This is a genomic window from Massilia sp. DWR3-1-1 (assembly GCF_049898325.1).
GTDB lineage: Bacteria > Pseudomonadota > Gammaproteobacteria > Burkholderiales > Burkholderiaceae_D > JAFCUW01.
In genome coordinates this window covers 1-56,375 of the sequence record NZ_JAFCXL010000023.1, presented here as the reverse complement: position 1 = coordinate 56,375, position 56,375 = coordinate 1, and the positions used below count along the sequence as shown (strand labels likewise).

Below are 56,375 nucleotides of genomic sequence, written 5' to 3'. Positions count from 1 at the left end.
TACCGACGAGGCGACCGTGCATGCCAGCGGCACCATCAACCTGGCCGACGAACAACTGGCCCTGACCCTGCAGCCGCAAACGAAGAGCTTCCGCATCTTTTCGCTGCGCGCCCCCTTGCACGTCGATGGCCCGTTCAGCAAGCCGCGCGTGGGCGTCGACAAGAGCGTGGTGGCGATGAAGGCGGGCGGCGCGGCCGCGCTGGCCACGCTGGCCGCGCCGGTGGCCGCCCTGCTGCCCCTGATCAATACGGGGCCCGGTGAAAGCAGCCCGTGCGGGCAGTTGCTGGCCAATGCGCGTGTCAAGCCGGTGGCGCCGCCGCCCGGTAAAACCATGCGCGCAACAGCGCCGACCCAGGCCGCGCCCGTCGCACAGCGCGCACCCGCCAGCCCCGCCGCACCGGCGCCTGCCCGCACGGGCGAGCGCGCCATCCCGAACAGCCGTTGAAGGCAAGCAGGGGCGCTGGCACACAGTGTGAGCAAGTTTGTAACAAAGTGTGTGCTAAGCAACCCTGTGTGCGTTGGCGAACAGACCATCCTGGCAGGGTCGACTATTCTTAACTTCATCGGCGGCTCCTTGCAATCTGATTGCCCGCGACAGCCGCCGCAAGAACAAGAATCGCTTCATCACCAAGGACACCTTATGAAAAACGTAAAATTCGCCACGACCCTGATTGCCGCCCTGATGCTGACCACCGTTGTCGGCTGCGCATCGACCGCCGGCGACAAGCATGAGACCGCCGGCCAGTACATCGATGATGCTGCCGTGACCACCAGCGTCAAGGCGGCCATCGTCAAGGAACCCAGCTTGAAAGTCGCAGAAATTAACGTCGAAACCTACAAAGGCGTCGTCCAGTTGAGCGGTTTCGTCAGCTCGGCGGAAAACATCGCCACCGCAACCACGGTAGCGCGTTCCGTGAACGGCGTGAAATCGGTCAAAAACGACCTGCGTCTGAAGTAAGCCTCAAGTCACATCCCACCCCCACACCAGGAGATTTCTCATGCAAACCATTAAACAAATCGTTGTCAGCGCTTCCCTTATCGTTGTTGCTCTGGGCGTCAGCGGCTGCGCCGGCATGTCCAACCAGGATCGCAACACGGCCGTTGGCGCTGGTGTTGGCGCCGTTGCCGGCAGCGTTCTGACCGGCGGCAGCCCGGTCGGCGCCATCGGCGGCGCAGCCGTCGGCGGCGTGATCGGCAACCAGGTCAAAACCACCAAGTAATTCTTTACTTGTTGGCACAGCAAAACGCCCCGCATGCGGGGCGTTTTGTCGTTCTGCGCCAGGTTTTTCTTGAGAGAAAACCCGAGCTCGTGCGGCTACACGCGCTTACACGAAGGCCGTCGAGCGGGCCGCTTCGCCCGCTGTCTTGACAATTTCGTAGCACTGGCACGACGCCGCCGCCAGGCCCTCGATGTCGAGAATTTCGATGTTGCCGCGGCTATAGATGATCAAACCCTGCTGCTGCAAGGCACTGGCGGCCTTGGTCACGCCCACCCGGCGCACGCCCAGCGCGTGGGCGAGGAACTCGTGGGTCAGGTGAAATTTGTCCGATTGCAGGCGATCACGGGTGACCAGCAGCGAACGCGCCAGCCGTGCCTCGAGCACGTGGAAGCGGCTGCACACGGCGATCTGGATGGCCTGCGCCAGCAAGGTGTCGGTGTATCGGTAGAGCACCCGTTGCAGCGCGGGGTTGCCGGCGAATTCGGCGCGAAAACTGGCGCTGTCCATCCGGCTGGCGGTGCCGGCCCGCTGCACCACCGCGCGCACCTGCGCCACCTCGTGCCCCAGTGCCACCGTCGCGCCCAGCATGCCTTCGCGGCCCACCAGGCCCACCTCGAGCGTCATGCGGCCTTCGGCCACGCCCAGCAAGGAAATCAAACTGTCATGGGGAAAATAAATGGCGCGCACCGGGTCGCGCGGTTCGTACAGCACATCGCCCACCGCCACCCTTACCGTTTCCAGCATGGGCAGCAGGCGCTCGAGGTCGGCTGGCGGCAGGGCCGCCAGCAATTGATTGGTCACCGTTTCCGCCCTTGTTATGGGCGACGCAGAAGCCATCGGCCCCGCATGACCGGTCCGCTGGCGGTCCAGATGGGTAAGTTGAGGCATGTGACTCGCCGGTTTTCCTGCATTGGGGGAACCATTTATTAAATGGGGGAACTTACATTTACAAACACTTTAAAACAGCTTACGGCGTCGATTAGTGAAAGTATGTACGGTGACGCACGGAGCAGCGCCTTGTTACGCGAGAGAATCAATGCCAAGCAAGATACTCTGCGCGGCCATCGTGGCCGCCCAAGTCGCCAGGCCGTTCGCAGCGTCGAACCCGGCCCGAAACCACCCAAAGGACTACTATGGAATCTCCCCTCAACCACAACGCACAAGCGCGTTCGGCCCAGCATCCCCTGATGATCCTGGCCGCGATCGCCGTCGTCCTGTTCTGTGCGGTCGGCATCGCCGCCATCATGGGCTGGATCCCCACCTCGGTCGGCGCTGGCAGCGCGCAGGCGAGTGCCGCCCCACGCGGCGATCTGAGCGAAGCGGACCGGGCCGTGCTGACCGCCAAGATGGGCAGCGCCAACCTGGCGTCCCAGCCGGCGCCGGCCATGCTGGCCGCCAATCTGAGCCCGGCCCCGGCGCCGTCGAACTACATCGAACCGGAGCGCCAGCAGGCAGCACCGGTACGCGAGGCGGCTTACCGTCCCGAGCAGGTGGCGGCGGCGGCACCGGCAAAAAACTGGTGCAACCATTGCGGCAACGTGGAGTCGGTGCGTGAAATCACCACCCGCGCCCAGGGCAGCGGCGTCGGTGCGGCCGGTGGCGCCATCCTCGGCGGCTTGCTGGGCAACCAGGTCGGCGGCGGAACGGGCCGTCAGCTGGCCACCGTTGCCGGCGCGGTCGGCGGCGCCGTGGTCGGCAACCAGGTCGAAGGCAACATGAAAGCGAACCACAGCTACGAAATCCGCGTCCGCATGGACGATGGCGGCACCCGCACCTTCCACCAGCAGAACGCCCCAGGCTGGCGCGAAGGCAACCGCGTCAAGGTGGTCAACGGTTCGCTGCGCTCGGTACGTTAATCCGGTTCCGTCCGCGCTGCGGCGCGACGACCAGCATGCCACGGGCCTCACCCCGTGGCATTTTTTTTGGTGCTTTCACCGCAGGCTGTGATTCCCGCCGCCCGCTCGCCCAATTAAACAACAGTCACCATGCTGTTTCGTCCATCAAAAGTTTTTCTTATTTACAACGTGCGCCAGCGCACGGATTGCCTGTCGAGCAGGCAGCAGAATTGCTTCATGCCCATCTCAGGGCGCTGTTCAACCGGGAGACACCATGAATAAACTGTATTGGGTCGGCATCATCGTCTGGGGCTTGTTCGTGACCGGCTGTGGTTTGACCAGTGCCGGAGCGGGCGAGGTACAACAGCCCCAGGACGTGGTGTTTCTGCTGGCGGGCGGTCTGTTGACGAGCCTGGTCGGACTGGTCGGTTTGTGCGGCTTCATGGGATGGATGGGACGTTCTCAGGCGGCGCAAAAAAGTTATCTTTAACGTACGCCAGCGAACGGAACAAATTCGCCTGACGGGCGACACTGATTTCACGACGAAACAGTCGCCAACCAACTAACAAGGATGTCATCATGCTTTATACCATTGCACTTATTCTTCTGATCCTGTGGGTTTTGGGCCTGGTCACTTCGTACACGGTCGGCGGCTTCCTGCACATCCTGCTGGTCGTTGCAGTGATCATGATTCTGGTCAAACTGATCAGCGGTCGCGGCATCTAGGTTTAGACTAAACTCAAGGCAGGGGCATCTCGCTGATGCCAGCCCGATCCGTTTCGCGGTCATGTTCCACAGTGGTGGACGTGACGGCGAAACGGATTTTTCCATTGCGGAGACCATCATGCAAAATATCAATTTCTTAAGGAAATCCACGGCAGTGGCGCTGGCCCTGGCCCTGGCTGGCTGTGCCGACATGTCGCCCACCGAGCGTGGCACCGCGACCGGGGCCGGCATCGGCGCCGGTCTCGGCGCCATCATCGGCAGCGCCACCGGCGGTGGCGGTGGCAACCGGGCGGCCGGCGGCGCCGTGCTGGGCGCAGCCGCGGGCGGCCTGATCGGCAATGTCTGGTCGCAGCGCATGGAGCGCCAAAAACAGGCGATGGAGCAGGCGACGCGGGGTACCGGCGTGCAAGTGTCGCAAACCCAGGACAACCGCCTGAAACTCGATATCCCCAGCGATATTTCCTTCGATACGGGCCGGGCCGACATCAAGCCGAACTTCCGCCCCGTGCTCGAGCAGTTTGCCGGCACCCTCAACGTCAACCCGGGCACCACCGTGACCATCATCGGCCACACCGACTCGACCGGCTCGCCCGCCATCAACGATCCGCTCTCGCTCGAGCGCGCCGCCCACACGCGCGACTATCTGACCATGCGCGGCGTACAGCCCAACCGCATCGTCGTCGATGGCCGCGGTGCGCGCGAGCCGGTGGCCGCCAACGACGACCCGGCCGGCCGCGCGCGCAACCGCCGCGTTGAAATTTACGTGGCCGAGCGAGATTCGCGCGGCTGAGCGGCGTCGCGCAGCGTCCGGCTACAGCCAGCCTTTTTCGCGGGCGATCCGGAAAGCGTCGACGCGGTTGCCGGCCTCGAACTTGCTGATCGCTTCCGACAAATAATTGCGGATCGTCCCCTCCGACAGGTGAATCTGGCGCGCGATCTCGGCGCTGCTCTTGCCCGCGCCGGCCAGGCGCAGCACCTGCCGTTCGCGCTCGGTCAGCGGATCGGTCTGGCCGCGCAACCCTTCGAGCGCCAGCTCGGGCGCAATCGCCCGGCCGCCACCGTGCACCGTGCGAATGGCCGCGGCCAGCGCATCGGCGGGCCCATCTTTGAGCAGGTAGCCGCGCACCCCTGCCGCCAGCGCCCGCTGCAGGTAGCCGCTGCGGGCGAAGGTGGTGACGATGATGACGCGGGCGGCGCCACCCTGCTCTTTCAGCGCGGCGGCCAGTTCCAGGCCCGTCATCAGGGGCATTTCGATGTCGGTCAGCACGACGTCCGGGGCCAGCGCCCGGCACAAGGCCAGCGCTTCGCGGCCATTGGCGGCGCGTCCCACCACTTCGAGATCGGCTTCGAGTCCCAGCAGGGCCGACAGCGCGCCCAGCACCAGGGCCTGGTCTTCGGCAATCAGGATGCGAATGGGGGCGCTCATGCGACCCTCACGCGCGCACCGGCACGGCGCCCGGCAGGCGCAATTCCAGCGCCACGCCCCGCTCGACCCGCAAGGCCAGTTGCCCGCCCAGCGCCGCCACCCGTTCGCGCATGCCGGCCAGGCCGTTGCCCTGCTCGATGTGGGCGCCACCGGCGAGGCGCTGGCCGTTGTCGGCGATGCGCAGCACCAGCACGCCCTGCACTTCCGACAAGCTCAACTGGCATTCGCTGGCGCCCGCGTGGCGCACGATATTCGTCACCGCTTCGCGCAGCGCCAGCGACATGACGTTTTCGGCCGCCGCCGGCAAGCTGATGGCGGCCACGTCCGCGTGCAGCAGCACGCTGGCGGCGGCCAGGCTGGTGCGCGCATTGTCGAGCTCCTGCGCAAAACCCGACTGGCGATAGCCGCTGACGGCGCTCCTCACCTCGGACAGGGCGGCGCGGGCGCTGCGTTCGATGTCACCGATTTCTCGTCGGCAAGCGTCCGGATCGCGCTCGAACAACTTGCCGGCCAACTCCGCTTTCAGCGTAATCAAGGACAAGGTGTGTCCCAATAAATCGTGCAGATCGCGCGAGATGCGTTCGCGTTCGGCAATCGTGGCCATTTGCTCGACCTCTTCCTGCTTTCTCAGCAACAAGGTGCGCGAGCGCGCCAGGCGCGCTTCCGTGATGCTGGCCAGTCCCACCAGGGTACCGATCAGCAAGACGGGGACCAGGAATTGCACGCGCTGCTGCCCGGCCATCAACAGGCCGGTCGCCAGCGCCGCCCCGATCACCGCCGCCAGGCCCGCGTACGCCAGGCGCAGCGAAACGATGCCGGCACACATGCCGCAGGCAAAAATGAAGAAGGTCGAAGCGCCCAGGTTCTGCGTCGACCAGGCGGCGCCAAACGCACAGGTCAGGCCAATCACCAGCGCCCGCCGGTGGCCGCGGCACCAGTAACTGTAGAAATACAGGGGCAGAAAGCCCAGCACCGTGACCGCCAGCAAGACCATTTCGATGGCGTTCGGGGGCACCGACCAGTATTTCAGCAACACAAATGCGAGCATCAGCACCCACACGTAAGGGGCCTGCCCCCGCGCCGGCGGCACCCAGGGCAGGCGCGCCAGCCGGCGCAGGCGGGAAAATGGCGTCGTCGACAGTGTCATGGGAAGGTTCGGGTGGTCATTGTTCCAAGTATGCGTACTGGACCACGATTACGCCAGTGACAAACGTCAGGTCTGCCTTGTCGCCGATGCAACGGGCGACAGCGCGGCCGCCTTTCCGCTATGCTGGCCCCATTCATCGACTGCGGAGCTCCCCCCATGAAACCAGTGTCCATCCTCATCATGTCGCTTGCCAGCGCCTGCGCCGCCCTGCCGTGCCTGCCGGCCGGCGCCGCCGAACCCCTGTTCAAACCGGGCTTGTGGGAGATCAGGAACAAGCCGTCCGGTGCCGGCGGCTCACAAATGCAAGCGATGCTGGCGGCGGCGCAGCAACAAATGGGCAGCATGGACCCGGGCCAGCGCAAGCAGATCGAGGCGATGATGGCGCGCAACGGCGTGGTCATGGACAACGGCGGCATCAGCGCCAAGGTCTGCATCACCGCGGCCATGGCGGCGCGTCAGCAGTTTCCCGTGCAACAGAAAGGCAATTGCAACTACCGCTACACCCCCGTGGGCAGCAACAGCCTCGACTATTCCTTCAGCTGCAGCAAGCCGGTCGCCAGCGGCGAAGGCAGCGCCATCTTCAGCAGCCCCACCAGCTACACGGCCACCACCCGCGCCAGCGGCGGCCCAGGTGGCGAGCACAGCATGACAATCGCGACCGAGGGCCGCTGGCTGGGCGCTGCCTGCGGCGCCATCGCGCCAGCCGACCAGGCCGGCCAGTAAGCCAGCCGAAGTGCGGCGGCCGGCCAGGCGCTGATTGTGCAGTGCGGCAAAGTCTGTCGGCCTTCGTACGCTAGCGTACACAGTTGATCGCCTGTCGGCACGTATACTGCAGTTTTGCACAGCACCAGGCCCTTACCCATGCTTCCACTTCTCGAGCGCATCGCCGCACTGTCGCGCCCTGATCTGTTCGGGTCCGGCCCCAACAGCGCGGCGCTGGTCATCGACACCCGGGCCTTCAACGCCACCGAGGTGGCCAGCGCCCTGGCCGAGGTCAACACCATCATCCTGCTGACCGAACTGGTGGCAGCCTTGCGGCCACATCATCCCAGCCAGGCCGAGATCGCCGCCACCAATGTGCGCACCCTGTCGGCCCTGCTACGGGGCGAGCCGCACCTTGCCGCCGGCCTGGGCAACGCCATATGCACCGTGCTCGAGCAGCGCCGCCATGCCAGCCTGTACACCGACATCGGCATCCTGTCGAACGACGGCTTTGTCGCCGAACTCAAGCGCCGGATCGCCTACCGCGTCCTGCCGCCCGCCCTTGAACACAGCTACCTGGCCGACGCCATCGACGAGGTGCTGTACGTCGACACCGATTTCCGCTGGATTCAATCGGTGCCGGCGGCCGACTGGATGGAACTGTTCGACATCATTGTCGGCGCCACCCCGGCCGCCCCCTTGCGCAGCGCCCGCGCCACGGTGCTGGCCGGCTTGCTCGACGCCATCCGCACCCTGTCCTGCCGCGTGTGCGCGCTGGGACTGGAGCCGCGACTGGTGCGCAGCAATCCCGACATCGAAACCTTCGCCTCGCCGTTCATGATGCAAAACATCGAGGTCAACGCCTACCTCGAGGGCTACCGCAACATGCTCGAGGCGGACGGGCCGCCGCCGGAAGATGCCCGCCACCTGCTGGTCATGCTCGACCAGTGCGCCGCGCTGATCGGCAAGATTCGCAAGACCGCCGCCAGCCAGGGCACCAGCGTGGCCCTCACCTATGTGCTGCTGGCCTTGAGCCAGAGCATCGACCGCCTGCACAAACTGCTGTTCCTGGTCGACGTCAGCGGCGCCCTGCCCAGCGCGCCCACGGTGGACGTGCACGCGCTGGCCCAGGACGCCAGTCCCGCCCAGGCGCCGCCCGTGAGCCTGCGCTGCGCCGGCGCGATCGCCCTGGCGCAGGAACTGGTCGAGGCGCACAACACCAAGTACGAAGTGCGGCGCCTGTTTGCCGCCAATATCGACTTGCTGGCCAAGAACGTGACGGAAAACGCCAGTCGCACGGGCGAACACTATATTGCCGAATCGCGCGCCGAACTGCGCCACATGTTCGCCTCCTCGGCCGGGGCCGGCGTAGTGGTGGGCTTCATGGCGCTGTTCAAGATTTTGCTCAGCTACCTGCGCAGCGCGCCGCTGGTCGAAGCGTTTTTGTTCAGCATGAATTACTCGCTGGGCTTCATCTTCATCCACCTGCTGCATTTTACGATCGCCACCAAGCAGCCGGCCATGACCGCCTCGCGCATCGCCGCCGCCCTGTCGAGCCGCGATGGCCGCCATATCGACCTCGATACCATGGCCACCCTGATCAACAAGGTGTTTCGCACCCAGTGCGTGGCCGTGCTGGGCAACCTGGCCACGGCGCTGCCGGTGGCCTGGCTGATCGCCATGCTGTGGCACAAGACCACCGGCACCCACCTGGTCACGCCCGACAAGGCCATGCACCTGCTGCACGACATCGATCCCTTCCACAGCCTGGCCCTGATGTATGCGGCGGTGGCCGGGGTCTGCCTGTTCGTGGCCGGCTTGATTTCCGGCTATTACGACAACAAGGCCCTGTACACGCGCATGGCGCAACGGGTACGCCAGTTGCGCACGCTGGGCCGCTGGGTCGGCCAGCAGCGCCTGGCGCGGCTGGCCGAGTACCTGGAAAACAACCTCGGTGGTCTGATGGGAAACCTGTTTTTCGGCATCCTGCTGGGCGTCACGGGCACCCTGGGGTACCTACTGGGCCTGCCGTTGGATATTCGCCATGTGACATTTTCAGCAGCAAATTTCTCCACGGCGCTGGTTGCCCTCGATCATCATGTAAGCTGGCAACTAACGGCGACATCCGTTGCGGGCTTCCTGGGAATCGGCGCGGTCAACCTGCTGGTGAGCTTTTCGCTCGCACTCTGGGTGGCCCTGCGCGCGCGCAAGATTCGCTTCAACCACGGCATTCGCCTGCTCAAGGCGCTGGGGCGGCGCTTCCTGGCGGCGCCCATCGATTTTTTTGTCGGACCACGGGACCCCACTCCCCTACCTTGAAACGAGCAGAGGCATTCAATGAACCATACTTCCACGGCAAGCCGTCGGGCGCGCGTCACCTTGACCTTGTCGCTGTGCGCGAGCCTGCTGCTGCCGGCCTGCGCCAGCCTGCCCGCGGTCGAGCGCAGCGCTGGCGCCAGGGCCACCCCGGCCGTGGCCAACGCCGGCGGTCCCGTGCAAAGCAGGCAGGCGGCGGCGCTGCTGGCGCGGCGCTGGGCGCGCGCCACCCCGGACATGAAGGCGCTGGCGATCCAGGAAGAAGCCGCCACCGGCGTGCCCTTAATTGCCGGCAATAAAGTCACGCTGCTGATCGACGGCCCCGCCACCATGAAGGAAATGATGGCGGCCGTGCGCGAGGCGAAAAGTACGGTCAACCTGGAAACCTATATCTTCGACCAGGACGAACTGGGCCTGCAGTTTGCCGACCTGCTCATCGAAAAGCGCCGCCAGGGCCTCACCGTCAATGTGATGTATGACAGCGTGGGCACCCTCAGCGTGCCGCAAGCGTTTTTCGAACGCATGAAGGCGGGCGGCGTCAATCTGCTGGCCTTCAATCCCGTCAATCCCGTCGCCCGCGTGGGCAAGTGGGAAGTGAACAACCGCGACCACCGCAAGCTGCTGGTGGTGGACGGGATCACGGCATTTACGGGTGGCATCAACATCAGCAGCGACTACGCCAACAGCTCCTTCTTCGGCGCAAGCCGCCGCCCCACCGAACTGGGCAACCGGAAAATCGGCTGGCGCGACACCCACGTGAAAGTCGAAGGACCGGCCGTGGCCGCGTTTCAATATTCCTTCGTCAACAACTGGGTGCACCAGGATGCCGGCGAGCTGCCCGAGGCAAATTACTTCCCCCCCTTGAGCGCGCTGGGCGACAAGGTGGTGCGGGTGCTGGCGACCGACCCCGACAAGGGCTATGAAATCTACAAGTCGCTGGTGCTGGCGATCGGGGAATCGAAAAAAACCGTCCACATCACCAGCGCCTATTTTGTGCCGGACCAGCAGATCGTCGATGCCCTGATCGCCGCCGCGCGCCGCGGCGTCGACGTGCGCCTGGTGCTGCCCGGGGTGACCGACCACGGCCTGGTGCTGCACGCGGGGCGCGCGTTCTACGACGAACTGCTCGCCGGCGGCGTCAGGATCCACCAGTTGCAAGTGGCGGTGCTGCACGCGAAAACCGCCGTCATCGACGGCACCTGGTCGACGGTCGGCTCGGCCAATATCGACCGCCGCAGTTTTATCCATAATTACGAACTGAACCTGATCGTGCTCGATCCCGCCTTCGGCCAGGAAATGGAACGCACCTTCAGCGAAGATCTGCGTGACTCGAAAGAAGTCAGCCGCGAGCAATGGAGCCGGCGCCCCATGTCAGACCGCATCAAGGAGTGGGCCTCGCGCCTGACCGCCTACTGGATCTGAGCGGCCTGCCGCCTCACAACCCGGCCGCCAGCATGCCCGTGTTGTGGGCCGACCAGACACTGGCGCTGCGCATGAAGGTTTCGGTTTGCAGCCGGGAAAACTGCTTGCCCAGGATATCCCAGCCGTAGCGGTCCACCTCGATGCGGGGGCCGTCGATGCGGATGACATTGAATGAATTGACTTCGCCACGCCCGCGGGTCGAGGTGGCGGTGCCGGCCTGCACCACCAGGGCGGCGAAATCGCTGATCTGGTAGCGCTCGGCCGTATTGCCCGCGTGGCTCAGGTGATAGTGTCCCGCCAGCAGCACGTCCACCCCCACTTCGGCAAACGCCTGCATCGCCAGCGGCGCGCGCTCGACCAGGTCGTCGTCGCCCTGCTTGCAGGGCAGGTCGAAGGGATGGTGGGTCACCACCACCCGCGTGATGGCCGGATCGAGACCGGCAAAGGCGGCGCGCATGCTGGCGAGTTGCTCGTGGTTGACGCGGCCGTCCTTGAACGTCAGCGAGCGTGCCGTATTGATGCCGAGCACGGCGATTTCATCGTCGATGTGGATCGGCTCGAGGTCGTCCGTGATGAAACGCTTGTAGCGCGTCAGCGGCTGCACGAAGCGGCGGAACACGTTATAGAGCGAGATGTCGTGATTGCCCGGCACGATGATCTGCGGCCCCGGCAAGCTGTCCAGGTAAGCGCGCGCCGCCTCGAATTCCACGCTCTTGGCGCGCTGGGTCAGGTCACCCGAGACCACCACCACGTCGGGCGCGATGGTCTCGATCAGGGTGCGCAGGGGCGCCAGCAAGTCGTCATCGACTTTGCCGAAATGCAGATCGGATAAATGCACGAGGGTACGCATGGCTTCCTTGTTGTTGTTCTTGTGCCTGCCGAGGGCGGTGGCGGCGATTTATTTAGCGACCGGCACAATCACGCGCAGGGCGGCCGGGCGAATCTTGTAGCGCAGCGGCGTTCGCATCATCGTCACTTCGCCGTCGGTGGCCACGCGCAGGCGCTTGTGGTGGGTGGTGATGTCGAACTGGTCGCACAGCATGGCGTCGAAATCGGCTTCGGCGGCCAGTTTGCCGAATAGCGCACGCCAGCCAAAGCGCAGCAGGCCCAGCCGGCCCGGCCGCTGCGCCACGTAGACACTGAGCAAACCGTCCTGCAGGCTGGCGCGCTCGCCGATGGTGAGGCCGCTCATGCTGTACTGGTTATTGCCGATGAACACAAACGGTGTCGCACGCAGGTGATTGTGGCCCTTGATGCACAGGGTTAATTTGAGGAAGGGATAGCGGCGCAGCGCCGCCACCGTGGCCCACGCGGCCGCCAGCCATTTGCCCCGTCCCAGCCGCGATTGCTGCTTTTCGCGGTCGTGGACGATGTCCGGGTACAGGCCCAGGCCCGAATTGTTCAGGAAAATGCGGCCATTGACTTCGCCCACATCGACCGCGATGAGCATGCCTTCGGCCACATTGCGCACCGCCGCCTCGAGCGCCAGCGGCACGCCGATGTCCTTGGCGAAATGGTTCAGGGTGCCCAGAGGCAGCACGCCGAAGGGCATGCCGCTGCCCGCCACCACCGAGCCGACGGCGTTGATGGTGCCGTCGCCGCCACCGGCCACGATGGCGTCGACGCCATCGGCGAGGGCCTGGCGCGCACTGGCCATCATGTCCTCGCCGCTCTTGGCCAGGGTGATGCTGGCGTGGCAGCCCACGGCGGCAAATTGCCTCTGCAAGGCCTGCGCGGCGTGCTCGTCGTGACCGGCGCCGGCGCCGCCATTGATGATCACGGCGATCTTGCTTCTTTTCGCCGCGCCCGGCGTCAGCGCTTGCGGCTTGTTCAAATCGTCCAGGTTCTACTCCTCATTGGGGGGCGGGCCGGATCAGTCCGGCCGGCCCAGGCGGCGTCGGCGCAAGGTCGACACGGTGGTGATGCAGATGGCCAGCCAGATACAGCCTTCGGCGGTCGCCGCCAGCACATCGGACAGGTAATGCACGCCCAGGTACATGCGGCTCAAGCCCACCAGCGCCACCATTGCGCCTGCCGCGAGCACCACCGCGGCGCGCGCGGCGGCACCGCGCAGGTGCGCCACCAGCACGCAGGCCAGCAAGCCATAAAACATGGCGGCAAAGGCCGTGTGACCACTGGGAAAACTGTAGGTGGTCAGGGTCAGCAACGGTGCGTCGAAGGTGGGCCGCGCGCGCTGAAAACTATACTTTATCAGCACATTGAGCAAGGTGCCGCCCGGCAGGATGATCATTCCGGCAAGTAGCCACCAGCGCAGCTTGCGCACATAGAACACCACAAGCAAGGACAGCGCCAACAGGGCGCCGGCAATTCCGCCGTGAAAGAACGACACCCCCAGCATGAACGCCGTCATGGCCGGGGTGGCGCGCACGTGCAACCAGTTGGCCACGGCGACGTCCAGCCGCACCAGTTCTGCGCCGGAGACGACATCGTCGGCGATCAGGCCGAACGCCAGGGTACCGAGAAAGAGCATGACGACACCGAGTGTCAGGTGGGCGCCGGCCACCCCTTCGGGCGACAGGCGAGCGGCGGTGAAACGCTGAAAACGTGTCCATAAAGACATTGGTGGGGAAACCTTTGCGTAAAAACGACAATATCAAAATTAACTGGGTATTTGTACAGTAGCTGTGGATTTATACAGTGGTTATGCTATTCTTGGATCACTGGACAACACATCAGCCCCCACTCCAAAAGGACGCCATCATGACCACCTTGAACAACGCTTTCGGCAAGCAATACGCTCCCAGTTCCTTCACCTTGCGCTTCGGCCGCCGTGAAGTGCTGGTGACCCGCGACTTCCGCAAGCGCTTCTATGCGGTCAATCCTGTCATCGAGTGTGACACCGGCGTCGAGCCTGGCCATCTGGAAGTGCTGTTGCTGCGCCGCTGGTTGCTGATTTTATCGAAAGCGCACTAAGCACCTGTTCTTGCAGCGCGCGGCGGGCGACTGCGGACGGTGGCATCACCGAGCGCAGCGCACCTTCGCACGGCGGGCGCGGCCCGTCAATCACCGTCGGATGGCAGCACGCACCAGCTGCCTGTTTCACTAGGCACCAAAAAACACATATCTTCACTTGATTTCCTTCGTTCCCTTCCAGGCAAGCTATGCGTACGCTGGCGTTTCCCTAGTCACGAAAGATTTCGACCATGCTGCTCAAAAAAATAAGTCAAACAGTCCTCGCGGTCTTGCTTGTATCACAGGCAGCGATGGCGGCCGATATCACCCTGCTCAACGTGTCCTACGATCCGACCCGTGAGTTGTACCAGGATTTCAACAGCGCTTTCGCCCGCCAATGGAAAGCCAAGACGGGCGATACCGTCACCGTCAAGCAATCGCACGGCGGTTCCGGCAAACAGGCCCGCTCCGTCATCGACGGCCTCGATGCCGATGTGGTCACGCTGGCGCTGGCCAGCGACGTGGACGCCATCAGCGAGCGCGGCTACATCATCCCCGCCTGGCAAAAACGCCTGCCGCACAACAGCGCGCCTTACACCTCGACCATCGTGTTCCTGGTTCGCAAGGGCAATCCAAAAGGCATCAAGGACTGGAACGACCTGATCAAACCGGGCATTTCCGTCATCACGCCCAACCCGAAAACCTCGGGCGGCGCCCGCTGGAATCACCTCGCTGCCTGGGGTTACGCCCTGCGTCAACCGGGTGCTTCGGAAGCGAGCGCGCGCGACTTCATCGGCAAGCTGTATCGCAACGTGCCCGTGCTCGACTCCGGCGCACGGGGCGCCACCACCACGTTTGTCGAACGCGGCATCGGCGACGTCCTGATCGCCTGGGAAAACGAAGCGCTGCTGGCCATCAAGGAACTGGGCCCGGACAAGGTGGAAATTGTCGCCCCGTCCGTGAGCATCCTGGCCGAGCCGCCCGTCTCCGTGGTCGACAAGGTGGTCGACAAGCGCGGCACCCGCAAGGTGGCCGAGGCCTACCTGCAATATCTGTACAGCGACGAAGGCCAGGAAATCGCCGCCAAGCATTATTACCGTCCGGTGGTGGAAAAATTCGCCACCAAGTACGCGGCCCAGTTCCCGAAAGTCAAACTGTTCAACATTGAGGAAGTAGCCGGCGGCTGGCCGAAGGCACAAAAGGCCCACTTCGCCGATGGCGGCATTTTTGACCAGATCTATCAGCCGGGCAAAAAATAAGCGAGCCTGGCCCTGCGCAGGCTGTCCTGCGCAGGCTGTCCTGCTTTGCTTGCCTTGCTTTTGTTGTCCCGCTTTGCTTGTCCCGATTTCGTTGTCCCGCTTTTATTGTCCCGCTTTTGTTGTCCCGCTTTTGTTGTCCCGCTTTTGTCGTCCTGTTTTTGTCGTCCTGCCCTGATCCTTACCCCGCCTCTCTCCTCGATGGTGTTAGCGCAGTCCCGCCCCGGCGGGCTGCGTTTTTTTATGGGCGGGGGAGCCGCCGCCGGCCCCGGCACGGGGTGCGCAGCGTCTGATCGGGTCCGTCCGCAATCGCCGGGACGCGCGCGCGCGCGCCGTTCAGCCCCGCTGCATGGCGCCGCCAACCTGTGTATGATCTTGCCAATACGCCCATAGCAGGCGCCGACCATGCCACCCCCAGGAGACTTGCCCGATGACCCGACTCACTGCCAGCGACTTTGATCCGGAAGTGCTGAAACTGTTCGACCAATACGTGCACGGCCAGCTCGACCGTCGTGGATTTCTGGCCCAGGCTGGCCGCTACGCCGTCGGTGGCGCCACCGCGGCATCGCTGCTGACGGCCCTGTCGCCCAGTTTCGCGGCGCAAATGGTCGCACCGAACGACGCCCGCATCAAGGCCAGCTTCGTCGAATTTCCATCGCCGAGCGGTTACGGCAAGCTGCGCGGCTACCTGGTCGAACCGGCCAAGGCGGCCGGCAAGCTGCCCGTGGTCCTGGTGGTGCATGAAAACCGCGGTCTCAATCCCCACATCGAAGACATCGCGCGCCGGGTCGCCCTCGACGGTTTCATCGCCTTCGCCCCCGACGCCCTGTTTCCGCTGGGCGGCTACCCCGGCGACGAAGACAAGGCACGTGAACTGTTCGCCAAGCTGGACCAGACCAAGACGCGCGCCGACTTTGTCGAAGCGAGCAGCATCGCCGCCACTTTGCCCAATGCCAGCGGCAAAGTGGGCGTGGTCGGCTTTTGCTACGGCGGCGGCATCGCCAATTACCTGCCCACCGTCACGCCGAAAATCGGCGCTGCCGTGGCCTTTTATGGTCAGCAAGCACCGGCGAGCGAAGTGCCGAAAATCCGCGTGCCCCTGATGATTCACGATGCCGAAAAAGACGAACGCATCCGCGCCGGCTGGCCCGCCTACGAGGCAGCCCTGAAGGCGGCCAAGGTCGACTATCAATACTTCGTCTATCCGGCCACCGAGCACGGCTTTAATAACGACACCACGCCCCGCTACGATCCGGCCGCCGCCAAGCTGGCCTGGCAGCGCACCATGGATTTCTTCAAGGCCAAGCTGGCCTGATCCCTGTACCAATCAAAAACGGCCGCGCAAGTTCGCTTGCGTGGCCGTTTTTTTTCGCGCATTCACTGTTGGCTGTGGGTCCCGCCGTTTCAGCCAACGATGACAGCGCTTTTTTCTCGGGTCGTCGGATCAGTCCGGCTTGGTCTTCATGAACGCCAGATCGTCGTCCGTCAGCGGCAGGTCGTCGATCGATTCGATCGAATCGGTACCGATGTCGGCGCCGTCGCGCACGTTGCCGTCGCGTCCGGCAGCGGCGCGTTCGCCCGTGCCGCCCGCATCGGTATCACTGTCGAGATCGGCGTCGCCCATGTCGGCGCCGGCGGTGTCACTGCCATGGCCGAAGGAATAATCTTCGTTGGTGCCCCGCTCCAGTCCGGGAAACAGGTCTTCGTCGATGCCGACGGCAAAACCGGGGCCGCCGGTGACGTCGCTGCCCGAATCGGAATTGTCGCTCGGCCCCAGCGACTCGGTCCCATGGCCCTTGCCCAGACTGCGGTCTGGCATTTCCGGAAAATTATCCGGGTCTAGTGTGCTGATGCCGCTCATGTCAACTCCCGATCACGATCAATAGTGAGCAGAGTCTAACGAACTTCGGGAAAATCCCGCGCACAAGCAGCACGCCTCAAAATGCGTGGCGCATGCCGACATTGACCGCCGACGACCCACCGCCCGGGGCCGAGGCGTTACCGACCGTGTAAGCGGCGCCGGCGCGGTTGTTGATGCGCGAGTAGGCGGCGTAGAAATCGGTGCGCCGCGACAACGCGTAGGTGGCGCCCAGCGCCACCTGCCTGGCGTCCTGGTTGGCCGCATCGCGGTCGTTCTTGCGGATGAACGAGGCGAGCAAGGTGGCGCCGCCGCAGGGCACGGCCAGGCCAACGAGCATGTCGCGGCTGTCCGTCGACGGCGTCGAGGCGATCGCCGCGCTGTAGGGATTGTCGGGATTCCACAAGGGCGAGCTGGCGGCGCCCCGGCTGACGCTGTAGGCGGCGTAGGCGGTGCCGAAGCCCATCCGCATGTTCGCCGCCAGCACGGAATTTTTGGCGTCCAGGCTGTTGTTGCCCATCTGGGTGGACGGTGCCACGCCGGCCACACTGCGGTTCTGGTGCGCTGCCCGCAACACCAGTGCGCCCGCCGCGACGCCCACCGACAGGCCCCAGCTACGGTTGCCCGCCATCGCCAGCGGCTTGCCGGCCGCTGGCGTGGCCGGCTCGTCACGCGCATACGAGGCGGCCGCCGAGACGCCGTGCACGGCGCCGCTGGTGTAATGGATGCTGTTGTCTTCGCGGCGCCCGGCAGTGCCGATCAGGTTGGTGGCGCTGCCGGCGGTGCCGCCCTTGAACGGGTCGCCCACTTCCGTGACCGCGCTGTACTGGAGGTTTTGCTGGCGGCCCACGGAGAGCGTACCCGCCGCGCCCTGGATGCCGACATAGGCCTGGCGGCCGAACAGGCGGCCGCCCTGGTCGGCGTGGCCGCTGTCGAGCTGGACGCCCGCTTCGAGACCGTAGACCACGGCCAGATTGCCGTCGATGGCTTCGCTGCCGCGCACGCCCACGCGCGAGGCGGACGCCATGCCGCTGTCGACGCGCACGCTGCAATTGCTGGCGCAGCCCCGTTCGCTGACGACGCCCGCATCGAGCACACCGTAGACGGTCGCTGCATGTTGTGCCGCTGCACTGCCAACGCTTGCGCCAAGCAGGGCGAACACCAGGGCAGTTAATTTCATGAGCAACACTCCAGACCAGGCACGGGGCCTGCACCAGGACAGCATGGCCAATTGCCGCCGAAACTTCTGTCGCCTGGGCCACATAAGCGCCTCAAGCTTTCCCGCCTGTTTGTCGGTCGGATCCGACACGGCGCTGTCCTGCTTCTTGCGATCAAGCATAGCAGCCCCGAATACATACAGGGGTGTCAGGAAAAGTTTGTTGTTAAGGCTCAACAGACACGGCGCGCAAAAACCACGACCGTCGACACGGGCGAGATCGATGGGACAGGCGGTTAGATAGCGAACAGACCGCGTCCTACCGTGGCATCATGCTAAGAAACCAACCATCACGGAGCTGCCATGACCACCGATTACACCGCCCCCGCCGCCACTGAGGCCACTGAGGCCAGCCTCGACCACTCGCACCTGACGACGACGCAAGCGAAGGAAACGTCGCGCGACGACAACGACCCACAGTTGCGGCATTTTATTGCCGCGCTGGGCATGCGCCGCCCCGTCGACACCGCCAAGGTGGCCCGCCTGCTCGAGCACGTCATCAAGGAAGCGATGTCGGCCAACATCGACTGGCTGGAAGGCCAGATGCGCGCCGACGGCTGGGAAGCGGCGCTGTCGGACGGCGAATCGCTGGGCGTGCTGGCGACCCGGGCCAACGCCTACCTCGAGTCGCCCGAGGGACTCGAACTATTCAATCTGTTCACCCGCACCTTCGCCCGCACCACCGGGGAAATGTTCGACTGAACTCAGTGCCCGGTCCGCTGCACCAGCGCCGCCCCGCCCCCGTGGCGGCGGCTTTCGCTGACCGCCGTCACGCTGCCGTCGGCATGGAACACCAGCGCATTGGCGGCGCCGATCTCTTCCGCTTCGGCGTCCCAGCGGTGGCCCATGCGCGCCAGCGCCTGGCCCTGCGCGCTGGCGGCGAAACCGGGCTCGACCGAACTGGCGGCGCCGTTGCGCTCGCTGATGCGGGGCGCGTCGATGGCTTCGTTCATCGGCATGCCCAGGTCGACGTGATTGACGATGGTCTGCAGCACCGTGGTGATGATGGTGGCGCCGCCGGGACTGCCGATGGTGAAGGCCGGCTTGCCGTTTTTCAGGGCAATGGTGGGCGCCATGCTGCTGCGCGGTCGCTTGCCCGCTTCCGGCACGTTCGGGTGAGGACCGCTGAAATCGAAGTCCGTCATTTCATTGTTCAGCAGAAAACCGTAACCGGGCACGACGATGCCACTGCCACCCCATGACTCGATGGTAAAGGTGTAGGAGACGATATTGCCGTCCTTGTCGGACACCGTGAAGTGGGTGGTGTGGGCGCTTTCCTGGCGTGGCGGACGCGCCGCGGCCGGCCGCAAGGGCACGCTCTGGTCGTCCTGGAACAGGTAGGGGTCGCCGGCGCTGGCGCGCGTGGCCGCCTGGTTCACATCGATCAGGGCGCGCCGTTGGGCCGCATAAGCTTTATCGAGCAGGCCGGCGACGGGCGCCTCGACATATTCGGGGTCGCCCAGGTAGGCATTGCGGTCGGCAAAGGCCAGCCGGCTCGCTTCCACGTACAAATGTTCCACCTGGGGCCGCGCCATCGCTTTCAGGTCGTAGCCCTCGAGGATATTGAGCGCCTCGGCCACCGCCATGCCGCCGCTGCTGGGCTCGGCCATGCCGTACAAGTCGTAACCCCGATAGGTCGAGTGAACCGGTTGGCGAATGCGCGCTTCATAATTGGCCAGGTCGGCCAGGCGCATCTGCCCTGCCCGCACCGTGGCCCCACCCACCATGGGCGGACGCTGCACGGCGTCGACGATGGCCTGCGCCATCGGGCCGCCATAAAAAGCCGCCGTGCCGCGCGCGGCGATCTCGCTGTAGGCGCGCGCCATGCCGGGATTGCGGATCACGGTGCCGACCGGCAAGGCCTTGCCGCCGCTCAAGTACAAGGCGCTGGCGCCCGCAAACTGGCGAAATTTTATTTCATTTTCGGTCGTCAAACGATTGAAAGTTTCATTCACGGTAAAACCCTGGCGTGCCGTCCTGATTGCCGGCGCCAGCACCTGCCTGAAGGACCGGCTGCCGTACCGGCTCAATGCCTCGTGCCAGCCGCGCACGGTGCCGGGCACGCCGACGGCCGCGCCGCTGGCGACGGCGCTGTCGAAATCGATCGGCTTCCCGTCCTGCAAGAACACGGCCGGTGTGAATGCGGCCGGCGCCATTTCACGCGAATCGATGGTGACCACGCGCTGCTGCTTTGCCAGGTAAATGACCATGAAGCCGCCGCCGCCGATGCCGCAGCTAAACGGATCGGTGACCCCGAGGGTGGCCGCTGCCGCCACCGCGGCATCGATGGCATTGCCGCCGCCGTTCAAGATCGTCATGGCCGACTGCGACGCCGCCGCGCTGATGGTGGCCACCGCGCCGCCCGTGCCGGTGGCCAGCGGGGTTTTCGCCAGCGCCGTTGGCGCGCCGATCACGATTGACAGGGTGAGCGTGGTCAGCAGCACGGTGGCACCGCGCCGCATGCGCGAGACGGGCAAGGCGCGCGGGGCGGCCGTGGGAGAGAACTTCGCCATGATAGCTTCCTCGGGTGTGGTCGGAATGGCCATCATAGCAAACTGCCGAGCAGCAATATGCAAACAGCTTCGCCCCCCCGCCGGCAACACTAGCGCGCCGCCGGCGCCTCCACCGTGTGCTCGCCGCTGGCGGTGACGCCCTTGCGGTGCGTGCCTGAACTGGCCGGCGCCGGATTGACGGTGACGCCGAACACGGAGCCGAAGCGGTTGCGCTGATCGTCCACCGTGATCACCTCGGCGATGACGTCGCACGGCCCCGCCTGGCGCACCTTGAAACGCGCGCTGATGGTGACGACGGCGCCTTTCCTGCCCTGCTCGATCGCGGCGGGAACGGCCCCGCCCAGTTCGTCCAGGCAGCCGCGCGCGGTGATGGCAATGGCCAGGTGGGGCACATCGTCGAGCAGCGTCAGGCGCAGGCGCGCCACGGTGGCGGCGCCCACTGGCGCCACCGCCGGATGCATCGTCAGGTGCGCCTTGACGGGCGCGGCCAGGATGGCGCTGCCGGCATGGGCGATGGCGGCCTGCGCCAGGCAAGCCGCCAGCAGGAGTCGCTTCCAGTAGTTGATCAAGGTGCGGCCCCTAGGGTTGGCATGCCGGTTTGCCTGCGGTGGTGTAGGGGAAACCATTGATGATGGTAATGAGGCCACGGAAATTGCTGCCGGCCGTCGCTTCCCACACAGCGTAATTCTTGCACAGGTAAATGTCGAGGAAATCGACCAGCTCCGGGCCGGCGGCGGCGCGGTCGGTGCCGCCTTTCATGCCTAGCAAGGTGGCAAACACCGCGTCGCCGTTGCTGATCACGTCTTTGACCGTGGTGGCTCCCTGCGCCACGCTGTCTTGCGCATTATCGGCAATATCCCACAAAATCGCCGCCACCGTCGCCTCCGACAGAGTGCCATCGAGGGCGCCCCCGGCGGTGCCCACTGGCACGGCGGCAGGCAGGGTTTCCAGGTTCAGGGCAAACGTGGTGACGGCGTTGCTGTCAAGATATTGCGGGCTGCGCAGCACCTGCTGGCCGAAGAAGGTGGCGGCGCCCTCGCTCCAGGCCAGCTGGGGCGGCGAGCGGCGACTCGAGCTGTGCTCGCCGCCGGTGAGGCGCTCGGCCGACAGGTGTTGCATGAAGAAGTGACCGAACTCGTGGGCCAGCACGGCGTCGTCGTAGGCGTCTTCGTCGGCCACCGTGGAGAGCACGAAGATTTTCGCCTCGCTGTGCCGGTAGCAGCTGGCCAGGCCGCCGCAGGTGGCGCCGCCGCGGGTCCACTGCCACGTCAGCACGGGCAGGCTGAGCGTCACGTGCGAAGCGCTTTCCTTGAAGGCGTTCACGCCCAGGTCGAAAATATTGAACGCCTCGGCGAACGAGGCATCGCGGCGGGCCCGCAAGTCCGCCTGCACCACCTGCGCCGTCACCGCAGCGTCGAGTTCGGCGCTGCGGATGGCGTACAGCGCGCCGGCGGCATTCACCACTTTCTGGCGCACGCTGGCATTGTCCTGGCTGGCGATTACTTTCACATAGTATTTTGCCGGCGTGGCCATGCTGAAGCGGGCGCTGTAGTCGCCGTTTTCGTCGGTGGACGTGGTCGCGAGCAGGGTGTCGCCGGCCAGCTGGCGTACTTCCACCGTGGCGTGGCGAATCGGCAATTCGGTGGCCGTCGTCGCCGGGCCGGTCAGCGCCACCGGGTAATCGTCGTAGGTGGCGCGGCCGGCCACGGAAAAGCCGCTGCAGGGGGCGTAGTCGACCTGGGCCACCTCCCTGCCGCTGCCCAGGCCGCCGAAGTCCGCATTGGCGGGCACGAAACTGCCCGTATAGGTCGACACGACGCCGCAATTGACCACCTTGAGCGTGTAATTGACGGGGGCCTGCGAACACGATTCGTACAGGTCGACGCGCACCTTGTAGCGCCCCGCCCGCGGTTGCGCGTCGGCGGCCCAGACGATATTTTCGTTGTTGACATGGTCGAGACGACAGCCGGCATTGCTGTCGAGGTCAAGCTGCCCCCCCGTCGCATCGCTTCGGCTGGCGTAAAAAATTTCCTCATTGCCTGGCGTGACGACGTGCAAGTCAACATCGTCGCTATGGTCGAACGACAGCGAAATCTGCAGCGGCCCGCTGCCCACGCGCAAGAACGTGGCATTGGCCAGCACCGGCTGGCTCAGCGTGCCATCGGCGCCCACCAGCTGCGCCGACACGGTGCGCTGCGAGGTGGCGGCGCCATCCTTGAGGAAGCTGGGCGCCACCGCCAGGTCGAAGCGGATGCGCCCGCCTTCGACCACGCCATTGGCGACGAAATAACCGGGCACCGCGCTGATCTTGAACACGGCCTTGGTGCTCAGCGCCGGATTGGCCGCGTCGACATAAATGATGCCGGTGCCGCCATTGATGAGGGACTGGGGGATGACGACCTGGCTGATCACGGTGGAATTGGCCAGCGTGCCGGCAAATGCGCCGCTGGGGAAATACACGCCATTTTTGAACGACAAGCCTTGCCCGGACAGCGCGCGCGGCGTGACGGTAAATTCGTTGGTATAGGTGGCGGTGCCGCTGGCGGTGGTGATGTCGGCCGAGACGATGCACACGCCCACATCGCCGACCGCGGCGCTGGTGGCCAGGCGGGCGCCGGCCACGCTGCCGGCGCGCAGGCCACCGCAGCCCTCGCCCACGGGCGTGACACTGATGGCGCTGGCGTTGGCCAGTTCGACCACCAGCTGGACGGTGTCGCCCGAGGCGGGGCGCACGGCCGAAAAGCTCACCGCCGGCGTGGGCGCCACCAGGTCGTCCTTGGACAGGAACGTCACCGCCAGCGTCACCGTGTCGGAGGTAACGGTGCCGGCGCCATTGCTGACCTTGACGTTGATGCGGGCGCCGTCGTCGGCCGTGGCGAGGGCGGCGATCGTGTAGCTGGCGCCGGTGGCGCCGGCGATCTCGGCGCCGTCGCGTTGCCACTGGTAGTGCAGTGGCGTGCTGCCGGTGGCCGTCACCGTCAGGGTCAGCGCCTGCCCCGACACCTTCGGGCTGGCCTGCGGTTGCACGCTGATTGCCGGTGCGACCGCCGGTGGATCGCTGTCGCCACCGCCACAGGCGGACAACAGCAGAAGCATGCAAACGAGCAGGATCCGGCGAAAGGTGGGCATGCACATGGTCGGGGACTTTCCAGGTCAGGGGAACGGCGATCGGCGCCGGGCAGGCCACGCTGACGTGCCCGGGGCTGTTGACAATACCCCTGTCCGAACTTGCCGAAACCTGTCAGATCACAGGAGGCGACACCATGCAGTTTCCTTGCGCGCCGTCAAATGGCGAGCGCTGGTCCGATGCGCAGGCGGACGCCCTGGCCGCGTCCTCGTCGATGCGGCAGCGCACCGGATTGGCGCCGTCGCGGCTCCACTCGCACCAGCCGCCGTCGAACACGGCGATCCGCTCCCAGCCCATCAGCCAGGCATAAAAGAAAGCCAGCGAGGCACGCCAGCCGGTGCCGCAATAAAACACCGCGTGCTGCTGCGCATCGATGCCGGCCGCCTGCCACATGCGGCGGATCTGCGCGGCGGGGCGCATGCGGCCGGCGTCGTCGTGGAACGCGCTCATGCTGTTGATGTCGTCGCCGGCGCCGGCGCGGCCCCAGCGGGCGCCGGCGATGTCGCCGCGTGCGGCGATGTAGGGATAGCCGGAGTACTTGCCGACGAACTCGTTCCAGGTGCGCGTGCTCACCAGCACGCCGTCGGGCTGCGCCAGCATGGCGCGCGCCCGGGCCATGTCGAACAGGTAGTCGGGCCGGCCGGGAAACGGCGCGCCGAACGACGCCGCCGGGCGCGCCGGCGCTGGCGAAGCCTGCGTGAGCGGCAGGCCGGCGCCGCGCCAGCCGGCCAGGCCACCATCGAGCAGGCGCACGTCCGCCACCCCCGCGTACAGCAGCACATGGGCCAGGCGCGCGGCGGCCAGGTTGTTGCGGCCATACAGCACCACGGTGACATCGCAGGCAATGCCGTGCGCCAGCAACAGTTGCAACAGCACGGCGTCGTCGAGCTTGTTCCACAGCACGCCGCCTTCGATCTGCGTGGTGTCGACATACGCGGCGCCGGCAATGTGGCCACCCTGGTACTGCGCCAGCGCACCGAAGCCCGCTTCGAGCAGGCGCCATTCCCCCGCCGGGGCCGCCGCCGGCGCCGCGCCCGCGATCAGGCTGGCCAGCCAGGCGGGCGTGACGAGCTGGCGCCAGCGCGGCAGATCGGCGCGAAAACCAGCGCGGGCGGCGTCCCTAGTCGGGCCGATGGGATGCCGATGCATGATTTGGCCTCAACGTAACCTCAACTGATGAAATCGCACTGATGCGCCAAACACTAATTTCTATTGCAGGTCCACGCCCCACGGAATGGATCCATCGTGTTGTATGGGGTGTCCGCATTGCCAGAAGCTGTGGCATGCTGAAATACGTCAACGGCCATTTGACCAGTCAGGTAAGTCGTTCCAGATCTGGATACGGATGACAAGGATCCAGTGAGGGCACCATCGATTTCATTGACAGATCCGGAAATTTTATAAACGTTGAATACAATTGAAGCCGAACTATCAAATATTCCATTGACAATCTTTATTGTGAAATCTGCGGTAGAAGTGGCGCAACTATAAGCGCCATCATACAAATGAGAGCCAGGCGTCACGTTCATACTGAAGGTGACAGCACTGACGCCCGCCACGGCCGCATCTATTTTCTGCCCAACTGAATGAATATACCCACTCCAACTGGCCCTTCCAAGGCTGTCTGTATTTACAAATACTGGAGCAATATAGCCACTCCCTGGCGTCGCTGAAAATGACACCGGGGTACCAATAACAGGCTTGCCAAGGTAATCTGTCACAATTACTGTGATCGGCTTCGGCAACAAAGAATGCTGTACGACCGATTGCAAATCGCCAGCCATCACAGCGATGTTCGCTGGTCCGGCAGCATAGCAATTGATCGAAATTTTACTTGTTGCCGATCCAACCATTCCGGAACCATTGCTGATTCCGCAAAGCTGAGCTGGTGAATTTGGTTGCGCAAGTATGCTTACACTATAGGTCGCGCCACTCGCAAGCGAAGCAGGGAAAGAAAAGCTGGTTGCGCCGCTGGAAATCGCAATATTATCGGCCCCATTATTTTGCAGAACCAGGCCGGCCCCTGTTAAGCCACTAATTATGCCACTCAGCTTTTGACTCGTCAGAGTCCATATTGCTGAGGATGATCCAATTGAGATTGAAGTTGTGCTGCTTAACCCATAGCCAGGCGACGTCGCACGCAAAGCAATAATGTCTCCATTTTTAACCTGAGAAAATAATCCAACTACAGCAGTGTTGTTTTTTATAAGCGTCGCTCCTGCACTCACAATAACAGGCGCAGCAACTCCTGCTCCCAAACCAGCCACGATGATTTGGCTGCTAGTGATAATTTGCCCAGGACTTGCCTCTGTAATCGGCGGAAAACTGAGTCCGGTGACTGGCACGAGTCGTTGTGGAAGTACGCCTGAACCACTTTGATCGATCCACTCTTCGAAATTCGCGGCAACGATTGTCACGCCATTTTTAATGTAGTACGTATCCAGATTGGCCCTGATTAATGCAAAGTTAATTTTTGAGGCTGCCAATTCTTTTGCCGTTGTAATTGATGGCGTGGTAACGGCACCACTAATCGAAATTTGCGCAGCTATTGTATTGATGTAATTTGATAGTTCAGACGCCTGATTGGTCCCGTTACTCCTGGCTGCGTCGCTGGCCATTTGTGAAAGAATGACTGAAGCTGCCATAAGAACTGCATCCGAATCTTTATTGCCAGCAATATTCATGGAGTAGAAGCTTGCAAAAGAATTGACTCTTCCAGAATCTATTCCAAAAAATGACAACACCTCGGATTGCGATTGCGCATTGGCTTCAGCATAAGTCTTTCCTTGCGCCACAAGCGCTCTGAGGCGTGGCACCTGCAATGATGTTAGAACATTTACCGTCGGCATTGCATTGACACCAAGGTCGGCAATTGCACGAAGTGAAATCTGCGAAACGGATAATTGCCCGGTCAATTCATCCATATAATAACCACTGCCAATGATTTCAACTTGCGAGGTACTTACTTTCAAAGGGACAGTAAAACTTCCCAAGTTATCAGAAGTAGAAACATTAAAAGTTTTACCGGTCGGACTTAAGGTCGAATTCAGTTCATTGACGGAAATCTGCGATCCTATGGCAAACGGACCTTTCTGCGCATGACCTGCAAGTATGTAGGAATTTTCAGCAGGCAATGAAACTGCTCCACCATTATTCACTGAACCACCACCTCCGCCGCCACAACCCCAAAGAAAAATGCCAGTCACGAGGGCAGCGACCAAAAATCGTTTTTTCATTTTATTTTCCATTATTATTTATAATCTCGTGCCATTTTTTCAATATGGCAGCGCCAATAAAACCAACTTGAATTCGATGGATTTTATGGTGTGGCTGGCAATCGCGGAGAAGGGTGTCAAGGCAATGAGACTGACCGTGTTAGTGGCCATGTCGACAGAGGAGAAGCAGAGGAGGCAGTCGAGCGCAACCGGGCGTAGTTTGGTGCTTCTGATACGGGATTGCCACCAAACAAGCGCCCGCGCATACGGCAAGAAAATTTGGTCAACATAACATCAACACACAGAAATTACCTGAGATATTAATAATTTGTTCGTATTGATATTGCTATACTCTACTATGAAAGCCTTGGGTTAGCAATGTGAATCACTGCGATTTCTTTAGAGCTCTTGATCCATCATTTTCGGTTAAAGGCCGTGCATTAAACACAAGTCGATCATCAGTCCACTTCGCCATGAGTCTTGCGTGGAGTGGACCTTGCCCGGATATCGCGAAACCCATCCCGGAACATCCAGGCGCCGGTGCGCCATTGATCTTGCAAGTCGATCGGACTGAGACCCTTCGGCGTCGCACTCGCGGACCATCCTGCAACTCTGCTCACGGACTTGTTCTTGCCGCGCTGCGTCTGGTCAGATCATCGATCGTTTATTGAGGAATTTTTACAAATGCAACGTTGGCATGATCAGGATGGCCAGCCAGAGTAGCGGTACGGATCAGCCAGCGCTGCGCCAGAACGCCAATGCCGTGGTGGCGCCATTTCCAGGCTTGACACTCAGCGTGGTCAACCGCGGCGTGCTGCTACCAGCTGAGTTATCGGAGGCGCCCGCGCCAGGCGGGCGCGACTGAGCGGGGCGGGCTGCGATGCGTCTTGATCGTTTTGCAAGCAGTTTTGCAAACGCAACATTGGCATGTTATAAACGCAGGCGCGTTCGCCCTGGTATGCACGGCGCGGCCTGACATCGGGCATACCAGACATTCACCATCAAGAGGACACCATGATTTGTACTTCATGCGCACTACAGCAGGACGACGCCAATGTGGTTTGTAGCGGCTGTGGCATGGCAGTCGCCGGCGCCGCCGCAGCGCCCCTGTCGCGCATGCTGCCCGGTGGCGGCACCGACGCGGGCGCCATCCCGGACGGCGTCAAGGGGTGGAGCTGGGGCGCCTTCCTGCTCAACTGGATCTGGGCGATCGGCAACCGCACCTGGATCGGCCTGCTGGCCCTGATTCCTTACGTGGGCGTGCTCGTGGCCATCTGGCTGGGCATCAAGGGGCGCGAAATGGCGTGGAAAAACGCCAGCTGGGACAGCCTGGAACATTTCAACCGGGTGCAGCGACGCTGGTCCATCTGGGCGCTGGTACTCACCTTCGGCATGGCCGGCCTGGGCATTTTCGCCGCGATCGCCATTCCCGCCTACCAGGCCTATACCGTCAAAGCGCGTCAGCACGCGCAGGCGGGCGAGCCAGCGCTGCAGGCGTTCCGGCCGGACGGCACGATCGACAGCAATGCCACCGACCTGCCCGCCACGATCGATACCGTGGCCGGCACGCTGGCGCGCAACACGGCGCGGCCCGCGCAGCGCTTCGTCACGCTCGACGGCAAAGCCCTGTTCAAGGGCGATGATGCGAACTGGCAGTTCCCGCTGCGCGCGTTCACCCTGTCGCAGGGTCGCGAAGCGATCCTGATGGCCAGCAGCGGCGGGCGCGGCACCAGCTGCGAAACGCGCTTCTTCTTCCTGCTGGCCGAGGCGGGCCAGGTCAGGGCGACGCCGCACTTTGGCAGTTGCGCGGCCCAGGCGGAATTTGCCCAGCGGGGCGACGCCATCACCGTGGTCACGCCCAAGCCGGGCGGCACCTCGACCGTCGTGCTGGCCGGCGGCGTGCTCAGTGAAGACGGTCGCAGCGTGGAACTGAACGACCTGAACGACCCGGCAAAATAAGCGGCCCGCGCGCCGCTGTACGTATCAGCGGCGCAGCTGCGCCAGGTCGCGCACCGCGCCCCGGTCGGCCGACGTGGTCAGCGCCGCATACGCCTGCAGCGCCTGCGACACATAGCGTTCGCGTCCCAGCGGCTGCCAGGCGTCGGGGCCGCGCGCGTCCATGGCGGCGCGGCGGTGCGCCAGCTGTTCGGCCAACACCCGCAGATTGATGGTGCGCGCGGGGATGTCGATGTCGACCATGTCGCCCTCCTCCACCAGGCCGATGGCGCCGCCCTCTGCCGCTTCCGGCGAGGCGTGGCCGATCACCAGGCCGGACGAGCCGCCCGAGAAACGCCCATCGGTAAACAGCGCACATGCCTTGCCCAGGCCCTTCGACTTGATGTAGGACGTCGGGTACAGCATTTCCTGCATGCCGGGCCCCCCTTTCGGGCCTTCGTAGCGGATGATGACGACGTCGCCGGCGACGACCAGGTCGCCCAGGATCGCTTCGACGGCATCGTCCTGGCTTTCAAACACGCGCGCCTTGCCGGAAAACTTGAGGATGCTGTCGTCGACGCCGGCCGTCTTGACGATGCAGCCCTTCTCGGCGATGTTGCCATATAAAACGGCCAGGCCGCCGTCCTGCGAGTAGGCATGGGCACGGTCGCGGATGCAGCCGTTGCTGCGATCGAGATCGTTTGCCAGGTAGCGCTCGCCTTGCGAAAACGCCACCTGGGTGGGCACGCCGCCGGGGGCGGCGCGAAACAACTGGTGCACCGCGGGGTCGTCGCTGCGGGTGATGTCGTAGTGCTCGATCGCCGCGCCCAGCGACGGGCTGTGGATGGTCGGCAGCGAAGTGTCGAGCAGTCCCGCGCGCGCCAGTTCGCCCAGGATGGCGACGATGCCGCCGGCGCGGTGGACGTCTTCGATGTGGTATTTGTCCGTCATCGGCGCCACCTTGCACAGGCACGGCACCTTGCGCGAAATGCGGTCGATGTCGGCCATGGTGAACGCCACCTGCGCCTCGTGGGCGGCGGCCAGCAGGTGCAGCACGGTGTTGGTCGAGCCGCCCATCGAGACGTCGAGCACCATGGCGTTTTCGAACGCCGCCTTGGTGGCAATCGAGCGCGGCAGCACCGAGTAATCGTCCTGCTCATAGTGGCGCTTGGCCAGTTCGACGATCAGGCGGCCCGCCTTCAGAAACAGTTCCTTGCGGTCGCTGTGGGTGGCGACGATGGTGCCGTTGCCCGGCAGGGCCAGGCCCAGCGCCTCGGTCAGGCAGTTCATGGAATTGGCCGTGAACATGCCCGAGCACGAGCCACAGGTGGGACAGGCGGCCCGCTCGATTTCGGCCACGTCGGCGTCCGAGACACTGCTGTCGCCCGCCTTGATCATGGCGTCGATCAGGTCGAGCTTGATGATTTTCTGGCCGCCGTTGACCACCTTGACCACCTTGCCCGCCTCCATCGGCCCGCCCGAGACGAACACCACGGGAATATTCAGGCGCATGGCGGCCATCAGCATGCCGGGGGTGATCTTGTCGCAATTGGAGATGCACACCATGGCGTCGGCGCAGTGGGCGTTGACCATGTATTCGACGGAGTCGGCGATCAGGTCGCGCGAGGGCAGCGAATAGAGCATGCCGCCGTGGCCCATGGCGATGCCGTCGTCGACGGCGATGGTATTGAATTCCTTGGCCACGCCGCCGGCCGCTTCGATCTCGCGCGCCACCAGCTGGCCCAGGTCTTTCAGGTGCACGTGGCCGGGCACGAACTGGGTGAACGAGTTGACGACGGCGACGATGGGCTTGTCGAAGTCGCCGTCTTTCATGCCGGTGGCGCGCCACAGGGCGCGCGCGCCGGCCATGTTGCGGCCCTGGGTGGTGGTATGGGAGCGATAAACGGGCATGAGAGACCTCTGGCTGATGGCGTGATGAAGCCTCCAGCGTGCCCGCTTGCGGGGAAAAAGTCCAATACTGCCTGAACGCTGCTGTAAGTGGCGCAGCGTATCAATGGCAGCCGTAACAGCTGCCATCGATATCAGGCGGCCAGGCCGCCCGCCCCGCCTCAGGCGAAATGGTCGAGGTTCATCACCTTGGTCCACGCCGCCACGAAGTCGCGCACGAACATCGGCGCCGCATTGGCGCTGGCATACACCTCGGCGATCGCGCGCAGCTGCGCGTGCGAGCCGAACACCAGGTCGACACGCGAGGCCGTCCACTTCGCCTCGCCCGTCTTGCGCGAGCGCCCCACGAAGTGCTCACCGGCGGACGACTGCGCCGTCCACGCGGTGTTCATGTCGAGCAGCTCGACAAAGAAGTCGTTGCTCAGGGTGCCAGGGCGCGCCGTGAACACGCCCTCCTGCGACTGGCCGACGTTCGCGCCCAGCACCCGCAGGCCACCAACGAGCACCGTCATCTCTGGTGCCGTCAGCGTGAGCAGTTGCGCACGGTCGACCAGCAGGGCCTCGGCCGAGACGCTGTAGCGGCTTTTCTGGTAGTTGCGAAAGCCGTCGGCGATGGGCTCGAGCGGAACGAACGCGTGCACGTCCGTCTGCTCCTGGCTGGCGTCGGTGCGTCCGGGCGTGAACGGCACCTCGATCGGGTGGCCGGCGCTGATGGCCGCCTGCTCGACGGCGGCGGCGCCGGCCAGCACGATCAGGTCGGCCAGCGACACCCGCTTGCCGCCCGACTGCGCGTCATTGAACTGCGCGCCGATGCCGTCGAGGGTCGCCAGCACCTGCGCCAGCTGTGCCGGCATATTGACGTCCCAGTCCTTTTGCGGCGCCAGGCGCACCCGCGCTCCATTGGCACCACCGCGCTTGTCGGAGCCGCGGAAGGTCGAGGCCGACGCCCAGGCGGTCGACACCAGTTGCGCCACCGTCAGGCCGGACGCCAGCACCAGCTGCTTGAGCGCGGCGATGTCGTCCGCCTCGATCAGGGGATGATCGACGGCGGGCACCGGGTCTTGCCAGATCAGCACTTCGGCCGGCACTTCCGGCCCCAGGTAACGAGCACGCGGACCCATGTCGCGGTGGGTCAGCTTGAACCAGGCGCGCGCGAAGGCGTCGGCAAACTGGTCGGGGTTGTCGAAAAAGCGCCGCGCAATGACGGCATAGGCAGGGTCCACGCGCAGCGCGATATCGGTCGTGAGCATGGTCGGACGGTGCCGCTTGCTGGCGTCGTGCGCATCGGGAATAAGGCCATCGCCGCCCTTGGCGACCCACTGGTGGGCGCCGGCCGGGCTGGTCGTCAGTTCCCACTCGAAGCCAAACAGGTTCTCGAAATAATTGTTACTCCACTGCGTGGGCGTGCTGGTCCAGGTCACTTCCAGGCCGCTGGAGATGGTGTCGCCGCCCTTGCCGCTGCCGAAACTGCTGTGCCAGCCAAAGCCCTGCGCCGCCAGCTCGCCCGCTTCGGGCTCGGCGCCCACGTGATCGGCGCTGCCGGCGCCGTGCGTCTTGCCGAAGGTGTGGCCGCCGGCGATCAGGGCGACCGTTTCTTCGTCGTCCATGGCCATGCGGGCAAAGGTTTCACGGATGTCGATGGCCGAGGCGAGCGGGTCGGGCTTGCCGTCCGGGCCTTCGGGATTGACATAAATGAGGCCCATCTGCACGGCGGCCAGGGGATTTTCCAGGTCGCGGCTGTGCGGCGCTTCGCTGTCGTCGTCCTTGACCAGCACGCCGTGGGGCGCGTCCACGCCGGGCGAGCCGGTGGCATAGCGCACGTCGCCGGCCAGCCATTTGTCTTCCCGGCCCCAGTACACATCCTGGTCCGGCTCCCACACATCCTGGCGGCCGCCGCCGAAGCCAAAGGTTTTAAAGCCCATGCTCTCGAGCGCCACGTTGCCCGTCAAGATGAACAGGTCGGCCCAGGAAATTTTCTCGCCGTATTTTTGCTTGATCGGCCACAGCAGGCGGCGCGCCTTGTCCAGGTTGACGTTGTCGGGCCAGCTGTTCAGTGGTGCAAAGCGCTGCTGGCCGCGGCCGGCGCCGCCGCGGCCGTCGCCGATGCGGTAGGTGCCGGCGCTGTGCCAGGCCATGCGCACGAACAGGCCGCCGTAATGGCCGAAGTCGGCCGGCCACCAGTCCTGCGAGTCCGTCATCAGGGCGGTCAGGTCACGCTTGAGCGCGGGCAGATCGAGGCTGTTGAAGGCCTCGGCATAATTGAAGTGCGCGCCCATCGGGTCGGACTTGGACGAGTGCTGATGCAGCAGGTCCAGGCGCAATTGCTGGGGCCACCAGTCGCGGTTGCTCGTGCCAACGCCGGCTGCGGCACTGAATGGACATTTTGCTGCGCTTGATTCGGTACTCATGGGTAAATCCTGTCTGTGCAAAAAAACGTGGTGATGGGAGTACGTCTACAAAGTATAGGAGGTTTGGCGCTTGCCGTGGATTGGTAATGCGTATCGGTGCGATAGCGTAATTTTCAAAGAAAAAGCGAGCCGATGTCGACGTTGCAAGGTAGCAGCAACGTCGTGCATGGCATCAGGCCCGCTTGCGCGCGCAGCCTGGACAGCACACAAATCCATGACATTTCTGACAGCTTTATGCACCAAATTGGTGTGGCGTACTAACAACTATACGGCCGATTATTACCGATAGTAACAATTTGTTTCCGTCAGGAATGTAAAATGGCGCTTCTCGCGGTCTTTGCATCACATCTACTCAGGAGCACTTTTCATGGGCTTTTTCGCCAACCTCAACATCGGCAAGCGTCTTGCCATCGGATTCGCGCTGGTACTGGCGCTCACCGTCGTGATTGCCGGCACGGGCGTCTGGCGCCTGCAGCAAATTTCGCACGACACGCACGTGGTGATGAGCGAGTCGCTGGCCAAGGAACGCCTGATCGTGCAGTGGTACACCCGTGTCTATGGCGCCGTGCGCCGCACCGCCGCGATCGTCAAGAGCAGCGATGCCTCGCTGGGCGCCTTCTTCAAGGACGACGCGGCGCTGACCACGCGCGAATCGGCCGAGCTGCTGGCCAAGATCGAGCCGCTCATCGTGGCGGGGCCGGAAAAGCAGTTGTTTGATCAGATCATGGGCCAACGCAAGGCGTATTCGCGCCTGCGCGACGCCGCCGTCAAGGCCAAGGCCGACGGCGACGCGGTGGAAGCGGACCGCGTCCTCGACAAGGAATTCATACCGATCTCGAATGCCTACCAGGAGTCGATCCGCGAACTCGTTGGCATGCAACACCGCAATATCGACGCCGCCGCCGCCGCCATCGCCACGGCCTCGAACGACAGCACCCGCCTGATCACCCTGCTGACACTGGGCGCCGTGCTGGTCGGTGCCGGCTTTTGCTGGCGCCTCGCCGTCGGCATCGTGCGCCCCATCCGCGCCGCCGTTGGCGTGGCAGAAACGGTCGCCGCCGGCGACCTGTCGCAGCACATCGACACGGCCGGCAAGGACGAAACGGGGGCCTTGCTGCGCGCCCTGCGCCACATGAACGACAGCCTGACCTCGATCGTCAGCGAAGTGCGCGGCGGCACCGACACGATCGCGCTGGCCTCGCAGGAAATCAGCGCCGGCAACCTCGACCTGTCCGATCGCACCGAGCAGCAGGCCAGCGCGCTGGAAGAAACTGCGGCCTCGATGGAAGAACTGACCACCACCGTGCGCCACAATGCCGACAATGCGCGCCAGGCCAATGTGCTGTCGATCGCCGCCGCCGACGTCGCCGTGCAGGGCGGCGCCGTGGTCAGCCAGGTGATCGACACCATGGGCGCCATCAGCGAAGCCTCGCGCAAGATCGTCGACATCATTGCCGTCATCGACGGCATCGCCTTCCAGACCAATATCCTGGCCCTGAACGCGGCGGTGGAAGCGGCCCGGGCCGGAGAACAGGGGCGCGGCTTCGCCGTCGTCGCCTCCGAAGTACGCACGCTGGCCCAGCGCTCGGCGGCGGCGGCGAAGGAAATCAAGGAGCTCATCGGCGCTTCGACCGAGCAGGTCGAAGCGGGTACCCTGCTGGTCGACCGGGCCGGCGCCACGATGGAGCAGGTCGTCACCAGCATCGGCCGCGTGACCGACATCATGGGCGAGATCACCAGCGCCAGCCAGGAACAGTCGGGCGGTATCGCCCAGGTCAACCAGGCCATCGGCCAGATGGACCAGGCGACCCAGCAGAACGCCGCCCTGGTCGAGCAATCGGCGGCGGCGGCGGCGGCGATGCAGGAGCAGGCCGCCAAGCTGGCCCAGGTGGTGAGCGTATTCAAGCTGGACCGCTCAATGGCGACGGCGGCGCCAGCGGCCCGCACGCGCCCGGCCGTGGCGGCGCCCAAAGCGCCGGCGCGCCTGGCGAAGGCGGCGGCAAGCGACGAGTGGGAACAGTTTTAGATCACCTTCATCGACAACGTCAGCCTGAACGCGGTTCCCGAACCGACCAGCCTGACCCTGCTGGCCATCGGCGCCGCCGGCCTGGCCGGCCGGCGTCGCCGCCAGGGCTGAGCCCGGGCCGGCAAGCGCGTCGCCCCACTTAAGTGCCTATCTGATTAGCTAAGTACGGGTGGTTTGCGCCGGATCAAACCGGAGATGGAAGCTGGCATGGCGCCGATGCAAACGTTTGCCTGAGCCCGGGTCCGCTTATGATAGCGGTGGTCCAGGCTTTATTGACATCAAGCACGCCGTCGTAGACACTTTCGCCGCGCCGATCAAACCGCCCCTGTTTTCTGCCGCCATCATCTATGCAAGCGACGCACTCCCCCACCGCCACCGCCACCGACCAGCGCCCGCCAGCGCCCGCCTGGGGCGGCGTGTTCGCCCTGTCGCTGGGCGCTTTCGCCCTGGTTGCGGCCGAGTTCATGCCCGTCAGCCTGCTCACGGCGATCGCCGCCGACCTGCGCGTGAGCGAAGGGCAAGCGGGCCAGTCCATCGCCGTCTCCGGCGCCTTCGCCCTGATCGCCAGCCTGGCGCTGTCGGCACTGGCCGGCGGCATCGACCGCAAGCGCCTGCTGCTGGCGCTGACCATGCTGATGATCGTCTCCGGCAGCGTGGCTGCGTTCGCGCCCGATTACGCCACCTTCATGGTCGGCCGCGCCTTCCTCGGCGTGGCCATCGGCGGCTTCTGGTCAATGTCGGCCGCCACCGCCATGCGCCTGGTGCCGGCCGCGCAGGTGCCGAAGGCGCTGGCCATCGTCAATGGCGGCAACGCGCTGGCCACGGTGGTGGCGGCGCCCCTGGGCAGCCTGCTGGGCGCGCTCGTCGGCTGGCGCGGCGCCTTCTTCTGCCTGGTGCCGGTGGCGCTGGTCGCGCTGGCGTGGAGCATGCTGAGCCTGCCGTCGATGCCGGCGAGCGCGCTGCGCAGCAGGCGCAGCATGCTCACCCTGCTCAAGAGCGGGCCTGTGGCGCTGGGGATGGTGGCGGTCAGCCTGTTTTTCATGGGCGAGTTCGCCCTGTTGACGTATTTGCGGCCCTTCCTCGACACGGTCACCCATGCCAGCGCGGCCACCACTGCGCTGATGCTGCTGCTCATCGGTGTCGCCGGTTTCATCGGCACGGTGCTGATCGGCGCGCTCGTCAAGCACCACCTGGTGCGCGCGCTCGTCGCCATCCCGCTGGTGATGGCAGCGCTCGGCCTTGCCCTGATCGCCTTCGGCAGTTCCACCCTGGCCACGGCCGCGCTGCTGGCCGTGTGGGGCCTGGTGGGAACGTCAGCGCCGGTACTGTGGTGGTCGTGGCTGGCGCGCACCCTGCCCGACGACGCCGAGACGGGCGGCGGCCTGATGGTGGCCGTGGTCCAGCTGGCCATCGCCACGGGCGCGGCCTTTGGCGGGCTGCTGTTCGACGCCCACGGCTACCAGGCCACCTTTGGCCTGTCCGCGCTGATCCTGCTCGTTGCCGCCGCGTTCGCCGCAGCCGCGGCGCCACGCGACCAGGAACGCCTGACAAAACCCGCCAGTGACTCTGCAGACAACAGCCGGGTGCACTAAGAACCTATCCCGGTAGGTCGGAGTCGCTGCTTGCGCGCCTGGCAACCGATGGCGGCGTTGCTCGTCTTCGCATGGCTCGCCATGCGTCATCCTCGCGCCTTGCCCTCGGCTGCCATGCATCGCAATCCGCTTCCTCCTACCTACCGGAATAGGTTCTAAGTGCCGACCGTTCGCAATCGGCCATAACCGGTCCTTCGTGACAGTCCGTGAATTTTTCATTGTGGCAGCCTGTTATGCTGGCTGAACGTTCGGATGCTGCTAAAAGTAGCCCTTATAGCATCTACAGACAACTTAAATTAATTCAGAATAAAAAGACACCATGAATATAACCAAGAAATTTATCGCCCAGAGCATGCTTGTTGGATTGGTCATTGCGGTGCTCGTCCTTGCTTATGAATATAATTTTGGCCCGATATCTGACAATTTTTGGATAAGAGGCATAGGCATCGGCATACTGTGCGGTTTTGCAACAGTCACTTTTTTATCGATGTGGAATAAAAAGAGTTGATGAGTGTCTGATTATGTTCGGCTCCTGCCCTTCGTGACAGTCTGCGATTTTTTGGCCCTCGCGACATAAATTCCAGACCAAGAGCCTGGCCCCTCGTCGAGCAAAGTCTGCTTAGGGTCGAAACCAGCCCATAGGCTTCGTCAACCGTTTTTTTCGTTATCAAAATGACAGGCTTGCAGAAGGACCGAATTCAAAGGGATGGACGCCCCCACCCGTATCGGCATCAGCTGTGCCAATGTGGACGTGTCAAGCAAGCACTTATCGATGGCAGCAGCGATCGCAATTTCACCGACGCGTAACTCAAGCGACGGATGGAGGAGATCGAAGCGAGCATCGATCGTTACCTGACCGAGCTCGACAGCGCCGACAGACACGAGCCCGGCGCCGCAAAATCGAAACAGGGGCGGCTGGTAGAGAAAATAGCGGCATTGAAATTGCAAGTGGCCTCGCTCAAGTAGGCGCACCCTCTGGTGAGGCCACATGCTTTGCGTGCCCAGGGCATGCCAGTGCGCTCAAAAATTGCCAGAACGCCAATCAAGTCCTGTCGCCGCGAGGGTGGGAACGGTCAGCGACATTGATGACCTATCCCGATACCAAATTCGAGCAACTACATCGAGCGCAGCATGCGCAAGCTGTCGATAAATTTTACAGCTAGAAAATTATATTCCGCATCGGAAATAAATATTCCACAAAATCAATGACTTAAATTGATGGCATGATTTGTGCCTAAGAGTTAAGAAATTCTTTGAACTACACTAAGGACTCACATGAAACTGGCAAATTATCTGACTGCGTTGGCTGTAGCCGCAACCTTGGTAGGCACTGCACACGCTTCCGTCATCGCTGTTATCGATACCTCTGGCAATACATCAGCAAATGCCACAATTGCGGCGGCAGCGGTGGGCGATACGATTTCTAACATCTCGGGCGCAACGCTTGCTGGAATGAGTTCTGCCACGTTGCTCTCTAAATACGATGCCTTGATCTTCTCTTGGTCCGGTTCGACCTACTCGCCCTCTTTTTGGAATACCTTGCGCGACTACGTTAGTGGTGGCGGTGGCGTCATTTTCGATGGCGCTCAAAATGCGAAGAGTGCCTTGACAGGTTCTGGGATCACGTTCGGGTCGGCTAGTTTTTCCGGCAACTTAAATGTTGTCGACCATAAATTTGTGTCGGAGTCGACTGTTTTTGCAGATAACTCGCACCTCGGTAACATTATTGCCAACGCAACTTGGAAAACTTTCATTTCCAGTGCAGCAGGAGCGAACGGCGTCTACGCCGATTTTGGCGCTGGCCACTTCATCGTCACGTCCACGGACTATTTTTACCACGCCAATAGCGACGCGGAACGGGCGTTCCTGACCGAGGAGGTCAAGTATGCAACTTCTGGAGCTGTGCCCGAGCCTGTTAGTTTGGCACTGGTGGGGCTTGGCCTCCTCGGTGTTGCTGTCGCACGCCGCAAGAAAGCGTAAATTCGCGAATGTAGCATCGAAAAAGCCTGCGAATGCAGGCTTTTTTTGTGTCTCTGTCTCGTGTCTCGCCCTGGAACAGCTTGTTACTTACCCCGAAGTCGACCGCGCGGCCCGCAGGGCGGTGGTGACGACGATGGCGACCCAGGCAAGGCTGGGTGATAAAAGGACACGCCGCACTGCTCATTGACGAGGTGCGCGACCTGGACGGCTATCGCATACCTTCAGTATTTCGTGCCGAACGTGCCTCCGTTCTGCCGTGGCTGGCTCGCGTTTGACATAATTCCAGTTCCCGTACGGGCCAAGCGTGGTCAAGCTGGCAATTTGATGAGCGGCCGCCTTGGGTCCAGGCTGTGTAAAAACGCAAAAACTTGAAATTTTCATGCGTAGGATAAGCCCTCCCGAACTCCTGAAAATCGCGCAGCGGCGGTGTCGCGGATCGCAGCGCATCGTCCGATCGATCACCGATCGCCCAAAGGCGGATAGCCACGCATCGATAATCGCGCGGCCCTCACCGGACTCTTGTTTGCCCTCAAGACCGGTACACCATGGGGGCGCCTGCCGCGCGAACTCGGCTGCGGCAGTGGCATGAGGTGCTGGCGTCGCCGCCATGAATGGCTGCCAGCAGGCGTCTGGCAGACGTATTCACAAGGCGATTCTGCGACGGCTGCGCGAGCATGACCAGATCATGGGGGATCGGGCTTGCGTTGACGCTGCAAGCTTACCTGCCCCTGCCGGAGGTGCGCCTGCGGGCCGAAACCCGACCGATCGCGGCAAACCCGGCTGCAATACCATCTGCGGGTCGATCAGCGTGCGCTCCCACTTAAGCCGTCACCTCGACGCCCTTCCAGAAAGCGATGTAACCGGCAATATTGCTCGCTGCGGACTTGGGATCGGGATAAAACCAGGCGGCATCCTTGTTGACCTTGCCACCGGCCTCGATGTCGTAGTAACTGGCCGTGCCTTTCCACGAACAGACGGTGGTCTTGTCGGAGGGTTTAAAAAACTGCATGTCCAGGGCGGACGGCGGAAAATAATGGTTGCCCTCGACGACCAGGGTGTCGTTCGAGTGGGCCAGGACTTGACCGTTCCAGGTGGCTTTCATGGGGTCTCCGAAGGTGGGTGAGATGCTGCGTCGGGAAGCTGCTGGCCGATTGTAGCAAGTCGGGCGCGGCCGTGCTGGCGCGTCCCGATCCGGGGCCTGCCCTGCCGCGGCTGCCCGGCTAGGCCGCCTGGCTGAGCATCGCCACGATTTTATCGACCGCCAGCAACGTGAGCATCTGGCCGGCGTCGCCGGCGTGCGATGTCACCACCGACGCCAGCAGCGGCGTGATGCCGATGAAAACGCTGCTGACGGGCGCGATAGCGGCCGCGGCGACCGCCGCGATGTCGCCCAGCCGCTCGACCAGCACGCCGAAGCGGCGCCCGCCCTCGCCCTGCAGCACCACCGTGAGCATGTGCTCGCGCTTGCCGCGGGCCGCCACCCCGAGCGCGTGGTGCAGGTCGTAGAGAAGGATGGTGCTGCCCTGGTAGATGGTGGCGCCGCACAGCTTGTCGGACGTGTTGGGCAGGCGCACGATACCGCCGAAGGGGATCGCCTCCACCACGGACGCCGCCGGCACGCCCAGCAGGTAGCGCCCCACGTAGAAGGTGGCGATGTCGACCGTCGCGCCGGCCGGCGCTGGCGCGGCCCTGGCCGCGGCCGGGGCCGCGGCCAGGCCGGTGGCGCCACCATCGTCCTCGGCCTGCCTGCCATCGTCGACGCACAAGGGCACGCACACCAGGGCCAGCAAGGGCTGCCCGGCCCGTCCTTCCGTGCCGCGGTACTCGCGGTAGCCGGACGAGGCCCGCGCGCCCACCGCCAGCACCTGGCCCCCGAGCGCGATCAGGCGCGCCGTGCCGCCGTCCAGCGCCGCCGCGCGCAAGGGCGCCGGCATGCCCGCCCTGGCGCCCGCGACGCGGCTGGCATCGGTCGAAGCGACGACGTTGTCGTCGGCATCGATGAACAGGGCGAAGGCGCCGGTTGAAGCGGGCAAGCCTGCCGCCAGTACGGCATCGAGTTGCGGCGCGCTGTCGAACACCGCGGCGATGCCGCCGCAGCGCTCGCCTGCCTCATTGCGCACTGGCGCGCTGTAGATGTAGGTGGGACGGCCGCCATAGACCTCGGTGGCGGCGAATTCCGACACCACGTAGCCGTCGTCGGCCACCTGCAGCGCGTCGGTGCACCATGCGGCGTCCTGCCGGCGGCCGACCAGGTGCGCCTGCGCCGGCCGCGACACGGCCACCACCACGCCGCTCGCATCGAACAGCAGCAGGCTGTCATACACCGAATAGAGCGCGTTGATGGCGGCCAGGCGCGCGCCCAGCTGCTCCTGGCGCGCGCTGGCGCCGGCATCACCCAGCAGGGAGCGCAGCAAAGGATCGAGCGCCCACCAGCGGCAATCGTTGGCGCGCTCGTACAGATTGCGCTCGAGGATGTTCATCGCCAGCGCGGCGAGGAACTGGCAGTCGTCGAGCTGCGCGCTGACCGTCATGGTCTGCAGGTCCGTGATCGAGCGCGTAAACACGTCCTTCATGCGGGTGCCGGTGCGCACGATCTCGCCCAGCAGCACCTTCGAGAACGCCGGGTTGGCCGCCGCCTCGCCGGCGGCACCCTGGCGAATGTTCGCGTTCCACACGGAGCGATTGAGTTCGCGCTGGATGGCGTCGGCCTGCGCGGGGATCGCTTGCAGCGCGGGCGAAAACGTGGTGGCGCCGCGCAGGATCGTTCGCACCAGGGCGCCATCGGTGGCCGCCGCTCCAGCGCCAGCGTGGGCGCCGTCGTCGTCGCCGCCCTGCTCGAACGCCATCGCCAGCGGCACCAGCACGAGCGCACTCCATCCCGGCGGCCCCTTGTAGCCCTGGAAGCCTTGCGCCACGCGGCGCGCGCTCAGGTAGCTGGTGCCGGCAAAGCGCGTCAGGTGGCCGTCGCCAAAGGGCGCGTTGAGCAGCGCACCCGGGGCCACCTGGTAGGGATCGCTGCTGGCGATCACCCGGCCATCCTGGTCGAGCAGCGTGATGACGCTCCAGTCCCCGGCGCGGCACAGGCTCTCGAAGATGCGCTGGGTTTCATTGTCAAAATCGAAGCACAGAAACAGCGCCCCCAGCACGCTGCCATCGTGCTCGAGCACGGGCGCGCCGTACAGCAGCTGGCGCGATTGGCCGGGGAACATGTCGCTGCGCACCGTCGCTTCGGTGTAGGGCGCATGGCTGGCCAGCACCTGGGCCAGCATGGGATCGCCGATGGTGTCCACCGGGGGCCCGTCCGGCAAGCGCGCCAGCACGGCGCCGGACGGCGCCACCAGGACCACGTCGCGGTAGACCGAGTACAGGCGCACATAGGCCTGCAAGCGCGCGACCATCGCGGCCCGCTCGGGCGCCGGCCCGCGCGGGCCGGCGGCGGCGAACGCGCGTACGGCGTCGTCCATGGCGAGAAAGCCGATGTCGGCCGTGCGCTCGTACAGATTGCGCACGAGAATATCGATCGCCACCTGCGCCTGCGCGGCGATCTCCTGCACGCGCTTGTTAAAGGTGGTCAAGGCAAGATTGTGCAGCAGGCTGGTCGTCAGGGTGGCGAAGGCAGCCTTGGTGTCGCCCATTTCGGTGGTGGTGCCGGACAGCTGGCCCAACAGGTTCAAGACGTCCCAGACCGATTCGAGCGACTTCAAGGTCTCGCGATTCTCGGTTACATGCAGCATGTGCGGCAACATGCGGCGCAATGGCTGGCTGCCCTCACAAGTGGCGGTGAGCATGGTCATTAATTCTGTCCAGAAATAAAAGGACAAAAGCAAGCAATTTTCAGGCCAGCGACTTCGGGTAGGCACGCGCCGCGGGCGCGCCATGGTTGTGCCGCGGCGGCGGGGACGTGGTCGTCTTTGGTGCGGTGCAGGTCCGCGATGGCGTATGCGGGGGCGCCTGGTGCCGGTACATCAGCCGCCGCCGGGGGGGCAGCTGCGGTGGGCAGGGCCATGCCGCGATGGCGGGCCGGGGTGGGCGCGGGCAGCGGGGCACCTCGCGCCCCGCGCAATGATCAGGGGCGCTGCAACTGGCCGATGACGCTGGCGATCTTGGTGGTGATCACATCGACTGCCGGGCCATTGGCGCCGTGCGGCAAAATGACGTCGGCGTAGCGCTTGCTCGGCTCGATGAACTGCTTGTGCATGGGGCGTACCGTTTCCAGGTACTGGCCAACGATGCTCTCGACCGAACGGCCGCGTTCGCTGATATCCCTTTGCATGCGGCGGATGAAGCGCACGTCGGGGGCGGTGTCGACGAAAATCTTCAGCGACATCATTTTGCGCAAGTCCGCATCGTACAAGGCGAACAGGCCTTCGATCACGATGACGGGGGCGGGCTTGACGCGAATGGTCTTGTGGGAGCGGTTGTCGATGGTGAAGTCGTACTCGGGCATGTCGATCGCTTCGCCATTGCGCAAGGCCTGGACGTGCTGCACCAGCAGGGGCCAGTCGAAGGCCTGCGGATGGTCGTAATTCTGCTTGCGGCGCACTTCAGGGGAGAGACTCGACTGGTCGCAGTAGTAATCGTCCTGCATCACGACCGAGACCACATCGGCACCGAACGACGCGAGCACCTGCTGGGAGACTGTTGACTTGCCACTGCCGCTTCCGCCAGCGACCCCAATGACAAACGGAGAGAAGGAATTCTGATTCATCCCCGCATGATACCGGAGCAGCGGCCGAACGGACAGCAGCCGATGGTGGTTTTGCCGCGATTACGGGAGAACGAGAAGTCTTGCCATGGCCGCGCGAACAAGCTTTCCAAACAAGCACCATCGATGATGTCAAGGCGGCCTGGCAACACTATCGCGCCTGGCGGCCTGGCCGTTTCGACTTGAAATAATATACCGACAATAATCGGGACCGACCATAAAAAGCCCCCTGCCGCGATCTGGACTTTATACGATGATTGGTATTAATCACGGGTATCGAATAATATACACGATGACGACGCAGTGTCGCCCGGCCTTGCTTGCCAAAGAATCAACATTGCTGCATATAGTACGTCCGCCCGGCCGATTGCGTGCTATTTACACAATTCCAGCTTGGACATTCCATCGAATTATTACCATTAAGAAACAAATTAATGCTACAATTTGTCTCGACTTAAATGCGCCTGATTACCATTGACGCGAGCGATCGCTGACCTCACATATTGACCAAAGGTCGCAGCACATAACAAACCAAGAGTAATATATTTTTGCTCCAAGGGCCGGAATTCACCCCGATATCGCCGAATCGATGACGATGTTATTAAAAGGATCGTATCGACATGGAGAGCTTCACTACGTGGCAGTCAAGGATTGCCGCTGATGGTTTTCCGAGCGGCGATGACAGTGTCATTTTCCTCGCCTACGAGGCGTCATCGGTACGGCAAGCGACCGCTGCCGGAATGGAATTCCTCGGCACCACCTGGGACGCCAGTGGCGTGCGGGCCAAGGCATTCAGGCGCGTGTCGAGCGAAGCGCAAGTTTTCAGTTGCAAAACCTGCGGAAAAACTGCCAAGGCAGATCAAGGCATGTACTGCTGCGGAAGAAAACGCGTCGCACACGCCTGAGGCCGCAGCCGACCGGCAGATTCTTCGCTGATCACAAGACCAGGCCGTAGCGCGGCTCGCGTTCGGCGGCGATTGCTTTCGCATTTTGCGCCTTCGGTATCGTTTTCAACGTTTCATTGCCTGCGAACGCTTCGAGCAATGACCGGAATGCGTCCGCGCCATGGCGACGGGTGGCGCTATTGTGCTCGGCGCGCGGGCAGACCGGAATGCGGGCCGACGCATCCTGCGCCACCATTGGCATCGGCCCCTTCCCGCCCGGCCCTGCTCATGCCTCTGGCGCCACCCAGACCAGGTTCCACAGGTGGCCATCGATGTCCTCGAAACCCTGGTCATACATGAAGCCATGGTCCTCCGGCGGATGCGGCGTGCGCCCGCCAGCGGCAACGGCCCTGGCGATGAGGGCATCGACTTCGTCGCGGCTTTCGCAGCTCAGGCAGATGACCATTTCATTGGCGTGCTTCGCCTGCGCCATGGGCTTGTCGATCAGGGACTGAAAGAACGGCTCGGTCGTGAGCATGGCTTCGATGGTGTCGCCGACGATCTGCATGAGCGCTGCGTTCTCGCCGCTGAACCGGGCATTGAACGTAAAACCGAGCGCGGAAAAAAAGGCCTTGGATTTGTCCAGGTCCTTCACCGGCAAGTTGAGGATGATCTGCTTGTTCATGGCGTCTCCTTGAGGATCGTGGAAGGGGAAATCAGAACTTTACCGCCACCACCGATGCGGCGCACGCATTTCGATGCGCTTGACGTCGACCGGCGCCTCATCTTGCCTCCATCGTTGCAGCGCGCCGACGCGGTGAAGCGCGATGACTGGCAGCGGCGCGCGGCCCCGCTGCGGCTCAGTGCGGCTCAGTGCGGCTCAGTGCGGCGCTGCCGATGCCGCTACCGGCGGCGGCAAGGTCTGCACCGATGCCTGCTCGCTGGCTTGCAGGCGGCGCGCCGTGGCTTCCGCACCACGCATCACCCGCAGCACGTTGCCGTTGGCCAGTTTGGCCAGGTCCTCGTCACGCCAGCCGCGGCGCGCCAGTTCGACAAACAGGGCCGGATACTTGTCGACCCCGTCCAGGCCCGCCGGCACCAGGTCGATGCCGTCGAAGTCCGAGCCGATGCCGACGCAATCGACGCCGCACACCTTGCGGATGTGCTCGACGTGGTCGGCCACCATGGCAAGCGTCACCGGCGGCATCGGGTGCTGTGCCTGCCACTTTTCCATGGCGGCGCGGGCGCGCTCGGGCTGGCCGATGTACAGGCCGGCAAACGGCGGCGCATTGAAGCGCGCCGCTTCGGCTGCCTGGTCGGCCAGCCAGCGGGCCATCTCGACCGACACGTAGGCGGCATAAAAATTGACCATCACCACGCCGCGGTTGCTCGCCACCATGCGCAAGGTATCGTCCGACAGGTTGCGCGGATGGTCCGCCACCACGCGCGCGCCCGAGTGGGAAAACAGCACCGGCGCCTGGCTCACCGCCAGCGCATCGCGCGCCGTCTCCGCCGACACATGGCTGAGGTCGACCATCATGCCGACCCGGTTCATCTCGTGCACCATCGCCTTGCCGAACGGGGTCAGGCCGTGATGCTGGGGATTGTCGGTGGCCGAGTCGGCCCACGGCGTGTTGCGGCTGTGCGTGAGCGTCATGTAGCGCGCGCCCAGGTCATGCATCTGGCGCAGCATCGCCAGCGAATGATCGACCTGGTGCCCCCCTTCGATGCCGATCAGCGAGGCCACCCTGCCCGCCTTGAACTGGCGCTCGATATCGTCGGCGCTGTAGGCCATGGCCAGCCGGTCCGGGTAGCGCTGCACCATGCGCTTGACCAGGTCGATCTGTTCCATCGTCATCACCACCGCCGCCGGCCCCGTCATGGTCGCATCGATCCACACGGACCAGAACTGCCCGCCCACGCGCCCGGTTTTCATCCGAGTCAGATCGGTCATCAAGGGCACCGTGTCCGCCGGCATGTGGTCAAGCCGCGGCAGCCGCGCGGTGTCGGCGCGCAGGTCGATGTTGTCGAGGCCCAGACCGTAGCGCTCGCGCAGTTGTTCAGGCAGGTCGTTGTGGCCATCGATGACGGGGTGGGCGCCCAGCAGCCGGTCGATGCGGGCCGCAAGCGCGCCATCGCTGGTCTGCGCTGTAGCGGGACTGCACGACAGCGCGGTGGCGAGGGCGAGCATGGCGAGGGATGGGAAGCGGTGCATCAGGGTCCTTGGGGGTCGGGGGGAGCGCTGCGGTGAACAATCGCGTCCGGAAATGGACAACAGCGCTACTGTAACGCAAGCGCCCGCCCCTGCCTGGCTGAACCACAGCACGGGCGCGCGATCTGATGGACACACACAGTGCGTCGCCACGGCAGCGCGTCCCCGCGCCAGGCGGTTGCGGGCCAGTGCGGGTACCCCGTTCACCGGTGCCTGCCGATCAGCAGAATCGTCTCACCAGAAAATCCACAAAGCTGCGCAGTCTGGGCGAGCGATACCGGTCCGGCAGGTAGACCACGCTCATCGGCCGACTGGGCAGTTCGTGCGCGGGGAACAACTGGACAAGACGGCCAGCCCGAACATCGGATTCCAACAGGATCGCCGGTTGCAGCACGATACCCATGCCGTGCAAGGCCGCAACGCGCAGCGCCTGCCCGTGATTGACCTGCAAGCGGCCCGAGACCGGAACGCGGCGCACGCCGTCCTGATCCGTCAAGCGCCAGTGCGCCAGGGCAGCGGGCGAGAACGACAGGCATTCATGGTCGCTGAGATCCTCCGGCTTGCCCGGTGTACCTCGGCGTGCCAGGTAGTCGGGAGAGGCGCAGACCATCAGCCGGTACGGCGCCAGCGACTGGGCGATCAGCGCCGAATCGGGCAACTGGCCGATGCGGATGGCCGCCTCGAATCCTTCCTCCACCAGGTCGACGACCCGGTCGTTCAAGGCGACTTCGATGCTGACCTGGGGATAACGATCGAGATAGTCCGCCAAAGCGGGCATCAGCGCTTCGGTGCCGAAGGTGACAGGCGCGGTGATGCGCAGCGTCCCTGCGGGCGCCAATTGCAGGTTCTGCGCTTGCGCATCGGTTTCGGCAACCAGCCTGAGAATTTCCTTGCAGCGGGCGTAGTAGTCCTCGCCGAAAGCGGTGAGGTGCTGGCGCCGGGTCGTCCGGTGAAGCAGCTGCATGCCCAGGCGCTTCTCCAGCGCCCGCAGGTACTTGCCCGCCATCGTCGCCGAGATGTCACAAGCGACGGCCGCGGCGCTCAGGCTGCCTTTCTCGATGGTCAGGACATACACCTTCATGCCGACGAGCAAATCCATTCGCAACTCCTGATTGTAAATGTATGAATCAAACCGCAGTTTATCTCGCATTGATTCTCAATGAAACTGATGCCGTTCCCGCAAGCGGCGTGGCCAGGCGCTGCTCGGGCAAGCCGCCCTCCAGTACGCACCTGTTTCATTCAAGAGAGAAGACCATGAAAGCCATTGAACTGACCGCTCCCGCCCTCACCGCGTTTCGCCAGACCGAGTTGCCCGACCCGAAGGCCGGCCGGGGCGAGGTGCTGGTGCGCCTGCGCGCCGCCACGCTGAACTTCGTGGATGTGGCCATCGCGACCGGCCACTTTCCCGGCGCGCGCTTCCCGCTGATTCCCGTCGCCGATGGCGCGGGCGAAATCGCCGCGCTGGGCGAAGGCGTCGCCGACCTGGCCGTTGGCGACCGGGTGATCCCGCACTTCATGCCGCACTGGCAAGGCGGAGCCATCACGGCGCGCAATGTGGCCGCCATGCGCGGCGTCACCCTGCCAGGCTCGCTGGCCGACTACGTGGTGATCCCGGCCACCAGCCTGGTCGCGTTGCCGGCCCACCTTGATTTCGTTGAGGGTGCGGCATTGCCCATCGCAGCGACGACCGCCTGGAACGCCGTGCGGTCTGCGTCCGTGCGCCCCGGTTCATTCGTGCTGCTGCTGGGAACCGGCGGCGTGAGCATCTTTGCATTGCAGTTCGCCAAGGCGTGCGGCGCCACGGTGATCCTTGCGTCGTCATCCGATGAAAAGCTCGAGCGAGCGCGCCAGCTGGGTGCGGATCACCTGATCAACTACCGCGCCACGCCGGCCTGGGACGAGGCGGTGCTGAAAATCACGGAAGGACGCGGCGTCGACCTGGTGGTGGAGACGGTTGGTGCGGCAAGCATGGCGCGCTCGCTCAACGCGGCGGCGGTGGGAGGGACGGTATTCACGGTTGGTTTCGTCACCGGCACGGCAAGCGCGATCGACCTGCTGCCGATCATCGTCAAGGCGTTGCGCGTGGTGGGCAACAACACCGGCGCCGTGGCCGACCTGGCGGAGGCGGCCCGGGCCATTGCGGCGCACCGCATCGTGCCTGTCATCGACCGCGTCTTCCATCCCGACGACACCGGCGCGGCCTATGCCGCGCTTGGTGCCGGCGGCAGGCACTTCGGCAAGCTCGCCATTGCGCATTGAGCCCAGGGCCAGCCATTGTCCCGCGCGTGTCGGGCTGCACCGTTGCGCCCTGCCCGGCCATGTTTGAAGTTGCGTGCCCAGAAAACCCATCAGGGTCGGGTATCACTCTTTCCGTTCCCTGAATTCGCCTTCAATCACCGTGTCGTCGACTGCCACGTGCGCACGTCGGCCGCGTGCGGCATCAACGACCGACGACGACACTTTGGCAAATAGCGCGGTCCTTAAGCAGGTAAAGGCAACGACGACGGCCATCGTAGCGCCTGCAAACAGGGCCGCCACAGTTTCACCCTGCATGGAAAAGCGCAACAGGCAAAGTGCGAGCAAGGCGAACGTCAATGGTCGACGCACAGGCTTGGGCAAGAGTCCGACGATGCGTGGCTTGCCATTGACAATCCAGGGGAACCGCGCGAAAACAACGCCAAGCAGCAGGCCTGCGACGAAGCGACTGATGCCGAGATAATCGGCCAATACGCCAACGACAAGCCAGCCGGTATAGGTGATGGTGACGACCAGGGCCGCCAGCGCCGCTAACGCGACGGCGATGCTCAGCCTGGGCATCGCCATCACCGCTCTCAATATAAAACGTAGGATAGCTGTACTCCTGCAAATGAACCATGGGACATCGAGCGCGAATTTTAGCAGGACCCCAGGGCATGGCCGTTCGACACCGCGGATGGCGTGCAGCGCGCGTGCGGGGCCAGTGCTCACCATCGTTCACGGACCGCACCTGGCGGACGACCTGAAATGGCACGGCACTTGGAAACGCGTGCAGGCGGGTACCGGCCGCAATGTTCTGCTCACGGTGCCGGCGGAAAATCGAGGTCCTGAAAATCAACACTGAAATCCGTCAGTGGCGAAATCGCCGCCATTGCCATCCGGCTTGGCTTGCCGTCGGTGCCCAAACTGAAGGTGACGCAGGCATCGGCATCGTAGGAGCGGTTGGTCCACTTGACGATGTAGGTATTGCCGCGAAAATACTGCAGATCGCCGTTCAGCCTGGGGGAGCGCCTGGCGGCGAAATGGCGCTTGTCGCCGGCCTGGCTGATGGTGACGTCGCCGAACCAGGGATCGCGCCAGGTACCGGCCACCAGTGCCGGATCGGGTGCCGCCGCCGCGCCAGTGGCCGGCAACACGCGCGCGGGCGATTGCCTGGCCGCATTGGCCACCCGCTCATCGCGCACCTTGCGCAAGGCGCTGACGCGGTCGGTGGCCGGCACGCCCAGTTAGCGGTCGAGAATGGCAAGGCTGATGGCATTGCAGGCGCCGGACTGCTCCTGCCTGGTCAGGACGACAATGCCCAGCTTGAGCGATGGCACCAGCGAGGAAGCAATGCGGTCATGGGCATCGCACCCCGAGCACCTTGCGGCGAAAAAGAAGGCCGCAGCGGCTTCTTTGCCGAATACAGCGTCAAGATTTGCCATTTGCAGCGTGAGAGCGTGTTTCCACAATCGTGAAGCCGGTGGGGACGGCGCGGGGTCACGTCGCTCCAAGCTGCATCAGTTCGGCCGGCATCCGCCCGCGCCGAGAAGGCCTTGGCGTGCCCTGCCCCCCCGATCAGCCCTGATGAATGTGGTGACCGAACTAGTGTGGCCCACAACCATATTGCATTGACAATCTTTCCATGCGACTATGGCAACGCCCTTGTCGGCATTGCCCATCCACCGCACATATTCACCCACCGTCTGCCTGCGTGCCCTCAACGATGCGAACCTTATTGTTATTCCTGCTGACGCTTGCTGCCACCGCCTTCGCGCAGCCCACCAGTGGCGTCGGCTACCCCAACGTCGCCGCCGCGTTGGCGGCCCTGCAAGCCAAGCCTGGCGTGAGCCTGTCCAGGCAGGGCGGCTGGATGATTGTCGACGACAAACCGGCCAACGCCATCTGGTCATTCACGCCGCCTGGCCATCCGGCCCACCCTGCGGTGGTCAAGCGGACCATCGTGTCGAAGGACGGCATGGTCGGCATCGAGATGACCGCCCTGTGCCAGGCCGCCAAGGGCCCGTGCGACGCATTGATGGAAGAGTTCAAGGGGCTCAATGAACAGATGCGCCAGGCAATGCGCGGAAAATCCGCGACCGCAGCGGCAGGTGCCCAGGCCGGATGGCAAGCATCAAGCGCGCAAGTGCAAGCCGTCGAGCAGCAGAGCCAGGCCTATTTCGCCGCCAAGGATGGCCGCCGCCTCGAGGACGCGTACAAGATGCAGTCCCCTGCCCTGACGCACATGGCGTCGTTCGACAGCTGGCGCAGCGATACCGTAAAAGCGCAGGCAACGATTGGTGCGGTGGTGCGGCGCGATATCAAGAAAATCACCTGGTACAAGGATCCACCCAAGGGCCCACCAGGCACGTATGCAGCGGTCGACTTTTCCAGCGAGTTTGCCAACACGGCGGTGCATTGCGGCTACCTGGTCTGGCGCGAGCAAGGCGATGGCAGCTTTCTGCTGGTGCGTGAAGAAGAAAACTACATCGACAAGGCCACCGAGCAGACATTGACGCCCGAGGCGCGGCAAGGCATCTTGGCCCGATTGGGCTGCAAGGCAATGCAATGAAAGGGCGGCGCTGAGGGATGTCACCCTCCCCGCCCGCCTGAAACATTGGCGCCGCCGTCGCTTAATATTGGTAAAGACTAGCAAGGTTTTCCATATGAACACGATACCGCCACTTCGCCAACGCGGGGCACCATGATTTTTCGGCCGCGCCACCATTCTGCAGTGAGCTCGACAAACGCCACCGATCTGCCAGCCGCAAACACCATCCGTCCCGCCACCCAGGACGATCTTCCCGCCTTGTTTGCCTATCTTGGAGAACAGCTCGCCGAGAATGGTCGAGATGGAACGCCCTTATTTCAGCCGATGCCGCGTACCGATGCCGGTGTGCCCGACGCCATGCGCGAACGGTTCACCCAGGCGATGGCGGCGCCGCTTGATCAGCCAGGCTGGCGGCGCGTGTGGGTGGCCATTGATGCCGGCGACTGCATCGCCGGTCATATCGACCTGCGCGGCTATGGCGAACCGATGGCTGGCCATCGCGCCATGCTGGGCATGGGGGTGCGTCATGACATGCGCCGCGCGCGGCTGGGGCAGCGGCTCATGGAACAGGTGCTGGCATGGGCCCGGCATACGCCACCGCTGGCATGGGTCGATCTTGAGGTGATGACGCAAAACCATCGAGCACGGGCCTTGTATCAGAAGATGGGTTTCCAGGTGACGGGCGAGGTGCCGGACCGCTACCGCATCGACGGGCAGCAGATCGGCGAAGTGTCGATGTGCCTGGCATTGTTCTGAAATCTCATGGCGCTGAGGGCGACCAATCGTTGGCCGGGGGGAAGGCCTGATGTGCGTGCATACATGAGCTCGCCTACCCACAGCCAGCCGAGTCGGCTTCGCTCACTGAGCAAAGAAGCAACTTCGGGTGCGCGTCTGTCCGCGTGCTCAGCCACCAGGCGGGGATGGCATTGCTGAAAACGTGCTTGGGGCCGAAGAACGACCGTTCCGTTGGGGCGAGCATCTGAACGGATGTGTGTTTGTTCGACCTCGCCCCTCGCTTGCCCGCGGGCGATGAAGCCTGCTGCTTGCGGCGGCGCGCGGCAACGCCCAGGCCGGCCAGGCCAAGGCCCAGCAGTGCCATCGAACCTGGTTCAGGTACGTCGGTGGCGTTGACGGTGATGCCTGCCGTGTTGACCAGCTCCCCGGCTGCAATACGCAACTGGATCGTGAAGTTGTTGCTCGACGGGGTGAACGCATCGAACGCCGGCAAGAACGAGGACATTTTCAGGTTGCACCAGTCCATCCTGTCGCCGGTGGTGCTGAGGAAATCGCCGGCACCGGTGATCGGCAGCGCGTAGCTACTCAGTTATCGCCGCTCTTGCCTATCGCAAGCTTGCGACGAATGGTCGACCGACACGCCGCGAGCTGCCGGTAGCGCAGCCCCTCAGCCACATACCATCGGATGCCGGACGCTTGCACAGACCTAAAAATGGGAATTTGCTTAAGCGTCCAAGCACACTGAACACATCAGCAAATGAGACTAGGGTGAGCGTTGTCGTGGGTTACTCCGCCTGCGGCGAACGCCATGATCGATACCAACCACCCCTTGTCTCTGGAAAAAAATGGAATTACTGCACCGCCTTTTTAATGCCGAGCCATTGCTGGCTCTTTTTGCAACTATTGCGCTGGGCTATTTCGCCGGGAAAATCAGGGTCGGCAGCTTCGTGCTGGGCGGGGTTGCCGGAACGTTGCTGGTCGGGGTCGTCATTGGACAGTTGGGCATTCCGCTCAACAGCGGTATCAAAGCGATCTTTTTTGCGCTGTTTATCTACGCCGTCGGATTTCAAGGCGGCCCGCAATTTTTTCACGCTTTAAACAAGCGCTCGTTAAACCAGCTCGCGTCATCGTTCGTCATGTGCGCGACCGGTTTGCTCTGCGTTTTACTCGCTGCCTGGGCCTTTGGCCTCGATCGCGGCCTGGCGGCCGGTCTTGCCGCTGGCGGTCTGACCCAGTCCGCGATCATTGGCACCGCCGGCGATGCGATTGCGCGCCTGGGACTGGCACCAGAAATTGTCAAAACCATGCAAACGAACGTTGCCGTTGGTTACGCCGTTTGTTATATCTTTGGCTCGCTCGGACCCATCATCATGGTCACGTGGTTCTTCCCAACCGTGATGAAATGGGATATTCGTCAGGAAGCAATCAAGCTCGCACAGCGCATGTCGGGTGGCCATGCAGAACTCGAGCCGGGTCAATTCAATTCGCTGCAAACCATCGTGACCCGCGTCTATGACATCACTGCGCAAAGCAAGGCAGCGGGCCAGACGGTACTGGCCATCGACAAACAACTGTCCGACGCTGCCGTCGAGGCTATTTTTCGCAAGGGAAATGCCATTGATCTGTCGGATACCACGTGCGTCGAGGTGGGCGACAGTGTCGCAGTGACCGGCAAGATCGAGGTCATGGAAACGGCCTCCGACTTCTTCGGCAAGGAAGTGCCAGCACCGCCCGGTCTGTCCCTGGTTCAGGAAAGCCGCGAGATCATCATGACCAACCGTGCCCTCAATGGGCGCGAAGTGGGCGATATTCACGATCACGTCGATGTTGAAACTCGTCACGGCGTGTTCTTGAAGTCTGTTACGCGCATGGGGCTGGATCTTCCACTGCTAAACAAACTTCAATTAAAACGGGGCGACGCCTTGCATTTCGTTGGACGCCCGGTCGACCTTGATCGCATTGAATCGAAGACAGGTTACAAAATATCGGCTGCAGCGAGCACCGACTTCGTTTTCTTCGGCATTGGCATGCTGCTCGGCATGCTCATTGGAATGATCGAGTTCAGACTGTGGGGCGTACCGATCTCGATCGGCAGTGGCGGCGGATGTTTGCTGTCCGGTTTGTTCTTCGGCTGGTTGCGCAGCATACATCCAAAATTTTCGGCCTTGCCACCCGGCGCCTCCAATTTCCTGCGTGACTTTGGGTTGGCGGCGTTCGTGGGCATTGTCGGCATCGGCGCCGGCCCACAAGCGTTGACTGCCATCAAGGAGCATGGGCTGACGCTGCTTTTCCTCGGTGCCGCAGTAACGCTGATCCCACAGCTGGTGACCTTCTACTTTTCGTACTACGTCCTGCGCATCCAAAACCCCATCGAGGCCCTCGCTTGCGTGGCCGGCGGTCGCAGTGCCAATCCCGCCCTCGCAGCCTTGCTGGAGAAAACCGGCAATGCCACGCCGGTCGTCGCATTTACGGTGACCTACGCCGTTGCCAATGTGTTTCTCACTTTGTGGGGGCCGGTCATCGTCGGCATCATCACCAAGAATTCCGGATCTTAATCCACTTTAACGAAAATAATATGAAAACACCTGATTTTAGTAAACTGACGCTACTGAGCCCATTTGAACTGAAAGATGAACTGATAAAAATCGCGTCTTCCGATGCGGAGCGATTGATGTTGAATGCCGGACGCGGCAACCCCAATTTTTTGGCGACATTGCCACGCTGGGCGTTTTTGAGCCTGGGCGAGTTTTCGATGCGAGAATCCGAACGTTCATACTCCTACCTCGACAGCGGTTTTGGCGGCTTGCCGGAACATGAAGGGATCGTCCAGCGCTTCGATGCTTACGCCACCCTGCATGATGAAACCGAGGGCGTGCGCTTTCTGCGCCGCGCAATCTCTTTCGTCAAAGATCAACTGGGCCTGGACCGCGATGCATTTCTTTCTGAAATGGTCAGCGCATTCCTGGGCTGCAACTACCCGACACCGCCCCGCATGCTTGAGCATATCGAGCAAATCGTCAAAGCGTATCTAGCGCAGGAAATGTTTGGACCGCTACCGCGGGGCGGCGAATTTTCGGTATTTGCCACCGAGGGCGGCACGGCGGCCATGACCTACATTTTCCAGAGTTTGCGTCAAAATGGTTTGATAAAACCGGGTGACAAGATCGCGATCGCGACGCCGATTTTTTCTCCCTATCTGGAAATTCCTGTTCTCGATGAATACCAGTTGGAGATCGTCCCTATTCGCATGGATGAACATGTCGACTGGCAGCTTCCCGACACTGAAATCGCCAAATTACGCGATCCTGCCATCAAACTGTTTTGCATCGTTAACCCGAGCAACCCGCCATCGACAAAATTGTCCGATGCCGTACTCGACAAACTGGCGCAACTGGTGGCGAACGAGCGTCCCGATTTGTTCATCGTCACGGACGATGTTTACGGAACGTTTGCCGACGACTTCGTGTCGCTGTTCGCGAAATGCCCGCACAACACCTTATGTGTCTATTCTTTTTCAAAATTTTTTGGCGCAACCGGATGGCGCCTCGGTGCAATTGCCTTGCATGACGATAATGTATTCGATGCGGCCCTCGCGGGGTTACCAGAAAATCAGAAACTTCTCCTCGACACCCGCTATGCCTCGCTCACAACAGCGCCGCGCGCTGTGCGCTTCATCGACCGCCTGGTCGCGGACAGCCGTGCCGTTGCCCTCAACCATACGGCAGGCTTGTCGGTACCGCAGCAGCTGCAGATGGCATTATTTGCGCTGCATGGCCTGATGGACCGCCAACATCATTACAAGGAAGCGGCGAAACAGTTAGTCCGCCAACGATATGCCACGCTCTACAGCAATATGGGCGTCAAGGTCGTACATCAGGCAAATGATGTCGACTACTATACTTTGATCGATCTACAGGAAATCGGGGGCCAGTTATATGGACCAGAATTCCAGCAGTGGTTCATCAACAGCGATCTGGGAACGAGTTTTTTGTTCCGGCTTGCTGAGGAAACTGGTGTCGTGCTATTGCCGGGCAAGGGATTCGAGGTGATCGATACGTCGGCGCGGGTGTCACTGGCAAATTTGACCGACAGCGAATATGCCAGCATCGGAAAGTTTACGCGCAAGGTTCTCGACGAGTACAACGAGGATTTTAAGCGCGGTACGGCGGGACGTTAACTTAGAGGGCTTTTACCGGTAGTTGTCAACAAAGATGTCGCGTCAGTTCATGCGGCCAGCTTCAATAATTCAGGCGCAGCCCTTTCTGGATTGAGCCACACCTCGTCCTTCAGTTTCCAATTGCGCGTGGCGCCG

At 63.3% G+C, this 56,375-nt stretch carries 52 protein-coding genes and 3 pseudogenes (1 of these 55 running past the window's edge); 29 read left to right on the top strand and 26 right to left on the bottom strand.

All coding sequences use genetic code 11. From position 1 onward, the window contains the following. The 3 genes from ACP7EY_RS20430 to ACP7EY_RS20420 all read left to right on the top strand — a co-directional run. Positions 1-445, top strand: the end of a protein-coding gene (locus ACP7EY_RS20430; protein ID WP_426196872.1) for an AsmA family protein. Its footprint begins 1,730 nt before the window's first position; 445 of the gene's 2,175 nt are visible here — the last part of the coding sequence; the start codon falls outside the window, past its left edge; the stop codon is at positions 443-445. 195 nt (positions 446-640) lie between these two features. Next, entirely contained in the window at positions 641-958 is a 318-nt protein-coding gene (locus ACP7EY_RS20425) for a BON domain-containing protein (RefSeq protein WP_426196925.1), read from the top strand. Between the two features lie 40 nt (positions 959-998). Continuing rightward, complete coding sequence (locus tag ACP7EY_RS20420) at positions 999-1,220, top strand: glycine zipper 2TM domain-containing protein (RefSeq protein WP_426196870.1); 222 nt, start codon at positions 999-1,001, stop codon at positions 1,218-1,220. Positions 1,221-1,325: 105 nt separating this feature from the next. Here the strand turns inward: ACP7EY_RS20420 and ACP7EY_RS20415 are convergent, their stop codons facing one another. Then, positions 1,326-2,057, bottom strand: coding sequence for a Crp/Fnr family transcriptional regulator (locus tag ACP7EY_RS20415; RefSeq protein ID WP_426196923.1), 732 nt, complete (start codon positions 2,055-2,057; stop codon positions 1,326-1,328). Positions 2,058-2,353: 296 nt separating this feature from the next. Between ACP7EY_RS20415 and ACP7EY_RS20410 the strand changes: the two genes are divergently transcribed. The 4 genes from ACP7EY_RS20410 (at position 2,354) to ACP7EY_RS20395 (ending at position 4,571) form a co-directional block, all read left to right on the top strand. Continuing rightward, positions 2,354-3,076 (top strand): glycine zipper 2TM domain-containing protein, encoded by a 723-nt coding sequence (locus tag ACP7EY_RS20410; RefSeq protein ID WP_426196868.1) that lies wholly within the window; start codon positions 2,354-2,356, stop codon positions 3,074-3,076. A gap of 253 nt (positions 3,077-3,329) precedes the next feature. After that, positions 3,330-3,545 carry a hypothetical protein gene (locus ACP7EY_RS20405; protein WP_426196866.1) on the top strand — a complete coding sequence of 72 codons (216 nt, stop codon included), beginning with the start codon at positions 3,330-3,332 and terminating at the stop codon, positions 3,543-3,545. Between the two features lie 89 nt (positions 3,546-3,634). Further along, the gene (locus tag ACP7EY_RS20400) at positions 3,635-3,781 is read left to right on the top strand and encodes a lmo0937 family membrane protein (RefSeq protein ID WP_426196864.1); all 147 of its coding nucleotides are present in this window, start codon (positions 3,635-3,637) and stop codon (positions 3,779-3,781) included. 118 nt (positions 3,782-3,899) lie between these two features. Continuing rightward, entirely contained in the window at positions 3,900-4,571 is a 672-nt protein-coding gene (locus tag ACP7EY_RS20395) for an OmpA family protein (protein WP_426196863.1), read from the top strand. Positions 4,572-4,592: 21 nt separating this feature from the next. On the opposite strand, the gene ACP7EY_RS20390 is transcribed toward ACP7EY_RS20395, so the two are convergent. Together ACP7EY_RS20390 and ACP7EY_RS20385 are read right to left on the bottom strand one after the other, a co-directional pair. Further along, positions 4,593-5,207: a response regulator transcription factor gene (locus tag ACP7EY_RS20390; protein WP_426196862.1), complete on the bottom strand. Its 615-nt coding sequence runs from the start codon at positions 5,205-5,207 to the stop codon at positions 4,593-4,595. Positions 5,208-5,214: 7 nt separating this feature from the next. Beyond that, positions 5,215-6,354: a sensor histidine kinase gene (locus tag ACP7EY_RS20385; protein WP_426196861.1), complete on the bottom strand. Its 1,140-nt coding sequence runs from the start codon at positions 6,352-6,354 to the stop codon at positions 5,215-5,217. Positions 6,355-6,510: 156 nt separating this feature from the next. On the opposite strand from ACP7EY_RS20385, the gene ACP7EY_RS20380 reads away from it, so the two are divergent. The 3 genes from ACP7EY_RS20380 (at position 6,511) to cls (ending at position 10,794) form a co-directional block, all read left to right on the top strand. Further along, the gene (locus ACP7EY_RS20380; protein WP_426196860.1) at positions 6,511-7,077 is read left to right on the top strand and encodes a DUF3617 domain-containing protein; all 567 of its coding nucleotides are present in this window, start codon (positions 6,511-6,513) and stop codon (positions 7,075-7,077) included. 138 nt (positions 7,078-7,215) lie between these two features. Further along, on the top strand, positions 7,216-9,375 hold the full coding sequence (locus tag ACP7EY_RS20375) for a site-specific recombinase (RefSeq protein ID WP_426196858.1): 2,160 nt from the start codon (positions 7,216-7,218) through the stop codon (positions 9,373-9,375). A gap of 18 nt (positions 9,376-9,393) precedes the next feature. After that, positions 9,394-10,794, top strand: coding sequence for a cardiolipin synthase (cls, locus tag ACP7EY_RS20370; RefSeq protein WP_426196856.1), 1,401 nt, complete (start codon positions 9,394-9,396; stop codon positions 10,792-10,794). A 13-nt stretch (positions 10,795-10,807) separates the two neighbouring features. On the opposite strand, the gene ACP7EY_RS20365 is transcribed toward cls, so the two are convergent. The 3 genes from ACP7EY_RS20365 to ACP7EY_RS20355 are packed head-to-tail and all read right to left on the bottom strand — an operon-like array spanning position 10,808 to position 13,375. After that, complete coding sequence (locus ACP7EY_RS20365; protein ID WP_426196854.1) at positions 10,808-11,644, bottom strand: metallophosphoesterase family protein; 837 nt, start codon at positions 11,642-11,644, stop codon at positions 10,808-10,810. A 48-nt stretch (positions 11,645-11,692) separates the two neighbouring features. Continuing rightward, positions 11,693-12,628: a diacylglycerol/lipid kinase family protein gene (locus tag ACP7EY_RS20360; RefSeq protein ID WP_426196852.1), complete on the bottom strand. Its 936-nt coding sequence runs from the start codon at positions 12,626-12,628 to the stop codon at positions 11,693-11,695. A 39-nt stretch (positions 12,629-12,667) separates the two neighbouring features. Then, complete coding sequence (locus ACP7EY_RS20355) at positions 12,668-13,375, bottom strand: phosphatase PAP2 family protein (protein WP_426196850.1); 708 nt, start codon at positions 13,373-13,375, stop codon at positions 12,668-12,670. 140 nt (positions 13,376-13,515) lie between these two features. Here ACP7EY_RS20355 and ACP7EY_RS20350 point away from each other — a divergent pair, with 140 nt between their 5' ends. The 3 genes from ACP7EY_RS20350 (at position 13,516) to ACP7EY_RS20340 (ending at position 16,278) form a co-directional block, all read left to right on the top strand. Continuing rightward, the gene (locus ACP7EY_RS20350) at positions 13,516-13,728 is read left to right on the top strand and encodes a hypothetical protein (protein ID WP_426196848.1); all 213 of its coding nucleotides are present in this window, start codon (positions 13,516-13,518) and stop codon (positions 13,726-13,728) included. A gap of 230 nt (positions 13,729-13,958) precedes the next feature. Then, the gene (locus ACP7EY_RS20345) at positions 13,959-14,966 is read left to right on the top strand and encodes a sulfate ABC transporter substrate-binding protein (protein ID WP_426196847.1); all 1,008 of its coding nucleotides are present in this window, start codon (positions 13,959-13,961) and stop codon (positions 14,964-14,966) included. Between the two features lie 427 nt (positions 14,967-15,393). After that, positions 15,394-16,278 (top strand): dienelactone hydrolase family protein, encoded by an 885-nt coding sequence (locus tag ACP7EY_RS20340; RefSeq protein WP_426196845.1) that lies wholly within the window; start codon positions 15,394-15,396, stop codon positions 16,276-16,278. Between the two features lie 129 nt (positions 16,279-16,407). On the opposite strand, the gene ACP7EY_RS20335 is transcribed toward ACP7EY_RS20340, so the two are convergent. Continuing rightward, positions 16,408-16,824 (bottom strand): hypothetical protein, encoded by a 417-nt coding sequence (locus ACP7EY_RS20335; protein WP_426196843.1) that lies wholly within the window; start codon positions 16,822-16,824, stop codon positions 16,408-16,410. A gap of 76 nt (positions 16,825-16,900) precedes the next feature. Next, the gene (locus ACP7EY_RS20330) at positions 16,901-18,001 is read right to left on the bottom strand and encodes a porin (protein ID WP_426196841.1); all 1,101 of its coding nucleotides are present in this window, start codon (positions 17,999-18,001) and stop codon (positions 16,901-16,903) included. Positions 18,002-18,340: 339 nt separating this feature from the next. On the opposite strand from ACP7EY_RS20330, the gene ACP7EY_RS20325 reads away from it, so the two are divergent. After that, a complete protein-coding gene (locus tag ACP7EY_RS20325; RefSeq protein ID WP_426196839.1) occupies positions 18,341-18,739 on the top strand; it encodes a hypothetical protein in 399 nt (132 codons plus the stop codon). A gap of 2 nt (positions 18,740-18,741) precedes the next feature. Here the strand turns inward: ACP7EY_RS20325 and ggt are convergent, their stop codons facing one another. From ggt to ACP7EY_RS20300, 5 genes are all read right to left on the bottom strand, one after another. Next, on the bottom strand, positions 18,742-20,550 hold the full coding sequence (gene ggt / locus ACP7EY_RS20320) for a gamma-glutamyltransferase (protein ID WP_426196837.1): 1,809 nt from the start codon (positions 20,548-20,550) through the stop codon (positions 18,742-18,744). A gap of 89 nt (positions 20,551-20,639) precedes the next feature. Then, a complete protein-coding gene (locus ACP7EY_RS20315) occupies positions 20,640-21,119 on the bottom strand; it encodes a hypothetical protein (RefSeq protein ID WP_426196835.1) in 480 nt (159 codons plus the stop codon). Positions 21,120-21,129: 10 nt separating this feature from the next. After that, complete coding sequence (locus ACP7EY_RS20310; protein ID WP_426196833.1) at positions 21,130-23,679, bottom strand: hypothetical protein; 2,550 nt, start codon at positions 23,677-23,679, stop codon at positions 21,130-21,132. 112 nt (positions 23,680-23,791) lie between these two features. Beyond that, a complete protein-coding gene (locus ACP7EY_RS20305) occupies positions 23,792-24,826 on the bottom strand; it encodes a sulfurtransferase (protein ID WP_426196831.1) in 1,035 nt (344 codons plus the stop codon). Positions 24,827-24,879: 53 nt separating this feature from the next. Continuing rightward, positions 24,880-26,925, bottom strand: a complete 2,046-nt coding sequence (locus ACP7EY_RS20300; protein WP_426196829.1) for a hypothetical protein — start codon at positions 26,923-26,925, stop codon at positions 24,880-24,882. Positions 26,926-27,598: 673 nt separating this feature from the next. Here ACP7EY_RS20300 and ACP7EY_RS20295 point away from each other — a divergent pair. Both ACP7EY_RS20295 and ACP7EY_RS20290 read left to right on the top strand, forming a co-directional pair. Beyond that, a complete protein-coding gene (locus ACP7EY_RS20295) occupies positions 27,599-27,757 on the top strand; it encodes a hypothetical protein (RefSeq protein ID WP_426196828.1) in 159 nt (52 codons plus the stop codon). Between the two features lie 212 nt (positions 27,758-27,969). Beyond that, the gene (locus tag ACP7EY_RS20290; RefSeq protein WP_426196826.1) at positions 27,970-28,851 is read left to right on the top strand and encodes a hypothetical protein; all 882 of its coding nucleotides are present in this window, start codon (positions 27,970-27,972) and stop codon (positions 28,849-28,851) included. A 24-nt stretch (positions 28,852-28,875) separates the two neighbouring features. Here the strand turns inward: ACP7EY_RS20290 and ilvD are convergent, their stop codons facing one another. Together ilvD and katG are read right to left on the bottom strand one after the other, a co-directional pair. Next, a complete protein-coding gene (ilvD, locus tag ACP7EY_RS20285) occupies positions 28,876-30,738 on the bottom strand; it encodes a dihydroxy-acid dehydratase (protein ID WP_426196824.1) in 1,863 nt (620 codons plus the stop codon). 158 nt (positions 30,739-30,896) lie between these two features. Next, positions 30,897-33,143, bottom strand: coding sequence for a catalase/peroxidase HPI (gene katG / locus ACP7EY_RS20280; protein WP_426196822.1), 2,247 nt, complete (start codon positions 33,141-33,143; stop codon positions 30,897-30,899). A gap of 367 nt (positions 33,144-33,510) precedes the next feature. Here katG and ACP7EY_RS20275 point away from each other — a divergent pair, with 367 nt between their 5' ends. The 7 genes and pseudogenes from ACP7EY_RS20275 to ACP7EY_RS20245 all read left to right on the top strand — a co-directional run. Continuing rightward, entirely contained in the window at positions 33,511-35,169 is a 1,659-nt protein-coding gene (locus ACP7EY_RS20275; protein WP_426196820.1) for a methyl-accepting chemotaxis protein, read from the top strand. Continuing rightward, a complete protein-coding gene (locus tag ACP7EY_RS20270; RefSeq protein WP_426196921.1) occupies positions 35,170-35,280 on the top strand; it encodes a PEP-CTERM sorting domain-containing protein in 111 nt (36 codons plus the stop codon). A gap of 236 nt (positions 35,281-35,516) precedes the next feature. Further along, complete coding sequence (locus ACP7EY_RS20265) at positions 35,517-36,761, top strand: MFS transporter (RefSeq protein ID WP_426196818.1); 1,245 nt, start codon at positions 35,517-35,519, stop codon at positions 36,759-36,761. A gap of 319 nt (positions 36,762-37,080) precedes the next feature. Further along, a complete protein-coding gene (locus ACP7EY_RS20260) occupies positions 37,081-37,269 on the top strand; it encodes a hypothetical protein (RefSeq protein WP_426196816.1) in 189 nt (62 codons plus the stop codon). Positions 37,270-37,529: 260 nt separating this feature from the next. Beyond that, a pseudogene (locus tag ACP7EY_RS20255) lies at positions 37,530-37,724 on the top strand (IS5/IS1182 family transposase); the annotation flags it as partial. A gap of 312 nt (positions 37,725-38,036) precedes the next feature. Further along, on the top strand, positions 38,037-38,741 hold the full coding sequence (locus ACP7EY_RS20250) for a PEP-CTERM sorting domain-containing protein (RefSeq protein WP_426196814.1): 705 nt from the start codon (positions 38,037-38,039) through the stop codon (positions 38,739-38,741). A 465-nt stretch (positions 38,742-39,206) separates the two neighbouring features. Beyond that, a pseudogene (locus tag ACP7EY_RS20245) lies at positions 39,207-39,563 on the top strand (transposase); the annotation flags it as partial. On the opposite strand, the gene ACP7EY_RS20240 reads toward ACP7EY_RS20245, so the two are convergent. From ACP7EY_RS20240 to udk, 3 genes are all read right to left on the bottom strand, one after another. Beyond that, positions 39,562-39,843: a DUF427 domain-containing protein gene (locus ACP7EY_RS20240; protein WP_426196812.1), complete on the bottom strand. Its 282-nt coding sequence runs from the start codon at positions 39,841-39,843 to the stop codon at positions 39,562-39,564. The pseudogene ACP7EY_RS20245 and the gene ACP7EY_RS20240 sit on opposite strands and share 2 nt — an antisense overlap. A gap of 118 nt (positions 39,844-39,961) precedes the next feature. Beyond that, a complete protein-coding gene (locus ACP7EY_RS20235; RefSeq protein ID WP_426196810.1) occupies positions 39,962-42,535 on the bottom strand; it encodes a chemotaxis protein CheW in 2,574 nt (857 codons plus the stop codon). A gap of 272 nt (positions 42,536-42,807) precedes the next feature. Continuing rightward, on the bottom strand, positions 42,808-43,449 hold the full coding sequence (gene udk / locus ACP7EY_RS20230) for a uridine kinase (protein ID WP_426196808.1): 642 nt from the start codon (positions 43,447-43,449) through the stop codon (positions 42,808-42,810). Between the two features lie 617 nt (positions 43,450-44,066). On the opposite strand from udk, the gene ACP7EY_RS20225 reads away from it, so the two are divergent. Next, positions 44,067-44,351: a hypothetical protein gene (locus tag ACP7EY_RS20225; RefSeq protein ID WP_426196806.1), complete on the top strand. Its 285-nt coding sequence runs from the start codon at positions 44,067-44,069 to the stop codon at positions 44,349-44,351. 31 nt (positions 44,352-44,382) lie between these two features. Here the strand turns inward: ACP7EY_RS20225 and ACP7EY_RS20220 are convergent, their stop codons facing one another. The 4 genes from ACP7EY_RS20220 to ACP7EY_RS20205 form a co-directional block, all read right to left on the bottom strand. Then, on the bottom strand, positions 44,383-44,592 hold the full coding sequence (locus ACP7EY_RS20220) for a hypothetical protein (RefSeq protein WP_426196804.1): 210 nt from the start codon (positions 44,590-44,592) through the stop codon (positions 44,383-44,385). A gap of 24 nt (positions 44,593-44,616) precedes the next feature. Further along, complete coding sequence (locus ACP7EY_RS20215) at positions 44,617-45,015, bottom strand: VOC family protein (protein WP_426196802.1); 399 nt, start codon at positions 45,013-45,015, stop codon at positions 44,617-44,619. A 195-nt stretch (positions 45,016-45,210) separates the two neighbouring features. Next, positions 45,211-46,545, bottom strand: coding sequence for a dipeptidase (locus ACP7EY_RS20210; RefSeq protein WP_426196800.1), 1,335 nt, complete (start codon positions 46,543-46,545; stop codon positions 45,211-45,213). 217 nt (positions 46,546-46,762) lie between these two features. Beyond that, positions 46,763-47,641: a LysR family transcriptional regulator gene (locus ACP7EY_RS20205; RefSeq protein ID WP_426196798.1), complete on the bottom strand. Its 879-nt coding sequence runs from the start codon at positions 47,639-47,641 to the stop codon at positions 46,763-46,765. A 23-nt stretch (positions 47,642-47,664) separates the two neighbouring features. On the opposite strand from ACP7EY_RS20205, the gene ACP7EY_RS20200 reads away from it, so the two are divergent. Further along, positions 47,665-48,801 carry a zinc-dependent alcohol dehydrogenase family protein gene (locus ACP7EY_RS20200; protein ID WP_426196796.1) on the top strand — a complete coding sequence of 379 codons (1,137 nt, stop codon included), beginning with the start codon at positions 47,665-47,667 and terminating at the stop codon, positions 48,799-48,801. Positions 48,802-48,903: 102 nt separating this feature from the next. On the opposite strand, the gene ACP7EY_RS20195 is transcribed toward ACP7EY_RS20200, so the two are convergent. The 3 genes from ACP7EY_RS20195 to ACP7EY_RS20185 form a co-directional block, all read right to left on the bottom strand. Beyond that, positions 48,904-49,365, bottom strand: a complete 462-nt coding sequence (locus ACP7EY_RS20195; protein ID WP_426196794.1) for a hypothetical protein — start codon at positions 49,363-49,365, stop codon at positions 48,904-48,906. 233 nt (positions 49,366-49,598) lie between these two features. Beyond that, complete coding sequence (locus tag ACP7EY_RS20190; protein WP_426196792.1) at positions 49,599-50,018, bottom strand: DUF3471 domain-containing protein; 420 nt, start codon at positions 50,016-50,018, stop codon at positions 49,599-49,601. Between the two features lie 6 nt (positions 50,019-50,024). After that, entirely contained in the window at positions 50,025-50,222 is a 198-nt protein-coding gene (locus tag ACP7EY_RS20185) for a hypothetical protein (RefSeq protein ID WP_426196790.1), read from the bottom strand. A 293-nt stretch (positions 50,223-50,515) separates the two neighbouring features. Here ACP7EY_RS20185 and ACP7EY_RS20180 point away from each other — a divergent pair, with 293 nt between their 5' ends. Next, positions 50,516-51,349 carry a DUF4019 domain-containing protein gene (locus ACP7EY_RS20180; protein WP_426196788.1) on the top strand — a complete coding sequence of 278 codons (834 nt, stop codon included), beginning with the start codon at positions 50,516-50,518 and terminating at the stop codon, positions 51,347-51,349. Between the two features lie 132 nt (positions 51,350-51,481). Further along, a complete protein-coding gene (locus tag ACP7EY_RS20175; RefSeq protein ID WP_426196786.1) occupies positions 51,482-52,084 on the top strand; it encodes a GNAT family N-acetyltransferase in 603 nt (200 codons plus the stop codon). Between the two features lie 283 nt (positions 52,085-52,367). Here the strand turns inward: ACP7EY_RS20175 and ACP7EY_RS20170 are convergent. Next, a pseudogene (locus ACP7EY_RS20170) lies at positions 52,368-52,451 on the bottom strand (IPTL-CTERM sorting domain-containing protein); the annotation flags it as partial. A 457-nt stretch (positions 52,452-52,908) separates the two neighbouring features. On the opposite strand from ACP7EY_RS20170, the gene aspT reads away from it, so the two are divergent. Then, entirely contained in the window at positions 52,909-54,618 is a 1,710-nt protein-coding gene (aspT, locus tag ACP7EY_RS20165) for an aspartate-alanine antiporter (RefSeq protein ID WP_426196784.1), read from the top strand. Positions 54,619-54,638: 20 nt separating this feature from the next. Further along, on the top strand, positions 54,639-56,240 hold the full coding sequence (locus ACP7EY_RS20160; protein WP_426196782.1) for a bifunctional aspartate transaminase/aspartate 4-decarboxylase: 1,602 nt from the start codon (positions 54,639-54,641) through the stop codon (positions 56,238-56,240). The last annotated feature ends 135 nt before the right edge of the window (positions 56,241-56,375 follow it).

Excerpts from the sequence above, each read along its gene's own strand:
- ACP7EY_RS20385 (WP_426196861.1), bottom strand. The coding sequence starts at position 6,354 with ATGACACTGTCGACGACGCCATTTTCCCGCCTGCGCCGGCTGGCGCGC.
- ggt (WP_426196837.1), bottom strand. The coding sequence starts at position 20,550 with ATGGCGAAGTTCTCTCCCACGGCCGCCCCGCGCGCCTTGCCCGTCTCG.
- ACP7EY_RS20355 (WP_426196850.1), bottom strand. The coding sequence starts at position 13,375 with ATGTCTTTATGGACACGTTTTCAGCGTTTCACCGCCGCTCGCCTGTCG.
- ACP7EY_RS20365 (WP_426196854.1), bottom strand. The coding sequence starts at position 11,644 with ATGCGTACCCTCGTGCATTTATCCGATCTGCATTTCGGCAAAGTCGAT.
- ACP7EY_RS20235 (WP_426196810.1), bottom strand. The coding sequence starts at position 42,535 with ATGACCATGCTCACCGCCACTTGTGAGGGCAGCCAGCCATTGCGCCGC.
- ACP7EY_RS20215 (WP_426196802.1), bottom strand. The coding sequence starts at position 45,015 with ATGAACAAGCAGATCATCCTCAACTTGCCGGTGAAGGACCTGGACAAA.
- ACP7EY_RS20175 (WP_426196786.1), top strand. The coding sequence starts at position 51,482 with ATGATTTTTCGGCCGCGCCACCATTCTGCAGTGAGCTCGACAAACGCC.
- ACP7EY_RS20405 (WP_426196866.1), top strand. The coding sequence starts at position 3,330 with ATGAATAAACTGTATTGGGTCGGCATCATCGTCTGGGGCTTGTTCGTG.
- ACP7EY_RS20185 (WP_426196790.1), bottom strand. The coding sequence starts at position 50,222 with ATGGCAAATCTTGACGCTGTATTCGGCAAAGAAGCCGCTGCGGCCTTC.
- ACP7EY_RS20380 (WP_426196860.1), top strand. The coding sequence starts at position 6,511 with ATGAAACCAGTGTCCATCCTCATCATGTCGCTTGCCAGCGCCTGCGCC.
- ACP7EY_RS20350 (WP_426196848.1), top strand. The coding sequence starts at position 13,516 with ATGACCACCTTGAACAACGCTTTCGGCAAGCAATACGCTCCCAGTTCC.
- ACP7EY_RS20395 (WP_426196863.1), top strand. The coding sequence starts at position 3,900 with ATGCAAAATATCAATTTCTTAAGGAAATCCACGGCAGTGGCGCTGGCC.
- ACP7EY_RS20225 (WP_426196806.1), top strand. The coding sequence starts at position 44,067 with ATGGAGAGCTTCACTACGTGGCAGTCAAGGATTGCCGCTGATGGTTTT.
- ACP7EY_RS20260 (WP_426196816.1), top strand. The coding sequence starts at position 37,081 with ATGAATATAACCAAGAAATTTATCGCCCAGAGCATGCTTGTTGGATTG.
- katG (WP_426196822.1), bottom strand. The coding sequence starts at position 33,143 with ATGAGTACCGAATCAAGCGCAGCAAAATGTCCATTCAGTGCCGCAGCC.
- ACP7EY_RS20220 (WP_426196804.1), bottom strand. The coding sequence starts at position 44,592 with ATGCCAATGGTGGCGCAGGATGCGTCGGCCCGCATTCCGGTCTGCCCG.
- ACP7EY_RS20290 (WP_426196826.1), top strand. The coding sequence starts at position 27,970 with ATGGCAGTCGCCGGCGCCGCCGCAGCGCCCCTGTCGCGCATGCTGCCC.
- ACP7EY_RS20200 (WP_426196796.1), top strand. The coding sequence starts at position 47,665 with ATGAATCAAACCGCAGTTTATCTCGCATTGATTCTCAATGAAACTGAT.
- ACP7EY_RS20410 (WP_426196868.1), top strand. The coding sequence starts at position 2,354 with ATGGAATCTCCCCTCAACCACAACGCACAAGCGCGTTCGGCCCAGCAT.
- ACP7EY_RS20330 (WP_426196841.1), bottom strand. The coding sequence starts at position 18,001 with ATGAAATTAACTGCCCTGGTGTTCGCCCTGCTTGGCGCAAGCGTTGGC.
- ACP7EY_RS20345 (WP_426196847.1), top strand. The coding sequence starts at position 13,959 with ATGCTGCTCAAAAAAATAAGTCAAACAGTCCTCGCGGTCTTGCTTGTA.
- ACP7EY_RS20275 (WP_426196820.1), top strand. The coding sequence starts at position 33,511 with ATGGGCTTTTTCGCCAACCTCAACATCGGCAAGCGTCTTGCCATCGGA.
- ACP7EY_RS20415 (WP_426196923.1), bottom strand. The coding sequence starts at position 2,057 with ATGGCTTCTGCGTCGCCCATAACAAGGGCGGAAACGGTGACCAATCAA.
- ACP7EY_RS20420 (WP_426196870.1), top strand. The coding sequence starts at position 999 with ATGCAAACCATTAAACAAATCGTTGTCAGCGCTTCCCTTATCGTTGTT.
- ACP7EY_RS20195 (WP_426196794.1), bottom strand. The coding sequence starts at position 49,365 with ATGGCGATGCCCAGGCTGAGCATCGCCGTCGCGTTAGCGGCGCTGGCG.
- ACP7EY_RS20400 (WP_426196864.1), top strand. The coding sequence starts at position 3,635 with ATGCTTTATACCATTGCACTTATTCTTCTGATCCTGTGGGTTTTGGGC.
- ACP7EY_RS20375 (WP_426196858.1), top strand. The coding sequence starts at position 7,216 with ATGCTTCCACTTCTCGAGCGCATCGCCGCACTGTCGCGCCCTGATCTG.
- ACP7EY_RS20310 (WP_426196833.1), bottom strand. The coding sequence starts at position 23,679 with ATGCCCACCTTTCGCCGGATCCTGCTCGTTTGCATGCTTCTGCTGTTG.
- ilvD (WP_426196824.1), bottom strand. The coding sequence starts at position 30,738 with ATGCCCGTTTATCGCTCCCATACCACCACCCAGGGCCGCAACATGGCC.
- ACP7EY_RS20390 (WP_426196862.1), bottom strand. The coding sequence starts at position 5,207 with ATGAGCGCCCCCATTCGCATCCTGATTGCCGAAGACCAGGCCCTGGTG.
- ACP7EY_RS20205 (WP_426196798.1), bottom strand. The coding sequence starts at position 47,641 with ATGGATTTGCTCGTCGGCATGAAGGTGTATGTCCTGACCATCGAGAAA.
- ACP7EY_RS20340 (WP_426196845.1), top strand. The coding sequence starts at position 15,394 with ATGACCCGACTCACTGCCAGCGACTTTGATCCGGAAGTGCTGAAACTG.
- ACP7EY_RS20240 (WP_426196812.1), bottom strand. The coding sequence starts at position 39,843 with ATGAAAGCCACCTGGAACGGTCAAGTCCTGGCCCACTCGAACGACACC.
- ACP7EY_RS20250 (WP_426196814.1), top strand. The coding sequence starts at position 38,037 with ATGAAACTGGCAAATTATCTGACTGCGTTGGCTGTAGCCGCAACCTTG.
- ACP7EY_RS20335 (WP_426196843.1), bottom strand. The coding sequence starts at position 16,824 with ATGAGCGGCATCAGCACACTAGACCCGGATAATTTTCCGGAAATGCCA.
- ACP7EY_RS20265 (WP_426196818.1), top strand. The coding sequence starts at position 35,517 with ATGCAAGCGACGCACTCCCCCACCGCCACCGCCACCGACCAGCGCCCG.
- ACP7EY_RS20305 (WP_426196831.1), bottom strand. The coding sequence starts at position 24,826 with ATGCATCGGCATCCCATCGGCCCGACTAGGGACGCCGCCCGCGCTGGT.
- udk (WP_426196808.1), bottom strand. The coding sequence starts at position 43,449 with ATGAATCAGAATTCCTTCTCTCCGTTTGTCATTGGGGTCGCTGGCGGA.
- aspT (WP_426196784.1), top strand. The coding sequence starts at position 52,909 with ATGGAATTACTGCACCGCCTTTTTAATGCCGAGCCATTGCTGGCTCTT.
- ACP7EY_RS20325 (WP_426196839.1), top strand. The coding sequence starts at position 18,341 with ATGACCACCGATTACACCGCCCCCGCCGCCACTGAGGCCACTGAGGCC.
- ACP7EY_RS20160 (WP_426196782.1), top strand. The coding sequence starts at position 54,639 with ATGAAAACACCTGATTTTAGTAAACTGACGCTACTGAGCCCATTTGAA.
- ACP7EY_RS20295 (WP_426196828.1), top strand. The coding sequence starts at position 27,599 with ATGGCCAGCCAGAGTAGCGGTACGGATCAGCCAGCGCTGCGCCAGAAC.
- cls (WP_426196856.1), top strand. The coding sequence starts at position 9,394 with ATGAACCATACTTCCACGGCAAGCCGTCGGGCGCGCGTCACCTTGACC.
- ACP7EY_RS20300 (WP_426196829.1), bottom strand. The coding sequence starts at position 26,925 with ATGGAAAATAAAATGAAAAAACGATTTTTGGTCGCTGCCCTCGTGACT.
- ACP7EY_RS20210 (WP_426196800.1), bottom strand. The coding sequence starts at position 46,545 with ATGCACCGCTTCCCATCCCTCGCCATGCTCGCCCTCGCCACCGCGCTG.
- ACP7EY_RS20425 (WP_426196925.1), top strand. The coding sequence starts at position 641 with ATGAAAAACGTAAAATTCGCCACGACCCTGATTGCCGCCCTGATGCTG.